This is a genomic window from Kouleothrix sp. 19917 (assembly GCF_057073505.1).
Genome location: NZ_CP097099.1, coordinates 2883454 through 2941124 on the forward strand (window position 1 = coordinate 2883454; position 57671 = coordinate 2941124).

Consider the following 57671-nt stretch of genomic DNA (forward strand, 5'->3'; position numbering starts at 1 on the left):
TTGCTATCGGATTACCCGCCAACAGCATAGCAGCATTGCGCGCCGCTGTGAGTTACGCGCCCTTCACCAGTGGTAACGGCTCGCCCACCATCCACGCCGCCAAGAATAATCGAATCATTACCCGGCGGTAGCACATCTTTCCGCGCACTGCTGCTCTACGCAGTATGCTGAAGTAAAGAGCGGATTGGTTGAGCCACCAAGCGTAAAGAGGTCGCCATTCTGTTGTGCTCGGAGATCTCGGTGTTCTCTGTGGCTTACCCATCTTTTGCTATAGGGCCCAACGGGTATTGCCGTTGTGAAAGGAGCCTGCCATGATCCGCACCATTCTTGTGCCGCTCGACGGCTCGGCCTTTGGCGAGCACGCGCTGCCGCTGGCGCTCGGCATCGCCCGCCGCGCCGGTGCCACTGTTCGGCTGCTCCACGTCTGCGCCTCGCCCGCCTCGCACCGCTTCCGCAAGGCCCAAACGCTTGCCCCTGCCGACGATCGCCAGCACGCCGAGCCCTACCTGGCGCAGCTTGCCGGGGTGCTGGAAGAACGATGGGAAGTGCCAATTCGCAGTGCAGTGCTGGATGGCCCGCCCGCGCCGACACTTCGCGCCGAGGCAATCGCCCAGCGCGCCGATGTGGTGGTGATGACGACCCACGGCTACGGGCCGCTTTCGCGCGCCTGGCTTGGCAGCGTTGCCCAGGAACTTGTGCGCACCCTGCCCATGCCCGTGCTTCTAACGCGCCCGCACGGCGAGCCCCTCGACCTGCTCGAAGCCGCCGACACGCTGCCGTTTGCGCGCATCCTGCTGCCGCTCGACGGCTCGCCGCTGGCCGAGCAGGTGCTGCCGCACGCGCTGGCGCTGGGCAGCCTGTGCGAAGCGGAATACACCCTTGTGCAAGCGCTCAACCCGCCCGCGCTGGGCTACGCGCCCGCCGCCCATGTTGCCAGCCTCAGCCAGCAAATCCTCGATGAGTGGATCGGCGCGGCGCACGAATACCTTGCGCAGGTGGCGGTGCGAATGCGCAGCCAGAGCGCGCCAACCACAAGCCGGGTGGTGCTGGGCGCGCCCGCACCCGCGATTATCGACTACGCCAGCAGCCACGCGATCGACCTGATTGCGATGGCCACGCACGGCCGTGGCGGCGCGGCGCGCCTGCTGCTCGGCAGCGTCGCCGATCGGGTGCTGCAACTCGCTGGCGTGCCGGTGCTGCTGTTCCATCCGCTGGAAACACCCGCCACCGCGTAAACCCCCGCCCAGCACATAGCGCGCCGGCAGCCCGGCGAAGTCGGGCTCAACACCAGAAACAAAGGAATGAGACGGAGGTGGCGTGGTTGCGCCATAAAACTTTGCTCCCTTTCGTCTTTGCCACAAGCCGCCCCAGCGATTGGGGCGGCTTGTGCGATCTGGGGCGGGGCTCGCTGCGTACTCTTTGCATCAGGCTGGCGCGATCCGTGCTATGCTTATGTATCCCTGGTCAATCAATTTGCTTGACCCACGCTGGAAGGAGCGGTGTTCATGCCCCGTATTCGCTCGGTAGCGACCGCGCTGCCACCCCATACCCTGCCGCAAAAGCAGATCCGCGACCTGGCGCGCGCGCACTTCGCGCCGGCATTCCCCGATATCGACCGCTATTTGTCAGTGTTTCGCCACGCCCAGATCGACTCGCGCGCGTTTGCCGCGCCGCTCGAATGGTTTGCCACACCGCGCAGCTTCAAAGAATGCAACGACCTGTTTATCGAAGTGGCAACCGGGCTGGGCGAGCAAGCCGCGCGCGCGGCCCTTCTGGCGGCTGGGCTGGAACCCGGCGACGTCGATCACCTGATCTGGGTGTCGACAACCGGCATGGCCGCGCCCAGCCCCGACAGCATGCTGATCAACCGCCTGGGCATGGGCCGGCACACCCGCCGCACCCCCATCTGGGGCCTGGGCTGCGCTGGTGGCGTGGCCGGGCTGGCGCGCGCCACCGAGTATGCGCGGGCCTTTCCCGAGCAGCGCGTGCTGCTCGTTTCGGCCGAGCTGTGCAGCGTCACCTTTCAGTGGAACGATCAGTCCAAGCGCAACCTGATCGCCTCGTCGCTGTTTGCCGACGGCGTGGCGGCAGTGCTGGTTGAAGGCGACGAGGCTGGGAATGCGCACCCTGGCCTCAGCATTCTTGGCACGCAGAGCACGCTCTGGCCCGACACAGCCGAGATCATGGGCTGGGATATGGTCGACACCGGCATGCAGGTGGTGTTTTCGTCGCGCATTCCGCAGATTGTGCAAACGCTCATGCGCGAGAATGTGGCCGAGTTCCTGGCCGCGCACAACCTCACCATCGACGACATCGACCACTGGATTTTGCACCCGGGCGGGGCAAAAGTCATCAAGGCCTACGAAGGCGCGCTGGCGATCGACCGCGAGCGGCTGGGCCACACGCGCGAGGTGCTGCGCCAGCACGGCAATATGTCGTCGGCCACAGTGTTCTTTGTGCTGGAAGAATTTTTGAAAGCGGGGACGCCCGCGCCGGGCGAGTTCGGCGTGCTGGCGGTGTTAGGGCCGGGCTTTAGCTGCGAGCTGGCGCTGGTGCGGGGGTAGAAAATTTTGAATGTTGAGTGCTGAGTTTTGAGCTGCGCGGAAGGCACTCAAAACTCAGCACTCAACATTCAAGCCTAGTAGAAGCGGTCGTTGAAATCTGAGCGCTGATCGGCCAGCGCCATGTCGAGCTGCGAGCGCGTAATCACGCCCATTTCGTAGGCGACCTGCCCAAACTGCAGGCGCGAGCCGTCGCGCTGCAAACGCGACTGCCGCTCGGCCACGGCCAGGACCTGATCGCGGTTAAGAATGCCGCGCCGAATGAAATATTCGCCCAGGCGCGGGACGCTGACGCCACTCGCTGTTGGCGCGCCGACGGCCTGTTCCATCACTTCTTCGAAATCAATGCCATAGGTAATGCTGCCAAGCGTCAGGGTATCGCCGGGGTTCAGGCGGCTCTGGCCGTTGATTGGCATGCCATTCAGCGCCAGGCCCTGGCTGCCCTGACCCACCGGAACCACAAACCAGCGCTCGAGCACCTGGCGAATTTCAATATGGCGCGGGTTAACCAGCCGATCGTGCAGCACAACGTCGTTGCTGGCCGCCGAGCCGACACTGCTGACACGCCCGGTCAGGGTGTGCCGCTTGCCAGCGTGGCTGCCAGTGATTGCCCGCAGCACCAATGCTTTTGCCATTTCGCCCTCCGTCGCGACCTCTGGCCGAGGATGTTTTACCCGATCGGCGTGCGGCGATCCGGGGTACATCCAGGGTGCAGGAATTTCCAACTGTGTGTTGGTGATAGTGCAGGGCATTCTATATCGGGGGCTTGCTGTTTGTCAATAGAGATAAAGAGATTGTTACGTGCTGCGTAGTACTGCGTGCGGTGTCGCTTCAAATCAACGAGGAAGGACGATGCCAGATTTGGCATCGTCCTTCCTCGTTGGTCTGAACAAGCAGTGAACTTCCCAGAAGGCTGTGCTAGTTGCCCACGCCGCCAATCGGCACGATCCAGGTCGCTTCGCCAAATGGCATTTGCTTGAGCTTGATCGCCAGCGACTTGGCGTTGAGGTTAGCTGGCCGCGTGACAGTGGCAGTGCCACGGGCTTTGCTGCGCGGCGCAACGCTGATCTGCGGCGGTAGCGATTTGTCATTGTCGATGGTATAGATATTTTGCAGCGAGTCGCTCACGCCGATGTTTTCGGCAGTCAGCGGCAGCGCCACGCTTTCGTCCTCCAGGTTGTTGCGCACGCTCCAGCTTAGCTTGATCGTGTCCTGGCAGAAGTTGACTTCTTCCAGTGTCACAACCACCTCGGGCTGGAGCGCGGGCGTGTTGCCGCCGACGCCAACATTCTCCCAGGTGCCCGGCTGGCTGCCGCGCCGGCGGCCAACCGCCTGCACGTCGTTCCACACGCAGCTTTCGGCCGGCAGCACGCCACCAAAGCCCACGCCGCCGGCCGCCTGGCTGGTGCTCACAATACCAATCGCCGCCTGGTCGGCCAGCACCGGCGCGCGGCGCGTGGCCAGCGCCACCAGCGCCACCGCCAGCACCAGCGCCACCGCCGCCATCAGAACGGCGGCGCGGCCGGCCCAGGTGCCAAGCGCGCCACGGCCGCGCGCCCACAGCGACGGCTGTGTTTCCACCACCGGCGCGGCAGCCGTTTCAGCCGGCGCAGAGGCCGGGAGCAGCGGAGCAGTTGTGCTGGCTTCGCCATCAACCGCGTCCCAGCGCGGCATCACGCCCGCAAGGAGTGAGTTCACCTCGCTCCAGCGCGTGCAGTGGAGCAGCGCAGGAATGGCGAGCATTTCTTCTTCGCTCAGGTTGATCTCGGACGAGCGCTCGGTGATCAGGTAGGCCGGCAGCTCATCCAGGCCCTTCAGCTCGACTTTCCAGTCGGTTTCGACTTGCGAACCTTCCTGAATGGTCGGCGCGATGACGACCAGGCGCTTGCAGGTGCGGAAATCGACCGAGGTGGCTTTTTGCGGGGAAAGAAAGGTGCCACGATGCTCGTTGAGGAAATTTATAAGGCTATAGTAGTAGGAAATAACCTGGTTATAGGGGTTTTTGCGGCCCGGGTTCAGGCGCTTGCGCTCGCCGTTCGCGCTTTCAACAAACCACGGCCCGTTGACATCGCCAAAAATCTTCCCGTCGCACTGCTTCAGCTCAACAATAAAAATTGCATCCTGCTTGATCAGCACCAGGTCGATATTCCGCCCGCCGACACTGAAATTTGCCAGGATCAGATACAGCCCATCGAGCCGATCGAGCCCGTTCGCCAACGACACAATTGCCCGACGCTCGTTTGGATGCTCGGGTTTCTCACCAATCCATACCTGAACTGCCACTGCGGTGCCCCTTTCCGCAGCTCAACATACGTGGATGAGCCGTTCACAGACTTCGACGCGTTCTGCATGTGTTCTCCGGCGCTGGAGTGGGCCACGCGGCCCCATTGCGGCGCAGCGCCATTTCTGCCTCTATTATCGGGCCACGCGGCCCCGATTGCAATGATGATTCGGTGAGTATTTCGAAAGAATTCTATCGCACCGTTTCTTCTTCCAGCGCGAGCGTGCGCCGCAGCTCGATCACCTGGTCGCGCAGCGCGGCGGCCTTTTCGAACTCGAGGTCCTTTGCGGCCTGCTTCATCTGCTTTTCCAGCTCTTTGATCAGCTTGGCCAGCTCGTCCTTCGGGATGGGCAGCTCGCTGGCCGCGCCGGGCTTGGCCTTGTAGCTTTCGCGCTCCTCGGCGATCTTGCGCACGCGCTCGGTCAGGTCCTTCACGGCCTTGCTGATGCCGACCGGCTTGATGCCGTGCTCTTCGTTGTAGCGCTGCTGAATTGCGCGGCGGCGCTCGGTCTCGTCCATCGCGGTGCGCATGGAGTTGGTGACGTTGTCGGCGTACATGATCACACGGCCCTCGACATGGCGCGCGGCGCGGCCAATGATCTGAATCAGCGACGAGCCCGAGCGCAGGTAGCCTTCTTTGTCGGCGTCGAGAATGGCGACCAGCGAGACTTCCGGCAGGTCGAGGCCCTCGCGCAGCAGGTTGATGCCCACCACCACGTCGTACACGCCCAGGCGCAGGTCGCGCAAGATTTCCACGCGCTCGAGCGTCTCAATGTCGGCGTGCAGATACTGCGTGCGCACGCCCATTTCTTTCAGGTAGTCGGTCAGGTCTTCGGCCATGCGCTTGGTCAGCGTCGTGACGAGCGCGCGCTGGCCCTTGTCCACCCGCCGCTTCACCTCGCCAATCAGGTCGTCGATCTGGCCCTTGCTCGGCCGCACGTCGATGACCGGGTCGAGCAGGCCGGTCGGGCGGATGATCTGCTCGACAATCTGCTCGGAGTGCTCCATTTCGTAGGTGCTGGGTGTGGCCGAGACGTAGATCGCCTGGTGAACGTGCTGCTCGAATTCGTCGAACTTGAGCGGGCGATTGTCGAGCGCGGAAGGCAGCCGGAAGCCATAATCGACCAGCGTGCCCTTGCGCGAGCGGTCGCCGTTGTACATGCCGCGGATCTGTGGCAGGCTGATGTGCGATTCGTCGACAAACAGCACAAAGTCGTCGGGGAAGTAATCGAGCAGCGTCCAGGGCGTCTGCCCGGCCAGGCGGCGGTCCATGTGCCGCGAGTAGTTTTCGATGCCCGAGCAGTAGCCGACCTCGCCCAGCATTTCCAGGTCGTACATGGTGCGCTGTTTCAGACGGGCGGCTTCAAGCACTTTGCCGTCGGCCTCAAGCTCGGCGACGCGCTCGGTCAGCTCGGTAGAAATGTCGGCAATCGCCAGCTGGAGCTTTTCGGAGTTGGTGACGAAGTGCTTGGCCGGGTAGATATCGAGCGCGGTGCGCGGCACCAGCACCTCGCCAGTGAGCGGGTCGAACTCGGTGATGCGCTCGATTTCGTCGCCCCAGAACTCGACGCGCTCGGCAACTTCGGCGTTGGCCGGAAAGACATCGAGCGTGTCGCCGCGCACGCGAAAGGTGCCACGGTGGAAGTCGATATCGTTGCGCTCAAACTGCAGGTCGATCAGCTGGCGCAGCAGCTTGTCGCGGTTGCGCACTTCGCCCACGCGAATCGGAATCGCCACCTGCCCGTAGTCGGTGGGCGAGCCCAGGCCGTAGATCGCCGACACCGACGCGACAATCAGCACGTCCTTGCGCGTCAGCAGCGCCTGGGTGGCGGCGTGGCGCAGGCGGTCGATCTCTTCGTTGATCTGGGCTTCTTTTTCGATATACAGGTCTTTGCTGGGAACGTAGGCCTCGGGCGTATAGACGTCGTAGTAGGAGATAAACATCTCAACGGCGGAGTCGGGCAGCAGCTCGCGGAACTCGGCGTAGAGCTGCGAGACCAGCGTTTTGTTGTGGGCCATGACGATCGCCGGGCGACCCAGCTGCTCGAACACCCACGACATCACCGCCGTCTTGCCCGTGCCAGTGGCACCGAGCAGCGTCTGATGCTTGTAGCCTTTTTTTACGCCTTCGACCAGCTGCGCGATCGCTTTTGGCTGATCGCCCATGGGCTGGTAGGGCGCAACAACCCGAAATGACATGGAGCACCTTGTTGGGCTAGAGCTTGTGTAGAAGCATCATTATACACGCTCCGGGCGATTTTCGCATCCGCCTTTTGGGCGATTACTCGCACGGGCGTGCTAGGGTGCGTTTTCAGCGCAGGGATTAGGGGTTGGGGGTTATGGTTTGGGGGCTGCGAGGCGCAACGAAGCCTTTCACTGCCCGAAAAATTCACCTGGAATTGCGCCAGGGTGGGCTGCGCGCCCCCACGCTCCGCAGTCGGGGCGATAGCCCCGAACCCCAAATCAGTACCAGCTTCAAACCAGCTTGCTCGGGCCGCAGGGCCGCCGGGGCTCCCGCCCCACGCTCCGCAGTCGGGGCTATCGCCCCGAACCCCAAATCAGTACCAGCTTCAAACCAGCTTGCTCGGGCCGCAGGGCCGCCGGGGCTCCCGCCCCAGCACCCCGGTCGGGGCTATCGCCCCGAACCCCAAATTTGAGGTGGTCGCTGGTGCAGAGTTGGGCTGTCATGCCTCCGTTGTGCCATTATGCTGGCAGCAAATGAGAAAAGAAGTACACAACTAGAAAAGCCTGTACAGCTATTCTCGTCCGATGCCTTGCTCCTATCCACAACGGAGGCATGATCACGGGCATTTCGCAGGCCGGCCACGTTCTTTGCAGGGTCCAGGGACGCAGTCCCGGCTGCGGGGTGCAGGGGTGCGCAGTCGCACCCTTGCCGCGGGGCGCGGGGCCGCGCAGGCCCCGACAGACTTTTGCACAGAGAAATGCCTTTGCCGCTGCCGTGGGGCGCGGGGCCGCGCAGGCCCCGACTGGCCTTTCTAATGAGGTGGGGGCGAGGCGAACACGTAGGTCCGCCCTGACAAGTGGAGCGCGAACGAAACCCCTAGCCGCGCGGCAGCACCCCCAGCTCACGCGCGCGAGCGACGGCCTGCGTGCGCTTGTTCACGCCCAGCTTGCCATAGATATTGCGCGCATGCACCTTCACCGTATGGAGCGAGAGAACCAGCCGCTCGGCGATCTCGCGGTCGGTGCGCCCTTCGGCAATCAGCCGCAGCACCTCAAGCTCGCGCTCGCTGAGCGCGTCAAGGGCGGCGGGCGAGGCGGCGCGCTTCGCGGCGGGCGCAAAGGCGGCCAGCAGGCGGCGCGTGTACTCGGGTGCAAGCGCGCGGGCGGCGGGTTCGTGCAGCAGCTGTTTCATAGGCAGCCCTTCGTCGAGAAAGACGCGCGCGAAGCCGCCAGGCTCGGCCAGTGGCAGCGCCATGCCCAGCGCCTGGAGCGCGTGCGCAGAGTCGCTGCCAGCGTGGGATGCGGCGGCTTCCTGCACCGCCAGCCGCAGCGTGTCGTCGCGCCAGCCGCGTGCAGCCGCTTCGGCGCGCAGGGGCTTCAGCAGTGCCGCGGCGGCCAGCGGCTCGCCCTCGGCCAGCAGCACGCGGGCCTGCGCGGCGGGGAGCTGGTAGGTCTGCGCGAGGTAGCGGGCATCGGCGAGCTTGCCCTGGCGCAGCAGCACCGGCACCTGCGCGGCGGCAATATCGGGCAGGCGGTGTGTGTAGCCACGCTCGCGGGCCGCGTGCTCAAGCTGCGCCAGCAATTCTGCCACGCCTTCCGCATCGCCCCCGGCCAGCAGCACCCGCGCAAGCGCCAGCTCGCACACAATAAAGCGGTCGATCACGCGCTCGTACTGGCGGGCCAGCGCAATGGCCTGCCGCGCATGCTGCTCGGCAGCGGCGAGCTCGTTCCACTCAAGGAGAATGCGCGCCAGGCCAAGGTGCGGCTCGTAGATAATCTGCTGCGGCTGGTCGCCCGCCAGCTCCAACACCCGCCGGTAGCTGGCTGCCGCCGCATGGAAATCGTTCTCGCCTTCTTCAAGCTGGCCAAGCCCGATCGTCGAGAGAATGAGGGTGAAGGGATCTTCGGCCGCCTCGCTCAGCGCCACCGCCTCGCGAATCGCCACCCCCGCCGCCACGCGGTCGCCCAGCAGCTGGTGCGCAAATGCCAGCGACCAGTTCGCCGTCGCGCGGAACGAGCGGTCTTCCGGGTGCAGGAATTCGAGCGCGCGGCGGGCCTGCGTGAGCATACCTGCGACGTTGTACTGCGTGAGCGCCACGGTCGCCCGCGCATTGGCAATATGCCCAATCAGGTGGCGGGTTTCGTCGCCTGGTGGAAGCGCGCGCAGCGCGGCTTCGGCGGCCTGTAGTTTCTGCTCGACGCCGCTGGTCTGGCCGGCCACCAGCAGAATTTCGGCGTGCTTCACCCACAGCCCGGGCCGCGCATCCAGCACGGCGGCTGGCTGGCCGGCCAGCCAGCCAAGAATAGCCGATACGACCGCGCCAGAGTGCAGCGGCATGCCCGGCCCACTCATCAGCCGCTCGGCGCGCGCCGTGTCGCTGGCGGCGGCGGCATGCTGGAAGGCCTCGATTGCAAAGCCCTGCGCTTCAAACCACGCGCTGGCACGCAGGTGCAGCTCGGCGGCGCTGCCGATCTGTTGCTGCAAGCGCTGGCGCAGCAGGTCGGCGAACAGGTGGTGGTAGCGATACCAGCGCCGCTCGGCATCCAGCGGCACCAGGAAGAGGTTGGCGCGCTCAAGCTGATCGAGCAGCTGCTGACTGGATTCCTGGGGGTTGGGGTTTGGCGGTTGGGGGTTGGGGGTTTGAACACGCTCCGAATCTCCTTGTTGCAATAATCTCCCATCCCCTGCCCCCCATGCCCCATCCCCCAAAACGGCATCGCACAGCGGGCCGCACATGCGATCGAGGATGGAGGTGCGCAGCAAAAAAGCCTGGACTGCAGGCGGCTGACGGTTCAGCACTTCTTCCAGCAGGTAATCGAGCACAAAGTGGTGGCTGCCGCTGAACGTGCGAACAAAGCCCGCCGCGTCGTCGTGCCCTTGCAGCGAAAGCGCGGCCAGCTGCAGGCCGGCGATCCAGCCTTCGGTGCGCGCTTCCAGCGCGGCTACGTCGGCGGCGGCGAGGTTCAGGCCCATGCTTTCGCGCAAAAATGCCGCCGCCTCGTCGAGCGTGAAGCGCAAATCGGCGGCGCGCAGCTCGGCAAGCTGCCCGCGCGCCCGCAAGCGCGCCAGCGGCAGCTGCGGGTCTTCGCGGGTGGCGAGCACAAGGTGCAGCTGCGGGGGAATATGTTCGAGCAGAAATACCAGCGCGGCATCAACGGCGGGCGAATCGAGCGCGTGGTAGTCGTCGAGCACCAGGATCACGCGCGCGGGCAGGGCATGGAGCTCATTCAGCAGCGTGGTCAGGATCGTTTCGGGCGGCGGGGGTTGCGGCGAATCGAGCAGCGCAGCGAGCGGAGCGCCCAGCGTGGGTTCGGCGGTTTGCAGCGCCGCGACGAGGTAGGCCAGAAAGCGGGCAGGGTCGTTTTCGCCCGCGTCGAGCGCCAGCCAGGCCACGCGCACATTCTTTTCTCCCGGTGCGGCCAGCCACGCGCTCAGCAGGGTGGTTTTGCCAAAGCCAGCCGGCGCAGAAAGCAGCGTCAGCGCGCCTTTCAGGCCCCCGTTCAGGCGCGCAAGCAGGCGCGGGCGCGCAACGCTCTGCGGGCGCGGGCGGGGCAGGAACAGTTTGGTGCTAAGAATGGGCGTTGCCATGGCGCAATTATACTCGTTTCTGCGCGTCCCAAGGCTGATCGAGGCTCTGGACATAGGCCGAGGGTGTTTTGCCAAGCACGGCCTTGAACTCATTGATGAAATGTGCCTGGTCGAAGTAGCCCAGCTCGGCGGCCAGCACCGGCCAGGGCGGCGCGTCGGGGCGGGCCAGCAGCTCGGCGGCTTCCTGCAGGCGAAAGCGCTGCACCATCCATTTCGGCCCCAGGCCAACGTACTCGCGAAACAGGCGCTGCAGCGTGCGCTGGCTACAGCCAACATGCGCGGCCAGGTCGCTCACCCGGCACAGCGTGCGCTCGGCCAGCGCCGCCGCGACAATCGTATTCACCAGCTCGGCATTCGGGTCGGGCGCGGGCGCGTGGGCGCGCAGAAACTGCTCGGCGCACGCGATCCGCGCGTCGGCATCGTCGGTGGCGGCCAGCCCGGCTGCCAGCGCATGCCCACATGCGCCAAACAGCGCGCCCGGGTCGCGTGCAGTATCGACAATCGTGTGGAGCGGCGCGCCAAGCATGCCACGAAAGCCGCCCGGGCGGAAGGTGATGCCAAAGGCGCTGCCCACGCCAGCCAGCCGCGTGGTGTAGCGCCCGCTGATCACGCCATGCACCAGCGTTTTGCCCGGCTCGGCCACAATATTCACGCAGGGGAAGGGCAGCGTTTCTGAATGGTGCGCCGGCTGGCCGCGCAGATCCCACGCCACCAGCCAATAGTGCTGCACGAAGTACGCCAGATCGGGCGCGGGCGCGTGGCGCGCAAGCTGGAACTTGGCCGGCACCGCCGCCGGGTTCAGCACGCCGCGCAAAGATTCTTGCTCAACCATAGGGCTCCCCACCATCACAACGCCGCGCATGGTAGCATAGATGCGCCATTGGGATGGGAGCGAGATTGATCCGCAGATTGCGCAGATTACGCAGATATGAGGTCTATAACCTGCACAATCTGCGCAATCTGTGGATGAATTTTCCGAGGCTTTGAGACGCGCTCTGGGTATCAGTCGCCTGAACGCTGCCTATCGATGACTGAAGCGCTTCCCCCAGCCGCGCTACGCCGCGACTTCCAGCTCGGCCTCCTTCACGCCCACGCCCGCAATCAGGTCGGCGGCTCGTTCCGCAATCATCAGCGTTGGCGCCTGCGGGTGGCCGCTATTCAGGCGCGGCATAATCGAGGCATCGGCCACGCGCAGCCCTGCGACGCCATGCACGCGCAATCCGGCATCCACCACTGCCAGCAGGTCGTTGCCCATTTTGCAGGTGCCCGCCGGGTGGTAGATGCTCTGGAAGCGCTGGCGAATCGCGTCGCGCAGGTCGGCGTCGCTCTGGATGGTGCGCCCCGGCCAGACCTCGTCGCCACGGAAGGGCGCGAATGCCGCCGCGCCAGCCAGCGCGCGCGCCATGCTCACGCCCGCCAGCATTGTATCCATGTCGCGCTCGTCCGAGAAATAGCGCGGCTCGATGCGCGGCGCGGCAAACGGGTCGGCCGAGGCAAGCGTGAGTGTGCCACGGCTGGCGGGGCGCAGCGCAACCACGCCGATCGAGAAGCCATGGCCGGCCGGGCTGGCATAGCCGTGTTCCATAAAGAATGCCGGCGCAAAGATCAGCTCGACATCGGGCGCGGGCAGGTCGGCGCGCGTGCGCACAAACGCCACGGCTTCGCCCACATTCGAGGTGAGCATGCCGCGCCCGCGCAGCAGGTAGGCCGCGATGTTCGCGAGGCTTTCCGCGCCAGCGAGCGTGATTGGCCGCGTGCACTCGTAGGTCACGCAGAACAGCGGGTGATCGTGAAGGTTCTGCCCCACGCCCGGCAGGTCGTGAACCACCGGGATGCCAAGCTCGCGCAGACGCCCGGCCGGCCCAACGCCCGAAAGCAACAGCAGCTGCGGCGAGTTGATCGCGCCGCCGCACAGCATCACCTCGCGCTCGGCATGGGCCTGCACAATTTCGTTGTTCATGCGGTATTCGACGCCCACGGCAACCTGCTGCTCGAACAGGACGCGGGTGGCGTGCGCGCCAGTGTGAATCGTAAGATTTGGGCGCCCGAGCGCCGGGCGCAGAAAGGCGTCGGCGGCGCTCCAACGGCGGCCACGTTTCTGCGTCACTTGCGTGGGCGCAAAGCCATCCTGGTTCGCGCCATTGTAGTCGGGGTTGCGCGCCATGCCGCGCTGGTCGCAGGCGGCGAGAAAGACGTTCGTGAGCGGGTTGGGCGAGCGCAGGCCGCCAACATGGAGCGGGCCATCCGCGCCGCGAAATTCCGAATCGCCGCCAGCGTACTGTTCCGAGCGCCTGAAGTAAGGCAGCACGTCGTCATAGCCCCAGCCCGGGTTGCCGTGGTCGCGCCAGCCGTCGTAGTCGCTGCGATGCCCGCGCACATACATCATCGCATTCATCGAGCTGGAGCCGCCCAGCATCTTGCCGCGCGGCCAGAACTGGGCGGGCGTGCCGCTCGCGGGGTCGGCAGCGGCGGTATAGTTCCAATCCTGCTCGCTTTTAAATAGTTTGGTGAAAGCCGCCGGGATGCGCACTTCCTGGCGCGTGTCGGGCCCGCCCGCTTCCAGCAGTAGCACGCGATTCGCCGGGTTGGCGCTCAGGCGGTTCGCCAGCACACAGCCAGCCGCGCCCGCCCCAACAATGATATAGTCAAACACAGTCGCTCCTTTGCAAAACTCATCGCGCTGCGGTTTGCGATGCAGCAGGCGCACTATAGCGGCGGGGTGTCGTGCGCGTCTCGAACCGAGCGTGTAGCTGGCAACCTGCCAGACATTTTGCGGCGGGGATCGTTCTTGCGCCCGATTGACTTTGTGATAATCTTCACGTAGAATACAAACATTGTGATACTTATAACAAAAAGGCACATGCCATGACGATAGATCAAATTTCCACCCCAACCGAGCTGGCCCGGCCGAACCCGCTTGCCAGCACAAGGCGCAGCGGCCGCCCCCGCATCGTGATCGTTGGCGCGGGCTTTGGCGGCCTGCACGCCGCGCGCGCGCTCAGCAAGGCCGACGTGGACGTGCTGGTGCTCGACCGCAACAACTACCACGGCTTCTGGCCGCTGCTCTACCAGGTGGCAACCGCCGGCCTGGAAGCCGAAGCCATCGCCTACCCGGCGCGGGCGATCCTGCGCAAATACGCCAACACGCACTTCCGCATGGCCGAGGTTACCGGCGTCGATTTCGCCGGCAAGCAGGTGCTCACCAGCGCGCAGCCCGAGCCCTACGACTACCTGATCCTCGCGGCGGGCAGCGCCAACAACTACTTTGGCAACAACGGGCTGGCCGAAACGACCTATGGCATGAAGGACATCGACGAAGCCGAGCGGCTGCGCAACCATGTCCTGTTCGCATTCGAGCGCGCCGTCACCGAGCCCGACCCGGCCAAACGCGCGGCGCTGCTGACCTTTGTGGTGGTTGGCGGCGGCCCCACCGGCGTCGAGCTGGCGGGCGCGTTTGCCGAGCTGATTCGCCACGTGCTGCGCAAAGACTACCCGATGCTCGACGTGTCGCAGGCGCGCGTGGTGCTGGTCGAGGCGACCGACCGGGTGCTGGCGAGCTTCCCGGTGGGCTTGCAGCGCAGCGCCAGCAAGCGCCTGAAGAAAATGGGCGTGGATGTGCTGCTGAACACTGCCGTCGCTACGGTCGATGCCGACGCCGTGCATTTTAAGAATGGCGAACAGCTCGCCGCCAGCACGGTTGTCTGGGCCGCAGGCGTGCGCGCCGCCGCCCTGGCCGACGCGCTGAGCGTCGCGCAGGGGCGCAGCGCCCGCGTGAAGGTGCTGCCCACGCTCAACCTGGCCGAGCGCCCGGAGGTGTTTGTGGTGGGCGATATGGCCTACCTGGAGACGTACAAGGATGGCCAGGCCTACCCGATGGTCGCACAGGTGGCGATGCAGCAGGGCCGGCGGGCAGCGCGCAACATCCTCGCACAGCTCGGCAACACCGAGCTGCGCGAATTCCGCTACTTCGACAAGGGGCAGATGGCGACAATCGGGCGGCGCGCTGCCGTATTCGACGCCTTTGGCGTGCGGCTCACCGGCCTGCTGGCGTGGATGGGCTGGCTGTTCATCCACATCATCTACCTGATCGGCTTCCGCAACCGCGTGATTGTGCTGGCGAACTGGGTCTACAACTACTTCACCTACGACCGGGGCGTGCGCCTGATTACGGGTGGGCTAGAAGAACGCGAACAAGCCGAGCGCGGGAACAAATCGGCTGGTGCCAGCGTCGTATAGATAGTTGATGACCCACAGCAAGGAGCCTGCTACTATGCCCAGCGATCGACGCCTGGCGCCGGCGCTATGCTTGGGCGCGATCCTGAGCTTAACGAGCTGCGGCACAAGGGGCAGCGATGCAGCTTTGTACGCGCCTGCTCAAACGCTGCCAGGCGCGACCAGCTCGCCTGCTGCGGCAACGATTGCTGTGCCTGATTTACAAGCGCCCACCCTACCGGAGAACACGCCAATGCCCGAAACACATTTGCCTGGCGCTGCGGCGCGGCTTTCACCAGCCGAAACTGCCGCACTTGCGCAGGCCGATCTCGCCGCTTCGCTTCAGGTTACCGCCGACAGGCTTGCGATTGTCGCCACGCACAGCCGCATCTGGCCCGATCGTGGGCTTGGCTGCGTGGCACGCAAAGGCGTATTCGAACCCGAGCGCATTCCTGGCTATGAGATCATCGTGGCACATGCAGGGGTGCAGTACATTTACCACAGCGATGAGTTTGGCCGTATCGTGCGTTGCCCAAATCCCGCCAAGCCACTTGGGCCAATCCGGTAGCTGGCATACTGGAAGAGCTTTACAGCAAAAGAACAGCGCTGAGCTTTTACTCGGCGCTGTTCTTTTGCAAGGTCGTTCGTTCAGGCGGATTTTACGCCTGCGGCGGGCAGGGAATTGATGCAAGGCCTTGCTGCAGCTGAGGTCAGTCTTGCTTCAATCTGATACTCAGATAAGCCTCCTGGAAGCTTGCCCGTTGTATGAAAGAACGTATTTTCCAGAGTACTAATCATCTGGGAAGCGGATCGGGTCGCCTTCGTGAACAGGGATTGCACCAGGGATTGCGCGCAGCGCTGAGTCGCGGGTTGGGGTGGCAATACCCAATTTCTTCGCGGCGCGATCGACCGTTTCATAAGCTTCGCGCGCGTGTGATACTGCACGCAAATAATCCCACCTGGTAAAGGCTTTGATCGCCTCCCCCGCATGATGATCGGCCGTCTCAAGCAAATCCTTCACCTTGTCGGCCTTGCCGCTTGCCTGAATATCGCCAAGCACCGCATTCGACCAGTTTAAGTAGCCAGCAGTTTCCCAGCGGTACATATTATCGCGGTCGAACTGGCCAAAACCATTGCTCACTGCAATGTACTGCATGACGCTATTGCTTTCGTCACCCGACCACGAGTAGTAGAACTCGTCAAGTGTGCCATAATCGAGACCCAGCTCGGAATCATAGCCGTCGTGTGGGTGCGACATGCCAATGTGGTGGCCGAATTCGTGAATAGCAGTGGTAGTAAAGCCGAACCCAGCCTCACGATCGCCTGGCGTATCGAACATGAACACGTCGCTTTGCGTGCCATCGGCCCAATTGTCGTCGGCAAATCCGAGCAAACCGCCCTGCGCGCCCATTTTCTCATCGGTTGTATTGAAGCCATAAATTGCGCCAACGTAGTCGTTCGGGCTAAACTTCGGCACATATGTATCGCGATTGGCACCGAAATAGCAGAACAACTCGGCAAAAGTATCCCCATACTGTGTCCAGCAATCGTCTTCTGCCAGCACCCCGGCAAAAATACGGAATGCGCGCTCTGCGCCGGCGTCGAGCTGACGATCCTTCAGGCGCACATCCCATTTGTAGTATGGCTCGAAATCGCGCAGCTTACCGAGCGTGTACTTGCGGTCAATCCAGTCAGTGCCTTTGCTGTTGGGATCATCCTCAAACATATTGATATACACGACCTTCTTGCCACCCGCCGCTGGTGCAGTGATGAGTGGATCGTACAGGGGCGAGCTTGTGAAGAGCAGGTTAATCGCGACAAAACGCGCAACTTTGCCAAGGTCGCTATTCAGCTTGCTTAAGTCGCGGTAGCCTTTTTTGCTATACTCCCAGATCGGCGGCATACGGTAATCTTCAACACCATTAGCATCGAGATCAGTCGTATCTACAACGTAGTTGCCGCTCCAGGCCTCGGGGCCTGCCGAAAGATCGTAGAACCAACTTCGGCCCGACGACCCACCCCATGCGATCATCTTGCGCGAGGCGCGGTCGGCACCGAAATTCACATGTGTATCGGGATCTGGCTCGTCGGTTTTAGTGTACACATGGAACTGGAAATCCTTGCGGCTATACCAGTTAATAAAGTACACCGTGTAGCTATGGTCACGATCAATGTTGAGTGAGCTGCTCTGGTTTTCCAGCCACTTCTCCACCGAAGGGCCATCGATGTACCGCACGGTCGGCGCCACATCAAGCACATTCTTTTCCTGATCGTTGTATGCCTGCTGGAAAGTAGTGAGCGGGCCGGTGGAGCCGGCGTGCGCCAGGTAGTTGAAAAACGTATTCTCGAAGCTGGTGTTGGTATTAATAAAACGGTACTTGAAATCGAAATGCAGCCCCATATCGCGCCCATTCAAGCCATAAAACAATGGGTAGCGCACGGCCGGGTCGTAGCCTTTGGGCAGTTCGGCGCGCACCTGGCTGGGCTTGATGCCGTTGTAGCCAATAAAGACAAGATTGACTGGGACAGTTTGTTTGAGCGTCACAAACTGCCCGGGCTGGAGGGTATCAAAGTGGGGCGAGCGGGCCGAAGCCGGTGTGACGAATAAAGCAGCCAGAATCAGGGCGCTAAGAATGCTGAGCCATTTTCGGTGCATACATCGTCTCCATTTCGTTATTGTGTGCAGGCAGATCATCCACCTGTGTGCGGCTGAGTAAACCCTGTGAACAAGAATGAGCAAGACAACGCAGTAGACAGGCTCTTTCGATTGCGAAATCACTCCTTTCATTATTACCACTCTTACATACTGAAAGAGGTGCCACACAGCCAAAGAAGTGCATTCATTGCTATGAAGCGTATTATCCCTTTGGAAATGAAATTTCCTTGCACTCAGCTTCCAGAAAGCTCAAGCCAGTTTTGCTTTAATCTGGTAACCAGATGAGCTTCCTGGAAGCTTGCCTGTTGTATGTTGTATGAAATAACATATTTTCCAGAGTAATTATTCCAATTACTCGCGCTGTATCATAAAACATCCTTCTTCTAGCCATCGATAGAACATTTCAGCTTTTCAAATCACGAGCCGCGCTAATGAGCAACGGTGGGCAGCTCAGGCCACCCACCGTTGGTGCCAAAATCCAGGCACCCTTACGGCACCGTGACCTCAATCGGCACGCGGAAGAGCGCTGGCGCGATGGCCGGCCCAAAGAATACGACGCCCTTGTAGGTGCCGGCGGGCTTGCCGCTGGCATCCCACGCCACCGTCACCGTGGCCGAGCCGCCCGCCGGGATGCTGCTGGGCAAGCCGCTCAGGCTCACATTCGTACCCTGAATAGCGTCGATTGTGAGCGTGAAAGGTGCGCTGCCGCCCGGCACGCTCCAGCCGTGCACCAGGATCGTGTATTCTCCATCGATGGGCTGCGGGATCGATACACTCTCGTTCGCGGTGGAGGAGGTCGACGCCGCCGCCAGATTACCAAACGGGTCGAGCACATACAGGTCAATATCGACCCCTTCTGGCCCGGCAGTGCTGACATTCAGCTCGGCGGCGTGCGCCAGCGTGATGGTCTTTATCACCGACGAGGTTGCGGGGTCGTTCGGGTCGTCCTGCTGGGCTGTTTCATTGCTGATGGCAGGCTGGCTCAGGCCAAAGCCCGCGCCGCTGAAGCCATCGAGCGCGAGATCGCTGTGCAGGGTGATGCTGGCCGAACCGCTGCCACTGCCGCTGAGATTGGCCGGGCTGAGCGTCGCCAGGCCGGCCTGACCCTGGAAGCGTTCGTCCAGCTCCGCGCCATCTACGCGCACCTGATGCAGGAAAATGCCGTGCAGGCCTTCCCTGGCTGGCGTGGCAATCAGCTCGCGCGGCCCGCCCGACGATGTCTGGTACCCCCAGCGTCCGCTGCCAACGTAGGTGTTCGGGCTGCCGCCAATCGGTGCCAGCGTGTAAGGGCCATAGATCGATGGATCGCCAGGGAAGCCGTCAACAGTCAGCGGGCAAGCCACGCCGTTGCTGAAGCAGTCTTCGCTCGGCCCCATCACCAGGGTGTCGATGTCGGAGTTCGCGCCCTTCCAGCGGTTGTCGACCAGCAAGTACGGCGACGCATTGGCGGGCAGGTCGCTGGCGCGCACATCCGCCCAGAAGAAGCGCCAGTCGCCCGACTCGTTGCGCCAGTCGTAGTCGGTGTATCCGAACAGCGCGCTATTATCGTACAGCTGTGGGGCGGCAGGTTGCGGCTGCGCGCCAAAATCGAAGCGCGTGCCGGCAGCTGCCACCGCCGTCGAAATCGGGATGACGATCTCTTCGTTGCCTTTGTGGCCGCGATAGCTGGCAACTATCGAGCCTTCGTACATGCCATAGGGCGCACCAGCCGGCACGCGCATGGTTGCGCGGAACGTGGCCTTGCCATGCGCCGGAATCGTCAGGTTGCTATGATCCATGTCGATCCACGACCACGGCTTCTGCTGCCAGAATGATGCTTCAACCTTGAGATCGGTATGCGGCACCGTTTCGGGCCGCGACGAGTGGCGGAACGATAGCAGAATGCCGCTGGCCTTGCGCTGGAGCGGGTTACCAATGCGCGCTTGCTGCGTTGGGCCGGTGTTGTCGCCATAGGTGAAGCGCACAAACTCCAGGTCATCCATTTCCGAACCTGTCACTGCGCCGTCTGCATCAGTCGTTACGTCAACCTTGCCATTGCTGTTGGTATCGTGCCAGAACGCGCCATCCTTGTTCAGGTCGGTCCAGTTCAGCAGGTGGATGCTCCAGTTGTTAAATTGCGTGTCGAAGTCGAGCGTGCCGCTGGGGTTGAACTGGTCGTAGGGGTAGGCTTCGCGCACCTGCAGCAGGTCCGTGCCGGGTGGGATGTCCTGGTCGATACGCACCACATAGTCGGGGTTCAGGAAATCGCCGTGGTCGAGCGACGCGTCGAGCGAGGTGAAGGAATAGTCGTGCGTGCCGATCTGCTGGAGCTGGCGCGCATCCAGGCGCACCTTCAGCGGCTTGTCACCGCTGTTCCACAGCGTAAAGGTCTGGCGGTCGCTCGCGCCCGGCGCAATGATATTGGCGAAGGCCGGGTATTCCTTGCCGCGATAGCTGCCCGGCGCCCACTCCACCGGCGTGGCATACGCGCCCGAGCGGCCGCCAGCCACGTCGGTGCCTTCGTCGGCATTCACCAGGCCCGCGCCCTGCGTCCATACATCGTGGTTGGTGTTGCGGGCGGTGCCCATCAGCAGGGCGCGCGCCTGGTCGAAGCTGGGCCAGCTGCCAGTGCGCTGCTTCCAGGCATCCACCATCAGCGCCAGGTTGCCGGCCGCAACTGGCGTGGCCATTGAGGTGCCGCCAAAAAAGGCGGTGGAAACAGCGCCGTCGCCAACCTCGTTCAGTGCTACCGAGCCTACGCCAAACGCGCCGGTGGCAATCGCATCCACGCCAACGTTGACGCTTGCGCCCGGCCCGCGATCCGACCACGACATCGGGTCGCCGCCGACGATCTGCCGGGCCGAGGCAATCGGCTCAAAAATACCAATTTCATCATACAAGGTCGATGCGCCGATGCCGATGCCGCTAGCTGGCTTGGGCGCGGTTGCGGTGCCGTAGCCCGCCGCACCATTGCCGGTAGCGAACAGAATAGCAGTGTTGGGCGCGAGCGTGCGGTTGATCAAATCGATCAGGCGCGAGTCGCCATCCCAGCCGTCGTTGTCGGTGTCGCTATTGCCCCACGAATTGCTGACGATCTGCACATCGTCGCTGGTGCCGGCCGCGCCATCGTAGCCCAGGCCAGCGAAGATATAGGCGTCTTCGATGAATGGCGTGCTATAAAAATCGCCGTTCTGCGTCGAAAGCACATCCTTGCCCGGACCGACCACCAGGCCCTTGCCGCCGGCCTGTGGCGGGCCAGACGGGCCGTAATAGACGGAGCCACGCACGCGGCCCTGGCCCACCGCCACGGAGGTACAGCCCATGCCGTGGTCGCCGGCGGGGCTGGCAAAGGCGTCCTGTACATGGAAAGCCACCAGGTCGCCGGGGCCGTAGGTGCTGCCGGGAATGCCCCAGTACCAATCCATCGTTGGCACGGCGTTCGCGCCATCGGAGATGAAGTAGACCAGCCCGCCCGAGATGTCGAACAGGTTGTCGTTGTTGTAGTCGAGGCAGGCGACCTCGTGGCGGCGGAACTTGCGATCGAGCGTAGCCGGGCGGTCGTCGGTGAAATCGAAGTTGTAGTTCAAATCGACATAGACGCGATCGTACACGCCGGCCTTGTGCGAATCGACCACCAGCACGGCGGCGCGCTCGCCAAACGCTGCGCTGCCATCGCCAAAGAAGGCGCTCAATACTTCGGCATTGGCGGCAAGGGTGTTGTCGGGGTGCGAGCCGATATGGTACACGCCGCTTTTGCTGCCGGGCGGCAGCGTGTAGGTGTGCGGCTCGAATGCGCCAATTGGCTGGAAGTTGGTGCTGCTGCCGCTCACTTCAGTGGAGGTGTCGGCGTAGTCGGCAAAGCCGTCGCGAATATTCGTTTCGCCCAGAACTGCGTCGCGCACGGCCAGAAAGCTTGAGATCGAGTCGAACATTTCGGGCAGGCCATAGTAAGGCGAGCTTTTGTCGTCGATATACGCCCAGGTGCCATACAGATCGGCCTGGCAGTAATCCGCGCCGGAATCATTCACCATCAGGCGCACGCCCGCACCGGTATAGCCCTTCTTCCAGGCTTCTTTCGAGCCATGGATCTGCTTGCCAGTGTCGTACCAGCCATCGGGGGCCGGCCCTGCACTGGGCTGTGCATGAAGCTTAAAGGCGATCTTGCTGTTGAGTGATGCCGCGTCGGGGTCGGGCGGCGCGGGCGGCGTAATCAGCGACTCGGGACGCTGCACGTAGAGGACATTGTCGAATGAGGCGAGCTTGAGCAAGCCGGCCGCGCTGGCGTGGCCATAGGCGACAGTGCTGCCGGAAGGATCGACAAACGGGCGCACCAGCACGTTGCTGGCATAGCGGCTTAAGTCGGTTCCAGCGCGTACACGCGCCACAAAGGCAATGTTCGTGCCTGCGCCAGCGCGCAGATTGCTGCCGTTGCCAGCAGTCATATCCTTCCACAAGTTCGGATGAATTTTGGCGCGCGGGTCAATTCGTGGCGCTGCGCCAATGCCGAGAGCACTTGGGCGCTGGGCAAGCGCGGCTGGCTGAAATGCCAGGATGACGAGCGCGATCAATCCCAGGCTTAACAGCCTGCGCGTGCGGTGGGCGTTCGACCCCATACAAGCTTCTCCCTCGTTCGTTTGGTGTTTTCTGCCGACATCCGGCAGAGCGAGGAGCGTGCAGCATGCTACCTTGCGAAAAAGCACAAGAAAAAGCGAGGTGCCAGGGGTACAGAATGCCGCACACGAATATACCAGCGTGCAGCGCCCAAACAAGCTATTCTTCTAAAAGGAAGCAGGTCTATGCTTATCATACGTGGCACGTCAAGAGCAACCCAACCACTCGCTGGCGGTATTTTCCCCACTACAATGCATAGAAAAGTCTTGAAGCACCATTATTCCCACCCGTAAATGAATAAAATTTTATCTAGGGCGCGGCGTCAGAAGCTGTCAGGCATTGGCGTACCAGCGCGCGTTGCCCCAGTGGCATGCCTGTGCTACAATAACCGCGCTCCTATGCCCTGCGCGGCGCAGTTCGGAAGGCGGCGGGCGTGCAAACCATCCACGAGATCCTGCAAACCATGGCCCGGCAGCGCGGGCGCGGCGACATCACGCCGCTGCTTTCGTATGTGCCGTTCGATGGCAGCGGGGGCGAGCGGATCGCGCACCTGCCGATCGATGCCGAGCTGGCGCAGGCGTGGGTTGCGCTCACCGGCGAGCCATTTCGCCCGCACCAGGCCCACGCGCTCACAACGATGCGGCGCGGCGAACCGGTTGCCTTGCGCGCAGCCAGCGCCGATGTGTCGCTCACGGCGTTTCTGCTGCTCTACGCCACGTTGCTGGCCGCGCCCAACGCCACTGCGCTGATTGTGCCGCCCGACGACGCGGCTGTGCAGGCTACCTGGGCGCGCATTGCGCAGCTCAACCAGGCGCTGCCGCGTGCCATGCACCTGAACGCCCTGCCGCTTGCACCCAACCGCCGCCCCGACACCACCGCGCAGGTGGTGATTGCCGCGCCCGCCGCGCTCCATTCGCGCCTGCTGCGCCACCACGACCGCGGCTGGAGCAGCTTCTGGTCGCGCATGAATGCGGTGCTGCTGCCCGAGCTGCAGCAGTTCAATGGCGTGGCGGCGGCGCAGCTGGCCGATCTGCTGTTCCGCGCGCAGCGCGTGGCCGCCGAGCACAGCGGGCGGCACCCCGGCATTCTGGCCGCGCTGCAAGATGTGAGCGACGCCGATGCCGCGCTGTCTGGCTTGCTTGGCCAGCCGTGGCGCATCGTGCCGGCCGACGACGGGCCGCGCGCGCCGGCCGCGCTGGCGCTGTGGCGCGGTGGTAATGGCTGGCGGCGCGAAATCACCGAGCTGGCCACGACGTTTCAGCGCCAGGGCTACCAGGTGCATATTGTCTGCCGCCCGCTCGATCGCCCGCTGCTCGCGCCGATCATTGGCGACTTGCCACGCGTGACGTTTGGGCCCGAGCTTTTGCCCGCGCAGGTGTTAATTACGGCGGGCGTGCCGGGCGGCTATAGCGCGCTGCGCCGCATGCTGCGCTCGGGTAGCCAGGCCGTGGTGGCGGTGCTGGGCGAACTGCCACACGAGCAGGCGCTGGCCCGCCAGCCCAACGACGCGATTGCCGCACCGCCAACCGCCTGGGTTGCCCCGCCCGCCAACGCCTACGTGCTGGCGCGGCATGTCCTGTGCGCCGCGAGCGAGCTGCCGCTCACCGAGGCCGAGGCGGGCGCGTGGGGCGTGCTCGATATTGTCGAGCGGCTGGTGGTGCAGGAGCAGCTGGTCGACCTGCCCGACCCCGAGGTGGCGTGGAAGCCCACCGACGCCGCTGGCGACCCCTACGCCGAATGGAGCGTGCGCTCGTCCACCGGCGGGGCGCTGCTTGCGCGCAACGAGCAGGCTCAGGTGCTGGGCAGCATCGAGCCCGAGATGTACGAGCGCTGGGCCTTCCCGAATGCCGCGCTGCCACCGGGAGTTGGCGGGCTGCGCGTGGTTGCGCGCGACGACGACCTGGGCGCGGTGACGCTGCGGCTGGAAACAAATGGCCGGCGCACCTACCCACTGCGGCGCAGCACCGTCGCTGTGCGCGACACGCGTGAGTCGCGCAGCATGGTTGGCGGGCGCGAGCTGTCCTGGGGCCGGGTGGTGGTGGATGAAGAAATCTATGGCTACCGCGAGGCTAGCAGCAACGGCGCGCCGGCCGACCTGGCGCTGAGTGCGCCGCTCAGCACGCGCTGGGCTGCGCCGGCCTGCTGGTTTGCGCTTGGCACCGATTTGCAGATGCAGGGCCAGTTTATTGGCTGGAGCCTTGCGGCGGCGCTGCAAATGCGCGCGCTAGCCGAGCTGACTGATGTGGTGCCCTGCTACGACCCGGCCACGCGCCGGCTGTATATCATTGATGCGCAGCCGGGCGGCAATGGTCTTTCGGGCTGGGTCTTTGCGCACGCTGAAGAGCTGCTGCCGCTGGCTTACGACGTGGCGCTGGCCTGCCGCACCGACCCGCTGCTGGAGCCGCTCAGCCGCGCCGATATGGATTGGCTGCTGCTTCTGCTGGGCCGCACGCCCGCCGCCGAGCCAGCCGCCGCCCCCGCGCCGCGCCGCCGCGCCGAAGAGCCGCAGCGCCCGCCCGCGCGCGTGGAGTTCGTGCCCGCGCCCGAGCCGCCCATGCCCGAGCCGCGCGCGCCCGAGCCACGCGCGCCCGAGCCGCCAGTGCTGGAACCGCCGCAGATCATCATCCCGCGCCGCGCGCCACGCGCCAGCGAAGCGACGCCACCGAGCCAGTCCGCTGCGCCTGCGCGCCCGCCCGCCAAGCCAGCCGAGCCGCCCGCGCCGCGCCGCAATGCGCCCGCGCCACGCTCGGTGCCGATGTGGGAAGAGAACGAGCCGCCCGCACCGCCACCAGCCGCGTCACGGCCCGCGCCCGAGCCAGCGCCGCCGCCAGCCGCACAACGGCCCGCGCCCGAGCCAGCGCCGCCACCGGCCGCACAACGGCCCGCGCCCGAACCCGAGCCGGAAGAAGCCGCGCCCGACGCCCAGGCGCTGATCGCCCGGCTGCGCCGCCAGCGTCAGCAGCGCGAAGCCCAGCAGGCGCCATCGCCGCGCCCGGCCCCGCGCCGCCAGCAGTCCGAAGCATTCACGGTGGCGCAGCGCTTTGCGGCTGGCGACCGCGTGTTCTGCCTGCCCTACGGCGACGGCGAAGTGCGCGAAAGCCGCGTCGAAGATGGCCGCGAGCTGCTCACCGTCGCCTTCCCCGACCTGGGCGAGCTGACGATCGACCCAATGCTGAACCTTGTGCGCAAGCTCGACGACGCCCCCCCCGACGACGACGACCTGCTGTAGCGCGTGGCATCGGCTTGCCGCAATTGCCGCCCGCCGCTCGGCGGGGCATGTTAACACAACGCTAACTTGCCGAAGCGCCCATTCTTCGCTATTATTAGCACTGTCTCAAGGAGTCTGCTAATATCCAATGGAGGTGTGTGGACATGACCACTGAACCAGTTGAGCATCCCGCTTCTGAGCCAACGCCCGTGCCGTTCCGTGCCGAGGTCAAGCAGCTGCTGCATATTCTTGCACATTCGCTTTACACCGACCGCGAAATCTTCCTGCGCGAGCTGATCTCGAACGCCTCGGACGCGCTGTACCGCGTGCAGTTCGAAATGCTGACCAACCAGAACGTGCTCGACCCCGAGGCCGAGCTGGCGATTCATGTCAGCGGCGACGCCGACGCCAAAACCGTGACGATCACCGACACGGGCATTGGCATGACCCGCGAAGAGCTGATCGAGAACCTGGGCACGATTGCGCAATCGGGCGCGCGCGCGCTGATGGAGCGGCTCGAAGCCGGCCAGCGCGGCCAGATCATTGGCCAGTTCGGCGTGGGCTTCTACTCGGCCTTTGTGGTGGCCGACGAAGTCACCGTGATTTCGCGCTCGCACCGCCCCGACGCCGAAGCCGCGAAATGGATTGCCACCGGCGGCGATACCTTCACAATTGAGCCGGCCGAGAAAGCCGAGCGCGGCACCACGATCATCCTCAAGCTGAAAGACGACGCCACCGACTTTGCGCAGTCGTGGAAGCTCCAGCAGGTGATCAAGAAGCATTCGGATTTTGTGGCCTGGCCGGTGTACGTGGGCGACGAACGCGCCAACCAGCAAACCGCGCTGTGGCGGCAGGCCCCGCGCAATGTCGAGGCCGAAAAGTACCCCGAGTTCTACCGCCAGCTGACGATGGACTTCGATGAGCCGCTGATGCACATTCACCTCTCCACCGACGCGCCGGTCGATCTGCACAGCATCCTGTTTGTGCCGGCCAAGCGCGAGCGCGGCATGATCGAGCGGCGCGTCGAGGGCAAGATCAAGCTCTACTCGCGCAAGGTACTCATTCAGGAAGAAGCCAAAGACCTGCTGCCCAACCACTATCGTTTTGTTGAGGGCGTGGTGGACAGCGAAGACCTGCCGCTGAACGTCTCGCGCGAGATGGTGCAGAGCAACCCGGTGCTGGCGCGCATCAAGAAGACGCTGACCGGCCGCATGACCAAAGAGCTGGGCGAGCTGGCCGAGAAAGATGCCGAGAAGTACGCCGCCTTCTGGAAAGAGTTTGGCGTGTTCCTGAAAGAAGGCATCGCCGTGGAGTATGCCGCGCGCGCCGACCTGCTGCCGCTGCTGCGCTTCCACAGCACCGCCTCGGGCGAGGGGCTGACCTCGCTGGCCGAGTATAAGAGCCGCATGATCGACGGGCAGGACGACATTTACTACGTGATGGGCAGCGACCTCGAAAGCGTGCGCCACAGCCCGCACCTCGAAGCCCTGCACGAGCGCGGCCTGGAAGCGCTGCTGTTTGTCGACATGATGGATGGCTTTATGCTCAACGGTCTGCGCGACTACGAGGGCCACAAGCTGCGCAATGTCGACGACCCGAACCTGACGCTGCCGGGCGAGGCCAAGCCGAATGAGGTGAACGTCAGCGATGAGCAGTTCGCCACGCTGGTGAGCGCCTTCAAAGAGCAGCTTGGCGAGCGCATCACCTCGGTGCGCGCCTCGAACGTGCTGCGCAGCAGCCCGGCGCGGCTGGTTTCGCCCGACGACGCGCCGAACCGCGAGATGGAGCGCATCCAGCGCATGCTTGAGCGCGATTTCAAGACTCCCGCGCGCATGATCGAGCTGAATCGCGGCCACGCGCTGATTGCCGACCTGGCGCGGCGACTTGAGCAGCAGCCCGGCGACGCGCTCAATGCCGTGCTGATGGAGCAGATCTACGACAGCGCGCTGCTGCTGGAAGGCTTGCACCCCAACCCGGCCAGCATGGTCGAGCGCATCCAGAAGCTCATGGAGGCAGCAGCGCGCGCGGGCGCATAGCGTGGCACGGTTTCTGCTTTAGTGAGGTACAGGAGTGCATATTCTCACTGAAGGAGCAAAACCATGACGTTAGTAGGATTGCTGTTGCTCATCCTGGTTGGCGCGATTTGTGGCGGTATTGCGGAGGCGTTGGTAGGCTACAGCCCGGGCGGCTTCCTGGCGTCGGTGGCGATCGGCTTCCTGGGTGCCTTTATTGGCTCGTGGGTCGCCCCGAAGATCGGTTTGCCTTCGGTACTGCCGGTAACGATCGATGGTTTCACAATTGAGATTGTCTGGTCGATCCTGGGCGCGATCATCCTGCTGGCGATCTTGAGCGTTATTCGCCGGCCGGCGTATCGCCGCCGCCGCTATCGCTAGGCGTTTTAACATAAATAACAAAACGAGCGAGGGGCTTTTCGCCTCTCGCTCATTTTTGTTGGCTGTCGCGGATAGAACTAGCGTTGCAGCGTATTATGGAACACAGCGATGCGCCAATCTTCTGCGCCCCGAACGACCACAATGGTCGCGAGTGCGTGATGCGTGCCGGCCAGTGGCCCTTCGGGCGTGCTGAGTGTGCTTGCGATGTGGGCAACTATCACGCCGTCGGCAATGGCGCGGCTGTCGAGCATTTCGTACTGAAGCGTGCTGCCCCGGTAGATCGTGTTGAAAATCTGCTGGTGGCCGGCGGCAATCGCCTGGCGCGTGCGGTGCAGTTCGCCGCGAATAGTTACAAACTCGGCGTCTTCGGCGAACGCGCTGCCAAACTGCTCGCCATCGGCTGCGTTCCAGGCGCCCTCAAGCTGCTGCACCAGCGTGGCGGCAACGTCGTGCGTTTCGGTGATCATTGTCTGTATCTCCTTATAGTAGAAGTCAGGATTGAATAAATCATCCACAGATTACACAGATTACGCAGATAGATAAAAGGCTTTTAAATTGGGGCAGGAGTTATATTCGAGCCTTCCTAACCCCCACCCCCTAATCCCTAGCCCCTGCGCCGAAGGCGACTACGGTTCGACAATCAGCGTGCCGTGCATGCCCTGACCGGTCGTTTTGTCGTAGTGTGGCAAGCAGTAAAACGTATAGCTGCCGGGCGTTGCGGCGCTGAACACGGCTGCGCTGGTGCTGTTGCCCGGCATCGCCACATGTACGTCCAGCTCGTCTACGTCGAAGCTGTGGCCGGCCGCGTCGGTATTTTCCAGGCGCAGACCAGCAAGCTCACTCGCTTTCACCCGAATTGTGCCGCCATTGAAATCACTGATCAGCACGGCCCGAAACTGCTGCAGCACCGAGGGGCTGATCTGCGCTCCGCTTGCGCTGTGTGGGATGGCCGCAACCGCAACCGCGCCGACAAGCAGGCCGGCCAGCAGCGTGAAGGCCCACGGAGCAAGGGCTGGGAGTTGCTGTGCGTCTGGCCGCCGATAGTTCTGCACCGTCGCGCCAATGCCCGCAAACAGGGCCACCAGCACCAGCGCGATCATTCCGAGCAGCCAGGCGAACTGGTGCGTGTTTTCAGGGTGCGCCAGCTCATACACTACCAGGTCGATCTTCCCCAGCAGCAGAAACACGCCCCAGACCGCGCCCAGCAGCGGCGCCCAGCGCCAGCCACCAAACGGCTTGCCGGCAACCAGCGCGGCCAGCACCAGCGAAAGAACCGAAAACACCGGCAGCGGCATTTCGACGTGGCCGATCAGCACCGCTTGTAGGTAGATGTACATCAGCGCAAAGCCGACGAGTGCGCCAACCACGATCGTGCTGAGGCTGTTGAGCCGTTTGCGGCCCTTGGTCTGGGCCGTGGTCATTGCGATATCCATTGGGGTTGTCTCCTTTTGCGTAGAATGCGTAGAATGAAGAAAGCCTGCTATGCTGGGTTTATCCGCCGTCGAGCGGGCGAAGCTGATAGGTTGTTGCCGTGACAATGCTGCCGTCGCGCTCGGCATTAAACAGGGAGGCGTGATCTCCCGCGCTGGCCGTGACAATCACGCCCTCGGCGGTGGCGATTTCGAGCGCCAGCACGGTGCCGCACGCCAAGCCACAGGCCGTCGCGGCTTGCGCGAATTCGTCGGCGCTGGCACCGGGCTGCACGCGCGCAATGCGCTGCAGCGGGTCGATCACGATCTGGCGCATTGGCGAAAGGTCGAGCAGTATCGCCCCTTCGCTCCGGTCGCCCGCGCGCGTTGCGACCGCCAGTTTCCGCTCGCGCGCGAAGATGATTGCAAGCACAACGTCGTGAACCGTCAGGCAGCGAGCGATGAGTGCGGGGCGCGGATTGTAGCGCTCGGTATGCGCACGCAACGCCACTGCATAGGCTTCCTGATCGGGCGTGAGCAGCTCGCCATGCATTCGGCGCTGCAACTGTGCCAGCGCGGCCGGGTCGAGCAGTGGAGTGTTCGGCGTATCGAGCGTGTTCATTGCGTTTCTCCGCTTGCTTGTGGCCGGCCGTCGTAATGGTGCTATTGAACCACGCAGCGCGCATGTGCAGAAGTTCCGCATGCGGTACAATGGCGGTACTCCAGCGGTACATGCGCGTGGCCTGGCACTATGTGGTGAGAAACCAATGGCTGATTCCGCGACCTTTCGCACATGGCTCAAGCGGCGGCGGGTTGAGCGCGGCCTGACGCAAGACGAACTGGGCGAGCTGGTTTCCTACGCCGGCCAGACCATCCGCAAGATCGAAAGCGGCCAGCGCCGCCCATCGCTTCAATTGGCCTTGCGGCTTGCCCAGGCGCTCCAGCTCGATCCCGAAGAACAAACAGCCTGGATGCACGCCGCGCGCGCCGTGGCCGAACCGGAAGAAAACGCCACGCCTGCGCCGCCACCCACCCGCCCGCCAACCCCATCGCCCGGCTTGCCAAGCTACCTGACGCCGTTTGTGGGGCGCGATGCAGAACAGGCGGAACTGGCCGCGCTGCTTGGCCGCGACGACTGCCGGCTGGTCACGCTGCTGGGGCTGGGCGGGGTGGGCAAAACGCGGCTGGCGATCGAGACGGCGCGCGCGATCGGGGGTTTCGCTGACGGCGTGGCCTTTGTGTCGCTTGCGCCGGTGACTGACCCCGAACTGATTGTGCCGGCGATCGCCGACGCGCTCGGTATTGCCTTCGCGGGCAGCGACAACTTGCGCGCGCAACTGCTGGCACGCCTGCGCGACCGGCATATTTTGCTCGTGCTCGATAATCTTGAACACTTGCTCGGCCCCAGCAGCACAAGTTACCGCCTGCTTGAAGACATCCTCCAATTCACGCCCGCGACAACCTTGCTGGTTACCTCACGCGAACGGCTACGACTGGCTGGTGAATGGGTGCTAGAGCTGGGAGGTCTGGCGGTTGAAGCGCCCAACACCGCCAGAGGCGGCGACCCAGGATCAGCCGTCATGCTCTTTGTTGAACACGCTCAGCGCGCTGACCGCTCATTCCGGCTCACGCCAGCACAACATCCGACGATCGCCACGATCTGCCGCCTTGTCGATGGTCTGCCGCTAGGGATCGAGCTGGCCGCGGCATGGATTCGCCTGTTGACCCTGGATGAAATTGTGCAGGAGCTTGGCCGTGGCCTCGATGCGGTGTCGCTGGCGGCGCGCAATCTGCCAGCACGCCACCACTCGCTGCGCGCCGTGGTCGATCACTCGTGGCAACTGCTCGATGCCGAGGAGCAAGCGGTGCTGGGCCAATTGGCGGTATTTCAGGGCAGCTTCATGCGCGAGGCGGCGGCGCGTGTGGCTGGCGCAAGCCTGCCTGCGCTGGCCAACCTGGTCGACAAATCGCTGCTGCGCCGCGTTTCAGGCGGGCAATATGCGCTGCACGAAGTGATTCGCCAGTACGCCGAGGCCCAATTGCGCGAACAGGCCGATGGATGGGACAGTGCGCGGGACCAGCACGCGGCATACTATCTTGAGCATGTGGCCGAACACGAAGCGCGCATCAAAGGTCCCGAACAGGCCCCGGCAGTGGCGGAAATTGTCGCTGAGATCGATAACGTCCGCGCCGCCTGGCGCTGGGCGGCCGAGCACAGCCAGCACGACCTGGTGGAGCGTGCCGCCGAAACCTTGCAGTGGTTCTATGAATTTCGCGGCTGGTTTGGGGAAGGCGCGACCGTTTTCGCTCAGGCCGTCGAGAAACTTCGGCACAGCGCAGGCCCGAACCCTGCCCAAGCACTCGGGCGCATGCTCGGCCATTATGGCTACCTGGCGATTCGCCACGGCGCATACGCCGAATCGCACGCGGCGCTGGCGGAAAGTGAGGCGCTGCTTTCCGCTGCGGGCGATTTGATCGGGCTGGGCCGCACGCTACAGTACCAGATGTCGGCAGCATTGTGGGGCAGAAACTACGAAGAAACGCGCCAGCTACTCAAGCGCAGCCGCGAGCTGACGCCAGCAACAGGCGACATCCACATACGCGCGATGTACCTGGTGCTGGCCAGCGATTGTGCCTTTGCTGAAGGGCACGGCGAAGAAGCTGAGCGTTTGTTTCGGGCCGCGCTGGCCGATTGGCGCGCTATCGGCAACCCGCACGGCCTGATCTGGTGCATCACCTTCTGCTGCCGAACGCTGATGGCGCGTGGCAAGATGCAGGAAGCTGAACGCCTCCTGCGCGAAAGCCTGGCTCTGAGCCACGCCACCGACGATCATTATAGCGCGGCAGTAACTCTGCGCTATCTTGGTCGCGCGGCATTTCAGCAAGGGGATCCCAAAACGGCGATCTACTTTTTCCGCGAGGCGCTGCCACAACTGCGCAACATTGGTAACTGGGAATATGTGCCAGTGCTCAACGATCTCGGCGAGGCGCTGTGGCAATCTGGCGCATGGAACGATGCGCGGCGCATGTTCAACGAAGCGTTAGCGGTGGCGCTGCGCCTCCAATCGTCAGTCGAAGCAAGCCGCGCCATACTTGGCATTGCCGCATGCGCCGCCCATGCGGGCGAGCACGCGCTGGCGCTCAAACTCGCCGCCGGCGTGCTGGCCGACCCAGCGAGCAGCGACGAAGCGCAGCGCGTTGCATCCACTCTCCTTCAGGCTGCGCGCGCCCAGTTTGCCGAACCCGAGGCAATGCATCTCGAACACGCTGCCAGCAACCGCCCGCTCGAAGCGCTGCTGGCTGAGCTGGGCCTACCAGAGACGCTGCGCTAAAATCCGCCGCCCTGCCCGCGCATGGTGACGTGCTGCTGTCACCAATCAGGCGCTATACTTTCCTTTGCACAGCTCTGAACGAAGGGATTGTATATGGCATCTGTACTCACCAGCGCGGAAACTTTCATCTGGAACAACGCGCGGCTGCTGGAGCGGCGGCTGTTCGCGTACCATTTCCGGGGCGGCTCGCGCGAGGATGTGCTTGCGGCACTGCGCGCCTACCAGAACGAGGACGGCGGCTTTGGGAATGCATTAGAGCCGGACATCCGCTGCCCCGACAGCCAGACCGTGCCGGTTCAGCACGCACTCGAAATTCTCGACGCCGTTGGGGCCGACGCCGCGATGATCGGGCGCGCCTGCGATTTTCTTGCGACTATTACGACGGCCAAGGGCGGCGTACCGTTTGTGCTGCCTACGGCGCAGCTTTACCCGCACGCGCCCTGGTGGGAAACCGGCGACAACCCGCCCGCCGCGCTGAACCCCACCGCCGCGCTAGCCGGGCTGCTGCACAAGCTTGGGTTTGCGCACCCGTGGCTCGCGCCCGCAACTGCCTTCTGCTGGGACCGCATCGCCGCGCTGCACCCACGCGAAATGCACGACATGGGCGTGGCCATCACGTTTCTGCGCTATGTGCCCGAGCGGGCGCGCGCCGAGCGTGAGCTGAAACGCCTGGGGGAAGAGCTGCGGGATTCGGAGTTGGTTGCAGCCATCGATTCGACCGACTATGTGCGCAAGCCGCTCGACTGGGCACCAACGCCCGATCACCCGCTGCGGCACCTGTTCGACGAGGCGACGATTCAGGCCAACCTCGACGTGCTGCTGGCCGGGCAGCAGGCCGATGGCGGCTGGACGATTACCTGGCCGCCGATCAGCCCGGGCTGCGAGCTGGAATGGCGCGGCTGGGTGACGCTGGGCGCGCTGCAAACCCTGCGCGCCAATGGCCGCATGGGCGAGTAAGCGCGCCGCCCACTACACCGAACCCTGGCCCACGCTTTCCCGTGCGCCTTCGCGCACATGCTCGACATCGCGCATGGGCGGCGCGCCAAACAGGCGTTTGTACTCGCGCGTGAAGTGCGAGGCGTCGCCATAGCCCACGCGGTAGCCCGCGCTTGCCGCATCCATCCCTTCGCCAAGCATCAGGCGGCGCGCTTCCTGCAAGCGCAGCTGCTTCTGAAACTGCAAGGGGCTCATCGCGGTGAGCGTGCGGAAGTGGTGGTGAAAGCCCGACACACTCATGCCCAGATCGCGCGCCATTTCCTCCACGCGCAGCGGCTGGTCGAACTCGTTGCGCAGGCGCTCGACTGCCCCGGCAATGCGGTGCGTACTGCCCGCCACCGCCACAACCTGCCCGAGCCGGTCGCCCTGCGCGCCGATCAGCAGGCGGTAGGCGATCTCGCGCTTGATCAGCGGGGCAAGGAAACGCGCCTCGGCCGGGGTTTCGACCAGCCGCACCAGCCGCAGCACTGCGTCGAGCAAGCCAGCGTCGAGCGCGCTCACATCAATCGCGGTGACGGTGGAATGGCCCGGCGGCACGACATCGCCGGTTTCCAGCAGCACCGAGCCAACCAGCGCCGGGTCGAGATTGAGCACAAAGCCCAGGTACGGTCGTTCCGCCGACGCCTCGCTGATCCGGCTGGCGATTGGCAGCGCGGTAGTGGCGATCAGGTAGTGCGCCGGGTTGTAGCGGTAGGTATTGTCGCCCAGCACAAGCTCCTTGCTGCCCTGCGCAATCACGCAGAACGACGGGAACGACACCCCATAGCCCAGCTCGGTCGGCGCAGACGAGCGCCGCAAGCGCACCCCTTCCAGCGGCTCAACCGCCCCGTCGTGGCGGATCGCCCGCGCCAGCCGCTCGGCCAGCTCCTCACGGTTCGCTTCGGCCTGTTGCTGCTCGCGTGCGGGCTGGGCGGGGTTCGCCGCCGGACTCACAATTGCTTCGTTCATACACATATGCCTTCCGCAGATCCTGCAGGAACATTCAAGAATGCTGGAAAATTATTCTACCGCATAGCAGCTCACGGCACGTATAATAGCACCGATATGCGGAGGCTTCAAAAGTAATGCTGTCATTCGCCTGGACTTTTATTTTATAGCGGGCGCAAATCCGCTTGCATTCTGCACTGTGAGGAGGGGACATGAAGAGCTGGACAGCTGATGAACTTTCGGCTATCGGCGAGGCGGAAGAGCTAGAGATCGCCGGGTTGCAGCGGGATGGAACACTCCGCAAGCCGGTGACGATCTGGGTGGTGCGCCACGGCGACGGCTTGTACGTCCGCTCGGTCAAGGGCACAAGGGCCGGCTGGTTCCGTGGTACGCAGGAACAACACACGGGCCGCATCTGGGCCGGCGGCGTCGAGAAGGATGTGGATTTTGTGGTGGAAACCGACCCCGCAATCAACGACGCGCTCGGCCCAATCTACGAGACGAAATACCAGCACGAGGCCCAGTGGGTTCCTCCCGTGCTTACGCCAACCGCACGCGCGGCGACGCTGAAGATCGTACCGCGCTAAGAAAAGGAGAAACGAGATGCAAACACGTAAACTTGGCACGCATGGCCCCGACGTTTCGGCCATCGGGCTTGGCTGTATGGGCATGAGCTTTGGGTTTGGCCCCGCTGCCGACAAGCAGGACATGATCGCGCTGATCCACTCAGCCGTCGAGCGCGGCGTGACTTTCTTCGACACGGCGGAGGTGTATGGCCCGTTCAGGAACGAAGAGCTGGTAGGCGAGGCGCTCGCGTCCGTTCGCGACAAAGTTGTCATCGCCAGCAAGTTCGGCTGGAATATCGACCCGCAGACCGGCCAGCAGTCGCCCGGCCTGAACAGCCGCCCCGACCACATCAAAGTCGCGGTCGAGGGCATCCTGAAGCGCCTGCGTACTGATTATGTCGATCTGCTCTACCAGCACCGCGTCGACCCGGATGTGCCGATTGAGGAAGTTGCGGGTGCGGTGAAAGAGCTGATCGCGGCGGGCAAAGTGCGGCACTTCGGCCTGTCGGAAGCGGGCGTGCGCAACATTCGGCGCGCCCATGCCGTGCAGCCGCTTGCTGCATTGCAAAGCGAATACTCGCTATGGTGGCGCGAACCGGAAGCGGAAATCTTCCCGGTGCTCGAAGAGCTTGGCATTGGCTTTGTGCCGTTCAGCCCGCTCGGCAAAGGCTTCCTGACGGGCAAAATCGACGCGAACACCGAGTTCGCCAGCAACGACTTCCGCAACACCGTGCCGCGCTTCTCGCCCGAAAACCGCGCCGCGAACCAGGCGGTTGTCGATCTGGTTGGCGCGATTGCAGCGAAGAAAGGCGCGACCCCGGCGCAGATCGCGCTGGCGTGGGTGCTGGCGCAGCGGCCGTGGATCGTGCCGATCCCTGGCACCACCAAGCTGCACCGCCTGGAAGAAAACCTCGGCGCGGCCAATGTCGAACTGACGCCCGAGGATCTTCAGGAGATCGAGCGCGCAATGGCGGGCCTGACGGTGCAGGGCGCGCGCTACTCCGAAGCATCGCAGCGCGTGATCGACCGCTAGTGGTTAGGGAGCCGAAATAAGCCACAGAGAGCACGGAGAACACCGAGTGTTAGGTATTCTGCTCTGTGATCTCTGCGTCCTAAATACAACACCATTCAAATAATGCCGTCAGGAACGTTTACCACGAAGGCACGAAGATACGAAGGTTTTCAAAATCTTTTAGAATCTTGGTGTCTTGGTGTCTTGGTGTCTTGGTGGTTATTTTAATGGCATTGGGCCTAAATGGATGTTCGCGTTAAGGAGAGAGACGATGGAGATCAAACGTAACGGCTCGCGGCCATCGCAAACGCCGCCAGCAGACTATTTCACCGGCACCGTGCGTCTCGACCCACTGGTCGAAGCGCCCGCGCCGGCGCGCGTGCGCGGCGCATATGTCACCTTCGAGCCGGGCGCGCGCACAGCCTGGCACACCCACCCGCTCGGGCAAACGCTGATTGTGACATTTGGCTGCGGGCGTGTGCAGCGCGAAGGCGGCCCAATCGAGGAAATCCGCCCCGGCGACGTGGTCTGGTTCCCGCCCGGCGAAAAGCACTGGCACGGCGCTGCGCCCACCACCGCCATGACGCACATCGCCATTCAGGAAGCGCTCGACGGCACAACGGTCGAGTGGCTGGAAAAGGTCACCGACGAACAGTACACAGCGTAGCACTACAACGGGGCTTGGCCGAAAAGTGCACCACAGAGGCACAGAGGACATTGAGCTATCATCATTTCTTCTCGTCTCAGTGCTCTCTGTGTCTCTGTGGTGAATCAACAACGGTTGCAATACGAGCAAGGATGGAATGGTACAAACATCTGTCACCGACACAAAAAAGATCAGTCCGAACGCCCAGGGCGTGGCGTTTCTTGTGCTGGGAATGCTGATTTTCTCCCTGCAGGATATCGCCGTCAAATGGATCGGCGGCGATTACCCGGTGCTGGAAATCGTCACGTTTCGCAGCCTGACGGCCATGCCGCTCACGCTGCTCCTGTTCCGCATGGAAGGCGGGCGCGGCCTGCCGAAAACGCAAAAGCATAGGCTCGAATACATTCGCGGCCTGTGCTACTTTCTTTCCTACACCACCTACTTCATGGGGCTGGCCGCGCTGCCACTGGCAGAAATCGCCGGCATCAAGTTTTCTGGCCCGCTGATGATCACCGCGCTCTCGGTAGTGCTGCTGGGCGAGCGAGTCGGCCCGCGGCGCTGGCTGGCGCTGCTGGTTGGCTTTGCGGGCGTGCTGCTGATCGTGCGGCCCGGTGTGGCGAACTTCAACCTGGGGTCGATTTTCATCCTGATCTCGGTGCTGTTTTACGCGCTCGCCGCCATCCTGACGCGCAAATTGCAGGCCAGCGACAGCAGCGCAACCATGTCGTACTACAGCTCGCTGGTCTATCTCGTTGCGACGCTGGTTCTCGCGCCGCTGGTGATTGCGATTGGCGACCTGCCCGGCGCGCATCCGAGCGTGCGGTTTCTGTTTCATGCGTGGAGCATGCCGCCCCTGCTCGACATTCTGATCATGTTCGGGCTTGGCCTGATCTGGGCGGGCGGAATGTACTGCGTGGCACGCGCCTACAGCGTGGCGCTGGCCTCGGTCGTCGCGCCATTCGAATATCTTGCGCTGCCAATCAATGCGCTGTGGGGCTTCTTCATCTGGCGCGAGGTGCCGATGTGGACGACATGGGCCGGCGCGCTGCTGGCGCTCTTAAGCGGCGTGTATGTGCTGCACCGCGAGCAGAAAGAGCGCGCGGCGCGGCTGGCATAAGAAGGAGAAAACGCAATGGAGTACACGCGACTTGGCACAACGGGTATGCAGGTTTCGCGCATCTGCCTGGGCTGTATGGGCTTTGGCGACGCCGAACGCTGGACGCACAAATGGGTGCTGAACGAGGAAAACAGCCGCCCGGTGATCAAAAAGGCGCTGGAGATGGGCATCAACTTCTTCGACACTGCGAATGTGTACTCGATTGGCATGAGCGAGGAAATCGTTGGGCGCGCGCTGAAAGATATGGCGAAGCGCGAGGATGTCGTGATCGCCACCAAAATCCACGGCAAAATGCGCGAAGGCCCGAACGGCGGCGGCCTCTCGCGCAAGGCGATTCTCAGTGAGATCGACCACAGCTTGCAGCGGCTCGAAACCGATTATGTCGACCTCTACCAGATCCATCGCTGGGATTACGACACGCCAATTGAAGAAACCATGGAGGCGCTTAACGATGTGGTGCGTGCCGGCAAGGCGCGCTACATTGGCGCGTCGGCCATGTGGGCGTGGCAGTTCCAAAAAGCGCTCTACACTGCCGAAAAGCACGGCTGGGCGCGCTTCGTCTCGATGCAGGATCACCTGAACCTGATCTACCGCGAAGAAGAGCGCGAAATGCTGCCACTCTGCCGCGCCGAGGGCATTGGCGTGATCCCCTACAGCCCGCTCGCATCGGGGCGGCTGACGCGCGACCCCGGCGCAGGCAGCACCTTACGTGCGGAAACCGACCAGATTCAGAAGGGCAAGTATGATGCGGCTGGCGACGCCGATCGGCCCGTTATCGAGCGGGTTGCCGAGCTGGCGGAAAAGCACGCCGTTCCGCGCGTTCATATTGCGCTGGCCTGGCTGCTGCAAAAGCAGCCGGTGGCCGCGCCAATTGTTGGTGCCACCAAGATTTCGCACCTGGAGGACGCCGTTGGCGCACTGGACGTGAAGCTGAGCGACGAGGAAGTTGCGCACCTAGAAGCACCATACGTGCCGCACGCGATTGTTGGGCATCAGTAAGGGCAAAAGCTCATTGCGGACAAGATTGCTGGGATCGTTTACCACCAAGGCACCAAGACACCAAGAGCTTCAGTATGCTCTTTGTGTCTTGGTGCCTTGGTGGTTTTCTGAAAGGTTTGAGACTACTCCGCGCCGCCATCGGCCGCCCGCTCGGGCACATAGCGCATCAGCGTCACGCCGGTGGGCAGGGGCTTGGTTTCCACCAGGCGCAGGTTCACGCGCCTGCCCTCGGGGAACAGCTTCTTGCCGCCGCCCAGCGACACCGGGTAGACCAGCAGGTGATATTCGTCGACCAGGTCGTTCTCGATCAGAGTGTGCGCCAGCACGCTGCTGCCGTCGAGCAGAATGTTCTTGCCCGGCTGCTCCTTGAGCGCGCGCACCTGCGCCACCACATCGCCCGAAATGATCGTCGAGTTGCGCCAGGTGTCGGTCGAAGTAAGCGTGTTGGAAACGACGTACTTGCGGATGGCTTTCATTGGATCGCCAAACGGGTCGCCATCGGGCATCGGGTCGAACGCCGCGCCGTGGCCCTGCCAGGTCTTGCGGCCCAGCAGCAGCGCGTCGCTTTCGCTGAAGGCGGCAAAAAACAGCCCGCCAATATCGTCGTGCCAGTAGGCGTGCGTCCAGCCACCCTGCGCGAAGCCGCCGTCGGTATCTTCTTCCGCGCCGCCGGGCGCCTGAATCACACCGTCCAATGAGATAAATTCTGAAATAATCAGCTTCCGCATGGTTGTGCTCCTGTTCACTCATGGGCGGCCATTTCCGCCGCTTCACCAAATAGTCGTTCGGGCATTAGCAAAATCGACAGTTATTTTCCAGCAATTTTGCGCAATTGCCAAATAAAAAGTCTGGAGGCGGCAAGGCCACCTCCAAACTCGTGCGTTCGCGCAGCATTTCTGAATGCAGCGCTAGGGAAACAGCTCAATCTGGTTAAACGGCCAGTAGCGCATCACCACATGCCCGACGACCTGCCCGGCCGGAATTGGCCCGAACACGCGCGAGTCCATGCTGTTTGCGCGGTTGTCGCCCATCATAAAATAGCTGTCGGCATCGAGCGTGAGCGGGCCGCACACCGCGTTGCAATCGGTGGCGACGCCATGCACATACGGCTCGTCAATCACTTCGCCGTTGACATAGACCTGCCCACCGCGAAGCTCGATTGTGTCGCCCGGCAGGCCAATCACCCGCTTGATCAGCGCGTCTTCCGCGCGGTCGGGCGTGCGGTAAAACACCACAATCTGCCCGCGATGCAAAGCAAATGGCGAAGACGGGTGTGCCTCGGCGGCGTGCGCCGTGCCTACGAACAGGTTCGACCAGATGCTATCGAGCTTGCTGACGACGACGCGCTGGCCTTCATGGAAGGTCGGCTCCATGCTGATCTGGTGAATTTCGAAGCGACCAATCAGTGCGGAAAGAACCATGAAGAGCGTCAGCGCCTGGACGCCAGTCCAGAACATATCGCGCAGGGGAGAATGGCGGCGCGTTGGGCGTTGCTCGGTTGTGTCGGACACCACACGTCTCCTTGATAACAGATCCTTAACCAGCATTGTAGCAGGTTCCGTTCCATAGCAACTTTGCAGCTTCATCACAAACGCGCGCCAGAACGCTGAATACAATGAAACGGGCGAAAAGATTGCTCCCTTCGCCCGCTTCCGAATGCGCTATCCGCAATTCACCGCACGATGATTTTGGCAGGGCACAGCACCGCGCCGCCCGCCAGGACTCACCGAACGCTAATGCGCGCTTGGTGCTGGCGCATCGCCCGCGGCTGTGCGACCCGCCCACGCGCGCGGCCAGCCCGGCATAAACAGGCCAATCACCACCGCCAGCAGCGACACGTAGAAGGTCAGCGTATAGGCGCGCTCGAAGCCCACCAGATTCTCACGGCAGGCCTGCTGCACGCCCTGCAGCGCCTGAGCGCGGGCGGCGGGTGGCACGCCCGGCGGCACATTCTGGTCGGCGGGCACGCCCGGCGTTTCGCAGACACCAAAGGCCGGCAGCTGTGCCTCCACCGAGCTTTGCTCCTGCGCCTGCTGGCTTTGCGCCTTTACCTCGGGCGAAAGCGCGCTGGCCAGAATTGTCGCCAGCACGGCGACGCCAATTGCCTGCACCACAAAGCGCGTGCCGTTAATCAGCGACGAACCGCGCGCCAGCGAGCGGCGCGGCACCGCCGACAGCGCGGTAGCAAAAGTGGTCTGAACCGTCAGGCCCAGCGCCGCGCCGCGCAGCGCCAGCAGCACAAGAATGGTGCTGATTGGCGTATCGGCCTGGATTTGCGAGAGCTGCCAGGTATTGATCGCCAGAATTGAAAAGCCGGTGACGATCAGCGCGCGCGGGCCAATGCGGTCGTACAGCCGGCCCGCCAGCGGCGTAATGATGCCCGAGGTCAGCGCCAGCGGCAGCAGCGTGAAGCCAGTTTGCAGCGCGGTTCGGCCACGCAGCGCCTGCAAGTACACCGGCATCAGGAATTCCGCGCCAAACAGGCCAATCACCGTCACATAGCCAATCAAGCTCGCGATCAGAAAGGTTGGGTTGCCAAACAGGCGCAGGTTGAGCAGCGGCTCTTTCGCCACAAACAGCTCGACAATGCCAAACGCCAGCAGCGACACCCCGCCGACTGCGAACCACAGCAGCACGTTGCTCGCGCCCCAGCCCTGGTCGGCCGCGATTGAGGCAGCATAGAGCACCGCGCCAAAGCCCACCACCGCCGTCACCAGGCCAAGCGGGTCAAGCGCTGGCACGGTTTCGGGCTTGCGCTCGCGCAGGAAACGCGAGGCCAGAAACACGCCCACAATGCCGATTGGGATGTTGATAAAGAAGATCCAGCGCCACAGACCCTGATCGACAAGCAGGCCACCCAGGATCGGGCCAAGCGCGGGCGCGACCACCAGCGCAATGCCGAAAATACCGAGCGCGGTGCCCTGTTCTTTGGGTGGGAAGGTGCTGAACAGCAGCGCCGAGCCTAGCGGCTGGGCCACACCACCGCCAAAGCCCTGCGCCGCGCGCGCCGCCACCAGCAGCCAGATGCTCGACGAAATAGTTGGCGCGAGGCCGCACAAGAGCGAGCCAAGCACAAAGGCGGCCAGCCCGCCCACATACATGCGCTTGATACCAAAGCGGTCGGCCAGAAAGCCCGAGAGCGGCGTGGCAATGCCCAGCGCCAGGGTGTAGATGCTGATCACCCACTGCGAGTTGTTCAGGCTGGTGTTGTATTCGCGCCGAATCGTCTGGAACGCGACATTCACGACGGTGGTATCGAGAATGATCATGAAGATGCCGAAAATAACCGAGATCAGCACCTTCCACTTATACTCAAGCCGGCCGCCGGGCTGCGGCTGAGTTTCCCCGTAGGTCATGGTTCTCCTGCTTTCTGTTCGTGTTCCGGTTGCGGTGCGGCGGCGTTGCCGGCCTGTGCAGCGGCGCTGCGAATCATTGCTGCAACATCATCGGCAGCAAAGCTTCCATCGGGGAGAGTGCGCACCAGCTCGCGCACGAGTTCCAGCAGCGCGCTGCGCCGCTCGGCTGGCATGCTCGCCAGCCCGTTCAGCAGCACGTCGTCGTCGGCGACGGGCGGCAAGCGCGCCAGCAACACAGTACCTTCTTCCGTCAGCACCAGTGGCGTGCGGCGGCGGTCGCGCGGATCGTGGCTGCGGGTGGCCAGTCTGCGGCGCTCCAGCGCGTCGACGGCCGGCACCAGCGTGGCAGGCGTCAGCCCCAGCTTGCGGCTCAGTTCGGCAATCGTAAACGGGTGCCGATTGAGCAGGCGCAGAATCGAATGTTGCAGCGCGCTGATTGGCAGGCCCTGCGCATGCAGGCTTTGTTCCAGCGCGCGGCTGCTGATGCGTGTAATGATCGAAAGCAAAATGCGCAGCTCAAGCGCGCCCCAGCGAAGATCATCCATCATAGTGCTACGACCCCAAATCATTCGTAGGCGAATGATATGCACATGCTACGGTCTGGTCAACTGTACGGATGTCCAGTATGTGCAACACGCGTCGCATCTTTGGCGCTTTAGCCGATTGGGACGAGGAAAAACAGGTGGGCAAGGGAGTAAATGGTCAGGAGCATTCTCGAAAATTGATTCATCAGGGTACTTGACAAAGCCGGATCGGGAGACTATACTAACTTTGACGTGAACGTCAAGGTAGTGCAATCAATGAAAGACAAAATGCGTATCGGCGAGTTCGCCGAACAAGCGGGCGTAACTCCACGAACGATTCGCTACTACGAAGGGCTGGGCCTGCTTGGCCCAAACGAGCGCGAAGGGCATGGGTTCCGCTACTATACCGACATTGAGCTAACCCGGCTCAAGAAGATCGATGCCCTCAAGCAGTTGGGCTTGTCGCTGGAAGAAATCGGCGAAGTGCTGCCGTTGTACTGTGATGACCCAACCGGCATCCGCGGCAAGCAGCTCGTGATCGAAATCTTGCAGCGCCAGCTCGCCGAGACGGACGAAAAGATCGCCACGCTTCAGCGATTCCGCGCCGAGTTGCAGTCGAATATCCAGAAGTTCCAGGAATTTCTTGAGCGCAAACGCTCAGGCTAAATTTTTTTGCACACACCTTAACGTTTACGTCAACGTTGTCTAAAGCGCATTTCCCCCGTCACAATGATGTGATACGAAAGGAGCCCAATCATGAGTACGAAGCAAGCGGAGCTGTATCGGGCCAAACGTTCGAATCATTCATCAGTGGTGCGCGCCGACGTGAGCCTGCGCGTGGTGCTGTGGGCCATCTGGGCTGTTGCTGTCGCCGGCATGGCTGCCTGGCGCTGGTATAGCGACACTGCCGCCGGCCAGCCGCTGAATACACTTGGCCTGGTCATTTATACAATCCTCACGGGTGTGGTTGGGCTGCTGGTGCTCACGATCATTGAGCAGTGGCTCGATCCCAATCGCTTTGTCGATTAGCTTGGGCGGCGCGTGATGCGCCACGATTGCAGATGGCTCGTCTTGCCGGTGACTTTGTCGCCGGCTTTGTTTTACGCAAATGCGTGCCGGCGCGGCGCGCGTTAGAGGAGAAGCTATGCGTATTGGTTTGCAGATCCCCAACTTCACCTGGCCCGGCGGCGCGGCAGAAATCGGGCAGCGCTTCGCTGAGATCGGGCGCACCGCCGACGAGGCTGGCTTCTACAGCCTGTGGGTGATGGATCACTTCTTCCAGATCGGCGTGATCGGCCAGCCCGAGGAACCAATGCTGGAAGGCTACAGCGCGCTGAGCTTTCTGGCGGGCGTGACCAAACGCGCCAAACTGGGCACGCTGGTCACTGGCGTGATCTACCGCTACCCCGGCATTCTGGTGAAAACCGCCACCACGCTCGATGTGCTTTCGGGCGGGCGGGCCTACTTCGGGGTTGGCGCGGCCTGGAATGAGCAGGAAGCGCGCGGCCTGGGCGTGCCTTTCCCGCCACTGAAAACACGCTTCGAGCAGCTTGAAGAAATGCTCAAGATCGCCCACCAAATGTGGGCCGGCGACCGCACACCGTTTGCGGGCACGCACTACCAGCTTGGCGACCCGCTGAACAGCCCGCAGTCGGTGGCGCGCCCGCACCCGCCGATTATGATTGGCGGCGGCGGCGAGCAGAAAACGCTGCGCCTGGTGGCGCAATACGCTGACGCCTGCAACCTGTTTGCGCGCATGGGCCCCGATGTCATCCAGCAAAAGCTCGACATTCTGAAAGGCCACTGCGAAGCCGTGGGCCGGCCCTACGAGGATATCGAGCGCACCGCACTTAACACCGTGAATCTCGCGCCCGGCGGCGACACTGCCGCGAGCGTGATAGAGCAGTGCCGCTCGCTGGCGAAGCTCGGCATCCAGCACCTGATCTTCAACATGCCGAATGTGCAGGACATCACGCCGCTTGAGATTTTTGGCCGCGAGATCATTCCCGCCGTGGCCGACCTCTAAAGCCGCTTATAGCAGTTGGCAGTTGGCAGTTACATTTTCGTTTTACAACGCGTTTCTTGCCAGCGTATGGATGGCAATAGCTCTCGCCGTAGAAGAAGTACACGCAGCGCGCCGCACCTGTTGCGACGCGCTGCGCTCGTTGGTAGTACAATAGCCGCCGTTCCAAGAAACTCGATGTGGAGGTGACGAATGGCGACCACGTTCTATCATATTGGCTTCGGGCGCGACGACCTGGGCGACCGCGCGCCAACAATTGCGCTGCTTTCGGGCGACCCCGACCGCGCCAAGCTGATTGCCGAGAGCTATTTCAGCGATGTAAAAATGCTTTCCGAGCATCGCGGCCTGAACAGCTACCTCGGCACACTGCCGAATGGCCGCGCGATTCTTTCCTGCACCAGCGGCATGGGCGCGCCCTCGATGAGCATTGTGGTGAATGAGCTTGTGCAGGCTGGCGTGCGCCAGATCATTCGCATTGGCACCTGCGGCTCGATTCAGGAGCATGTGCTGCCCGGCAGTGTGGTGATTTCGCGGGCGGCGCTGTGCCGCCAGGGCGCGGCCAACGACATCGCGCCGCTGGAGTATCCCGCCGCCGCCGATCCCTTTCTCACCGTGGCGCTGGCCGAAGCCGCGCAGCAGCTGGGCGTCGATTACCACCTGGGCATCACCGCCTCGGTCGATACCTTCTACGAGGGCCAGGAGCGCAGCGAGTCGGCTAACCCGCACCTGCTGCGCTGGCTGCGCGGCATCACCGAAGAGTACCGCCACCTGAATGTGCTGAACTACGAGATGGAGTCGGGCACGCTGTTCAAGATGGGCGGCGTGTATGGCTTTGCAGCCGCATGCGTGTGCGGGGTGATCGCGCAGCGCACCGCCAGCGAGCGCGTGGTGTTCGAGCAGAAGGGCGTGGCCGTCGAGCAGGCGATCAAGGTTGCGCTGCGCGCCGCCGAGTTTGGGCCGCAGTAGGAAACAAGCGGCGGGGAAGGGAGAATTGCGGCAGCGATTTTTTGCCACAAGCACTCGAAGAAACGAAGGATAAAAAAGCTTCGCGTCTTGGTGTCTTGGTGGCAAATTCTCGAACTGGTAGTGCGACGATGAGCTAGCGCCCGCCAGCCTGTTCAAGTAGCTCGGCAATCGCGGTGTAGCCGCGCGAGCGGGCGTGCTGCAGCGGTGTGACGTTCTGCTTGTCGGCAATGTTCACATCCGCGCCGTGGGCAATCAGCAGGCGCACAATCTGCTGGTGGGCCGGGCCGCCGTCGCTGAGCACAATCGCTTCCAGCAGGGCAGTCCATCCCAAATTGTTGATGTGGTTGACATTCACACGGGTGCGCGTGAGCAGCAGCTCAACTACATCGACATGGCCGCGCTCGCAGGCGGGAATGAGCGCGGTGCCACCAAAACGATTGGTCAGCGTTGGGTCGGCCCCGGCGTCGATGGTCAGGCGCAGGATGTCGATCAGCCCTTCGGCACCAGCATAGAGGAACGGGTTGTCGAGCCGCTCGTCGCGAATATTAATGTCGGCACCGGCCTGGATGAGCGTTTGCGCGGCGATGACGTGGCGGCCGTAGGTAGCAGCCAGCACCGCAGTGCGCCCGCGCTCATCGCGGGCATTGATCTCGGCACCATCGGCCAGCAGCCGGCGCAGCGCGTCGGCATCGCCGCGGTCGGCGGCGGCGATAAGCTGTGAGTTCAGCATTGCAGTGTCTTTCTGCTGGGCGCACGATGCAAGCAGCACCGCGCCAATCAGCAAGCCAAGCCAGCGTCGCAGGTTCATAGCAGCGCTCCCGCGTGCGGAATCGTCATTCGCCATTCTGCCGTATGATAGCACAGTGCGTGTGGGCACAGGTGGCAGTCGGCAGGAAGCGGTTGGCACCAAACTACGGAACCGAGAACCGAGAACCACAGAACTACGGAACCGCTGAACCGAGGACCGGTTGTTCGTCGCCTTCGCGTTGATTGCGGTGAACATCCTTTCGCTCTTGGCCGCTTATCGCTTGCGCCCTTCGATACGCCCCGGCTTGCAACCTGCAACCTGCAGGCGTATGCGATACGCCCCGGCTTGCAACCTGCAACCTGCAGGCGTATGCGATACGCCCCGGCTTGCAACCTGCAACCTGCAGGCGTATGCGATACGCCCCGGCTTGCAACCTGCAACCTGTAACTTGCCAACCGAATAATGGTGAACAATGGACTATCTGCTCAAACCCGCGCGCGCGCCCGAGCATCGTTTCGCGTTCATTGGCGTGCCGCACGACGCCGCGACCAGCCTGGGCAACCCGGGCGGGCGCTTCGGGCCACAGGCGCTGCGCGAGGCTTTGCGCGGCGTGTTTAGCTGGCGGCTGCAAAACGGTCGCCTGGCCGACATTGACGCGGGCGTGATCGATCTCGCCGCCGTCGAAGTTGCCGACTTTGGCGACGTTGCGCTGAGCTATCACGACACTGCGCTGACGGTCGAGCAGACCTATGCGGCGGTGCGGGCCGCGCTGGAAGCGGGCTACACGCCGCTGGTGGCGGGCGGCGACCACGGCATCACTTACCCGCCGGTCAAGGCGCTGCACGATTCAATCAGCGGCAAGCTCGGCATGATCCAGCTCGACGCGCACTGCGACCTGATGGATTTTTCGGATCGGCAGGGGCATTTTTCGGGCAGCAGCGGCATGCGCCGCTCGGTCGAACTGGAGCGACTCGCGCCCGCAAATCTTGTGCAGGTGGGCCTGCGCGGCTACGCCACCGTCGAGCAGTACGAGATCGGGCGGCAGCTTGGCGTGCAGCGCATCACGGCCACGCAGTTTGCAACGCTTGGCGCGCAGGCCGCCGCCAAGCAGGCGCTCGCGCTCGCCGGCGATGGCACCGACGCGATCTACCTGACCATCGACCTCGATGTGATCAATCCCGGCGAAGCGCCCGGCACTGGCTGGCCCGAACCCGGCGGCCTGCGCGCACAAGACGTGATCGATTTTGTGCGGACGGTTGCGCCGCGCCTGGCCGCGCTCGACATCGCCGAGCTAAACCCGGTGTACGACACGCCCGCACGCACAACTGCGCTGCTGGCCGCGCGCCTGATGCTCGATTTCATCACCACGCGGGTGAGAATGGTGTAGCAGGAGTCGGGAGCCAGAATATTCTTGGCTTTCTGAAACCCTAATGACGCAGCGTGCTTGCGTTCGCTAACGCTCCTGACTGCTGACTTCTGTCTTCTGAATACTGAAGGAGTTGCTATGGATCTCAAAACGACCGATCTGTGCGACGCGCACGCCGACGAGCTGCAAATCGCCGCGCCGCTGTTCCGCGATTTTGGCGGCACGCCCGCGTTTGGCGGGCCGATCAGCACCGTGCATGTGTACGAAGACAATGTGCTGGTGCGCGCCGCGCTGGAGGAAGCGGGCGCGGGCCGCGTGCTGGTAGTGGATGGGGGAGGATCGCTGCGCTGCGCGCTGGTGGGCGATATGCTCGGTGAAATTGGCGTGAAGAATGGCTGGGCCGGCATTGTGGTGCACGGCTGCGTGCGCGACTCGGCCGAGCTGGCGCAGCTGCCGCTGGGCGTGCGCGCCCTGGCAACCAACCCGCTGCGCAGCGAGAAGCGCGGCGAAGGCCAGCGCGACGTGCCGGTGGCCTTTGCAGGAATCACCTTCACGCCCGGCCACTACCTCTACGCCGACGCCGATGGCATCATTGTCGCGCCGCGCTCGCTGGAGTAGGTGAAAATTCATCCACAGATTACGCAGATTACACAGATTATGCAGAATCTGAGGAAATGATATGTGGGAAGCGCACCCTTCGATACGCGCTTCGCGCTACTCAGGATGCGCCTGCGTTCTCTGGCACGCGAATGACGCTGCTCGTTCGCTTCTTCGTGTCTTCGTGCCTTCGTGGTGAAATTCCGCACTCTTTTGGAAGAAAAGGAGCGCACGGTGCAACTCGACCTGATCCGCACAATGTACGACTACACGTATTGGGCGCACGCGCGGGTGCTTGTGGCGGCTGCGCGCCTAAACGATCACGACTTTGCCGCCACGCCCCTGGGCGGGCTGGGCAGCGTGCACAGCATTCTCACGCACACGCTTGGCGCCGAGCGCGTGTGGCTGCGCCGCTGGCGACGCGATGCGCCTATTGGCATGCTTCAGCCCGCCGAGGTGCCCACCTTCGCCGCGCTCCAGGCGCTCTGGCACGAGTCCGAGCCAGAGATGCGCGCGTTTCTCGCCGGCCTCCATGAAGACGATCTGAGCGAGGTTATTCCCTACCACAACCTGAGCGGCGTGGCCATGGCGAATCCGCTCGGCCCGATGATGCTCCACGTTGCCAACCACGGCACGCAGCACCGCAGCGAAGTGGCCGCGCTGCTCACCGCCTTCGGCCAGTCGCCGGGCGATCTCGACCTGATTATGTTTGTGCGCGAGCGGGCGAACAGTGGCGCGCAGTAGGCAGGTGGCAGGTGGCAGGTGGCAGGTGGCAGTCGGCAGGTGGCAGGTGGCAGGTGGCACTCGGCAGTAGGCAGGTGGCAGCGAGCAACGAACTGCCAAACTGCTGAACTGCAAACCTGCAACCTGTAACCTGCAAACATTCAACCCTTTGCGCCCTTCGATACGCGGCTAACGCCGCGGGGTACCCCTTGGGCCAGGACGCGCTATTCCTCCTTCGTCATTTGCACGCTTCGCGGTAAATTTTGGTCTTGCGTCCTTCGTCTTTCCTCCTTTGCGCTTTTCGCGCTCTTTGCGGTAGATCTTGGTCCTTCGTCGGTCGTCGGTCGTCGGCGGTTAGCAGATGCGCGGCAGCGGGTCGCCCACCAGCATGTCGAGCACGCGCGTGCCGCCAATGTCGGTGCGCAGGAAGACCATCGCCGCCGGCTCGGCGCGCACCTCGCCAATGATCGCGGCGTCGCGGCCAAGCGGGTGCGCGCGCATGGCTGCCAGCGCGGCATCGGCGCGCTCGGGCGCAACAATCGCGAGCATTTTGCCCTCATTCGCAATCGTCAGTGGGTCGAGCCCGAGGATCTCGCAGGCGCCGCGCACGTCGGCGCGCACCGGGATGGCGTGCTCGTCCAGCGCAATCGACACTTCCGAAGCGATCGCAATCTCGTTCAGCGAAGTCGCCACCCCGCCGCGGGTCGGGTCTTTCAGGCAGTGCACCGCCGGGCCGCACGCGGCGAGCAGGCTGCTCACCATCCCGTGCAGCGGCGCGCTGTCGCTCACCACACTGGTTTCAATATCAAGCTCGTCGCGGGCCAGCATGATCGCAATGCCGTGGTCGCCAACCGGGCCGTTCAGCAGCACCTTGTCGCCCGGCCGCACCGCCCCCTGCCCGATCGTCCAATCGGCCTGTACCACGCCCACGCCCGCCGTGTTGATAAACACGCCGTCGGCCTTGCCGCGCTGCACCACCTTGGTGTCGCCAGTCACAATCGCCACGCCCGCGCTGGCGGCCGCCTCGGCCATGGCGTCGACGATGCGGCGCAGGTCGGCCACCGGGAAGCCTTCTTCGAGCACAAAGCCCGCCGAAAGGTAGAGCGGCTGCGCGCCAGCCATGGCCAGGTCGTTCAGCGTGCCGTGCACGGCGAGGTGGCCGATGTTCCCGCCCGGAAAAAAGAGCGGGCTGACGACATAGGTGTCGGTGGTGAAGGCCAGGCGCGCGGTGCTGCCGGGAATGGTGAAGCTGGCCGCGTCGTCCATGCGGTCGAGCATGGGGTTGGCGAAGGCCGGCGCGAACACGCCTTCGATGAGATTGTGGGTGGCCTTGCCGCCGCTGCCGTGGCTCAGTGTGATGCGCTCGTCGCGCAGGTAGAACTTATGCCGGCGATGCTGGCGCACGCGTTCGATCTTGTCGAGCACTTCGGGCACGTCGGACAGGCGGGTTGCGTTGGTCATATCGTTACTCCGTATCGGGACGTATGCGATACGTCCTTGCGCGACAGGACGCGGGGCGTATCGCATACGCCCTTGTACGATTTCAGCCATTCAACGCGATCACCGGCAGCTTGTTGCGCTCGGCGGCCAGCGAGAAGCGCCCGTAGTTGAAATAGGCCGCGCACGCCCCTTCCGACGAGACCATGCAGGTACCGATTGGCGTTTCGGGCGTGCAGGCCGTGCCAAACACCTTGCACTCCCACGGCTTGATCACGCCTTTCAGCACTTCGCCGCACTGGCATGCCTTCGGGTCGGCCACGCGAATGCCCGGCACCTGGAAGCGCAACTCGGCATCCCACGGCGCGAACTCGGGCCGCAGCTTCAGCGCGCTGTGCGAGATGAAACCCAGCCCGCGCCACTCGAAGAACGGCCGCAATTCCATCGTGCGCGCCATCGCCTCAAGCGCTTTGACATTGCCTTCGGGCCGAACCACGCGCCCGTACTGGTTTTCGATCTCGGCGCGGCCTTCATCGAGCTGCTGAACGATCATGCGCACCGATTGAATGATGTCGAGCGGCTCGAAGCCCGCGATTACCACCGGCTTGCGGTGGTCGCGCGCGATAAAGGTGTAGGGGCGCATGCCGATGACCATGCTGACGTGGCCCGGGCCAATAAAGCCATCCAGCCGCAGGTCGGGCGAGTCGAGGATGGCTTTGATGGCGGGAATGATCGTGACGTGGTTGCAGAAGACCGAGAAGTTCGCAATGTTTTCGGCCTGGGCGCGCAGCAGTGTGACGGCAGTTGAGGGCGCGGTGGTTTCAAAGCCGATGGCGAAGAACACGACCTGCTTGTCGGGGTTCTGGCGCGCCAGCTTCAGCGCGTCGAGCGGCGAATAAACGAAACGTACATCCGCGCCTTCGGCCTTGGCATCCAGCAGGCTGCCATTCGAGCCGGGCACGCGCATCATGTCGCCAAAGGTGGTGAAGATCACGCCGGGCGAGCGGGCAATCGCAATCGCGTCGTCGATGCGGCCCATTGGCAGCACGCACACCGGGCAACCCGGGCCGTGCACAAGGTCGATGTTGCGCGGCAGCACGTCTTCGATACCATGCTTGTAGATCGTGTGGGTGTGGCCGCCGCACACTTCCATGAGCTTGAGCGTGCGCCCCTCGGTGATGCGTGCAATGTCGGCGGCAATGCTCTGGGCCAGCGCCGGGTCGCGATATTCGTCGACGTATTTCATCTTTTCTCCTTCTGAAATGTACGAACGGACGCCGATCGCGCCCTTCGATACGCGGTTCCACCGCTACTCAGGACGCTATGAGGTTCTCGTGTCTCGCGCCCTGTGCCGCTGAACTTCGATCACTTCCGGGCGAGGCAGGTAAATACGACCTCCAGCAGCGCGTGATACACAGTCGCCTGCGCTTCCTGAATGCGCGGGACGTGGTCGCTGACGACAACGAGTGAGTAGTCGATGGCGGGCGAGCGCGCCGCCTTGCCGCCGTCGTAGCCGGTCAGGCTGATGGTGAGCAAGCCCTGCTTCTTGGCCTGCTCCAGCGCGGCGAGCACATTCAGCGAGTTGCCGCTGGTCGAGATGCCCACGGCAATGTCGCCGGGCCGGCCAAACGCAATCACCTGGCGCGCAAACACATTCTCAAAGCCCACGTCATTGCCGACGGCCGTAATCACCGCGATGTCGTTGGTGAGCGCAAGCGCGGGCAGCGGCGCAGCGCCCGCAAACGGCGGGTCGAGCAGGTCGGCCACGAGGTCTTGCGCGTCGGTGGTGCTGCCGCCGTTGCCAAAGGCGAACAGCGTTGCGCCGCGCGCAAAGGCCGCCGCCATGGCTGCGCCCGCCGCCGCAATGTTTGCGCCCTCACGCGCCAGCGTTGCGCGGCGCAGGGCAATCACCTCGCGGCACTTTTCCAGCGTCGAGTGGCGCACCTGCGCAAGCACCTCGTCGGCATCGGCGGTGCCGCCCGCAAACAGAAACGGGTAGAACAGCCGGTCGTAGTCGCTGCCTTCGCTCATGGCTCGACTTTCGCGATGGCCACGCCGCCGTGCACCAGCACCACATCGCCGGGCACGAGCGCATCGACCAGGCTGATGTCGATTTCTTCCGAGGCATCGCCGACCGCCACCAGCGCCAGGCCACTCGCTGCATCGAGCCGCAGTACACGCGCGGGTGTGGCCTCGTCGGAACAGGTGATGCAGTGGCCGTTGACGCCGCACTGCGCGAATGATTCTGCCATGCTGGTTTCCCTTGTTACTGGCGTATCGCATACGCCCCGACGGCTGAATGTTTTACCACAGAGACACAGAGGGCGCAGAGTTACGGGTGTATAGGTTGCAGGTTGCAGGTTGCGGACGACGAATGACGACCGATGTTCACCGCAAAGAGCGCAAAGAGCGTGAAGCTGCGGGTGGTTGGTTGCAGGTTGCAGGTTGCGGACGACGAATGACGGCAAGACACGAAACACAAAACACGGAAACGTAATAGCGTCCTGAGTGGCCGAAGGCCGTATCGAAGGGCGCGAGACACGAGACACGAGATGCGAGACGCGAATAGCGTCCTGAGTGGCCGAAGGCCGTATCGAAGGGCGCGAGACACGAGACACGAGATGCGAGACGCGAATAGCGTCCTGAGTGGCCGAAGGCCGTATCGAAGGGCGCGAGACACGAGACACGAATTGCAAGTTGCTTGTGTATCCATCTCCTTGTCTCCCTATCTCCTTGTTTCTTGTCCCTTGTCTCCTTGTCATCCTGCGCAAGCGCGCTGCAATCAATTCATTCGCGCAGCAAGCCCTCGTGCTCGAAAAAAACGTGCACCAGCTCCCACAGCACGTGATACAGTGTTTCGTGGGTTTCCTGCACTGCAATCGCATCATCCGACGGCACCGCAAAGCAGAAATTCAGCCCGGCGCGCGCAAACGCGCCACCGTCGCCGCCAGCCATGCCGAGCGTCAGCAATCCGCGCGACTGCGCAGTTTCGAGCGCGTGGAGCACGTTGGCGCAGTTGCCGTCGGGCGAGAAGCCGAGCGCAATATCGGCGGGCCGGCCCAGCAGCGCCACCTGCCGCGCGAAGTCGGCCTTGCCGCTGATGGCCGCGCTGTCGTTGGTGAGCGCGAGGGCCGGCAGGGCGCGCTTGCCCACAATCACGGGGTGCACAAACTCCACCGCGACATGCTGCGCGTCGGTGGCGCACGCGCCGTTGCCAAAGGCCAGCAAGCGCCCGCCCGCGTGGAAGCGCCGCGCCATGTCCCAGCACGCCTCGGCAATGCGCCCGGCCTCGGCGGCAAAAAACGGCTCGGGCACGGCGATGCTGCGCGCAAAACGCGCCGCGACGACGCTTTCTAATGATTCGGTTTCGATAGTCATAGTCTGTTCACCACAGGCGTGTGCGACAGGCGTATGCGATACGCCGTTGGCTTGCCTACACACGGACGTATGCGATACGCCCTTCGCTGCTGCGGGCATGTGCGATACGCCCGTTGCGCTCATTGGGCGACGACAAGCTTCGCCGCTACTCGATCTGGCTTTCGTGCAACATCTGAAGCTCTTCGGTGTAGGCCTCGCCCATCTCGCGCAGCAGGTCGAGCGTGAGTTGCGCCTCGCGCTCGTCGATCTTGCTCATCGCAAAGCCAACATGGATCAGCACCCAATCGCCCGGCGCGATGCCCTCGGAGCGCACCAGCGCCACGCTCACATTGCGCCGCACGCCCGACACTTCGACGCGCGCGATCTGGTTGGCGTCGTCGACCATCTCGACAACCTGGCCGGGAATTCCAAGGCACATGGGCTTCTCCTTTGTCGGTTGCAGGTTTGCACGTTTGCAGGTTTACAGGTTGTGGCGACGAATGAAGAACGAATATTTCACCGCAAAGAGCGCAAAAGGTTGAAAGTTCGCAAGTTTGAAAGTTAACAGGTTACCGGTTGCAGGTAACTGACGACTACATCCGACGACCGACGACCGAGAAATGAACCACAGAGACGCAGAGGTTTATCAATTTACGATTGACGATTTGCGATTTACGATTGGGATGAGCTTTCATCGTTCTGCGCTCTACGCTCACCCCGTCACCTTGTCACCCCGTCATCTTGTCACCTGTTCACCCCTTCAGTCTCGACCAGCGCCGCCGCTACCGCCGCCTGTCCCAGGCTCAGGCCACCATCGTTCGGCGGAACCTGCCGGTTGAGGTAGACGGTGAAGTCGCGCTGTTCGAGCAGGGCGAGCATATTCTCCAGCAACATGCGATTCTGAAACACGCCGCCGCTGAGGGCGATTACGCGCAAACCCGTCGCGGCGCGGGCGTGCTCGCATGCCTCGGCCAGCAGCGCCGCAACCGTGCAGTGAAAGCGCCCGGCGATGTGTGGCAGCGGCACGCCGCGCGCGATCTCGCCCACGATTGCGCAAATGGCCGGCGCGACGTCGAGCAGGGCGGGCGTGCCTTCGGCAATCGCAAACGGGTAGGGATGCGCGCTTGGCACGGCCAGCATTTCCAGCTCGATTGCGGCCTGGCCCTCGTACACCACTTCGTCGCACAGGCCCAGCAGCGCGGCCACCGCGTCGAACAGGCGGCCCAGGCTGGATGTGGGCGGGCTGTTGATGCCACGCGCAATCATCTGGGCCAGCGGCCGCCAGCGCGTGCGCAGGGGCGGGCCGTGCAGGCGCGCTTCTCGCACAAACGGAATGTCGAGGTCGAGCCAGCTGTCGCCAAATGCGGCCTGCAAGTACGCCGCCGCGACGCGCCAGGGCTGGCGCACGGCCTGATCGCCGCCCGGCAGCGGCACATAGGCCAGGTGCGCCAGCCGCTCAAAGCCGCGCAGGTCGGCGCGCATGATCTCGCAGCCCCAGATCGCGCCGTCGCTGCCGTAGCCCGTGCCGTCGGCGGCCACGCCAATCACCGGGGCATCCAGCCCGTGCTCGGCCAGCACACTGGCGATGTGCGCGTGGTGGTGCTGCACGCCAATCAGACGGCAGTTGGCAGTTGGCGGGAGGCGGGAGGCAGTATCTGCAGATTCATAGCCTGCGCCCACTGCCCACTGCCCACTGCCCCCTGCCCACTGCCCACTGCCCATTGCAAGGGCTTCTTTTGTCGCCAAATACTCCGGGTGCAGGTCGTGCGCGATCACCGTCGGCGCGATGTCGAACAGGCGCTGGTAGTGCGCAATGCCCTCGCGAAAGGATCTGAGTGTTTCGAGGTTTTCGAGGTCGCCGATATGGTGGCTGACAAAGGCTTGCCGGCCTTTCAGCAGACAAAACGTGTTCTTCAGGTGGCCGCCCACGGCCAGCACCTGCGCGGCACTCGCGTTCGCCAGCGCAACTGGCTCGGGCGCATAGCCACGCGCGCGCCGCAGCAGTTGCGCGCCACCGCCCGCCACATGCAGCACCGAGTCGTCGCAGCGCATGTAAATGGCGCGATTGTGCGCGAGCGTGCCATCCGCGATGCTGGCAAGGCGCGCGCGTGCGTCGTCGTCGCGAAAGGCGATTGGCTCGTCGCTCAGGTTGCCGCTGGTCATCACCAGCACAGCAGGGCGACCGGGCGCAGCCGCCGCAAAGGCGCGCAGCAGCAGGTGGTGCAGGGGAGTGTAGGGCAGCATCACGCCCAGCGTCGCATAGACGGGCGCCAGGTCGGGCGCGAGTGCTACCGCATTATTGGCGCGGCGGCGCAGCAGCACAATCGGGCGGCGGCGTGATTCGAGCAGGGCTGCCTCGGCCGGGCCGACGTGGCAGAGCAAACGCGCCGTCGCAAGGTCGGGCAGCATGATTGCGAAGGGCTTGGCTTCGCGGTGTTTGCGCTGGCGCAAACGGGCTACCGCCGCCGCGTTCAGCGCGTCGCAGGCGAGGTGATAGCCGCCCAGCCCCTTCACGGACAGGATTGCGCCGGCCGCCAGCGCGTGCGCAGCCGCGTCGATTGGGTCATTCGCGAGCAAGTGCAGATGTGCGTCGTGCAGGCGGAAATCGAGCGCGGGGCCACAGACCGGGCAGGCGTTTGGCTGCGCGTGGAAGCGGCGATTCAGCGGGTCGGCGTACTCGGCCGCGCAGGACGGGCACATCGGGAACACACGCATGGTCGTTTGGGCGCGGTCGTAGGGCACATCCTGCACAATCGTGAAGCGCGGGCCGCAGTTCGTGCAATTCGTGAAGGCATAGCCGGCGCGCCGGTCGGCCGGGTCGAGCAGCTCGCGCAAACAATCGTCGCAGGTGGCGCTGTCGGGCGCGATCAGTGTGCGGCGCTCGGTGCCGGCCTGGCTGTGCGCGATTGCAAAGCTGTGTTCGCCCAAGGGCGGCAGCGCCTCGGCCGCCACCCGGTCGATGCGCGCCAGCGGCGGCGGCTGCTCGCGCAGGGCGCGCTCGAACGCTTCCAGGTCGGCCGGCGCGCCTTCGATCTCGATCATCACGCCGGCGCTGTCGTTCAGCACAAAGCCGCCCAGCCCGCAGCGCAGCGCCTGACTGTACACAAACGGCCGGAAGCCAACGCCCTGCACAACGCCCTGAACGTGAATTCGCCGCCGCTCGATTGTCGATGCTACAGCAGTCATGGCCTTGCCCTACAGCTCGTCGCGCCGCGCCAGCAGCCAGTCGGCAAGATCGCCAATACCCTGGCGCAAGCGGCACGAAACCTCGAAGATCGGCGCACTGGGATTGAGCGCGCGCACCGTTTCGTAGAAGAACTGGCGCTCGAAATCCACCAGCTCGATTAAGTCAATTTTATTCAGCACAATCACGTCGCTGACCGCAAAAATCTCGGGGTATTTGACCGGCTTGTCGTGCCCTTCGGCGGCGCTGAGCAGGCAGAGCTTCAGGTGTTCGCCCAGCGCCCAGTGGGTTGGGCAGACCAGATTGCCAACGTTTTCGACCACCACCAGCTCGGCGCGCGCCAGATCGAGGTCGTCGAGCGCGGAGCGGATCATGCCGGCTTCGAGGTGGCAGTTGCCGCCGGTGTTGATCTGCACCGCGTCGGCTGCGCCGGCCGCCAGCACCTTGCTGGTGTCGATGCTGCCCGCGATATCGCCCTCGATCACGGCGACGCGTGCCCGCTCGCGCAGCGCCTCGATCAACCGAATGATCAGGCTGGTTTTGCCCGCGCCCGGCCCGGCGATCAGGTTGACGGCCAGGGTGTGCGCCTCGGCAAAGCGCTGGCGATTGAGCGCGGCAGCCACGTCGTTGCTTTCCAGCAGACTGCGGCCAACTTCGATTAGTTTGACGTGCGGTGTGGCAAGCGTGTCGGTCATGTTTCGATCTCCATATT

The 57671-nt window shown here is 63.5% G+C and carries 47 protein-coding genes (1 of these 47 running past the window's edge); 21 read left to right on the forward strand and 26 right to left on the reverse strand.

Annotated elements, in window-relative coordinates:
* Window positions 1-311: 311 nt before the first annotated feature.
* Both M1P90_RS11745 and M1P90_RS11750 read left to right on the forward strand, forming a co-directional pair.
* Complete coding sequence (locus M1P90_RS11745) at window positions 312-1235, forward strand: universal stress protein (protein WP_483702835.1); 924 nt, start codon at window positions 312-314, stop codon at window positions 1233-1235.
* Window positions 1236-1505: 270 nt separating this feature from the next.
* Window positions 1506-2564 (forward strand): type III polyketide synthase, encoded by a 1059-nt coding sequence (locus M1P90_RS11750; protein ID WP_483702836.1) that lies wholly within the window; start codon window positions 1506-1508, stop codon window positions 2562-2564.
* 74 nt (window positions 2565-2638) lie between these two features.
* Here the strand turns inward: M1P90_RS11750 and M1P90_RS11755 are convergent, their stop codons facing one another.
* The 6 genes from M1P90_RS11755 to M1P90_RS11780 form a co-directional block, all read right to left on the reverse strand.
* Window positions 2639-3196, reverse strand: a complete 558-nt coding sequence (locus M1P90_RS11755) for an FHA domain-containing protein (protein WP_483702837.1) — start codon at window positions 3194-3196, stop codon at window positions 2639-2641.
* 283 nt (window positions 3197-3479) lie between these two features.
* Window positions 3480-4844, reverse strand: coding sequence for a nuclease-related domain-containing protein (locus tag M1P90_RS11760; protein ID WP_483702838.1), 1365 nt, complete (start codon window positions 4842-4844; stop codon window positions 3480-3482).
* Between the two features lie 190 nt (window positions 4845-5034).
* Entirely contained in the window at window positions 5035-7041 is a 2007-nt protein-coding gene (gene uvrB, locus M1P90_RS11765; RefSeq protein ID WP_483702839.1) for an excinuclease ABC subunit UvrB, read from the reverse strand.
* Window positions 7042-7903: 862 nt separating this feature from the next.
* Window positions 7904-10615 (reverse strand): winged helix-turn-helix domain-containing protein, encoded by a 2712-nt coding sequence (locus M1P90_RS11770; protein ID WP_483702840.1) that lies wholly within the window; start codon window positions 10613-10615, stop codon window positions 7904-7906.
* Window positions 10616-10622: 7 nt separating this feature from the next.
* Window positions 10623-11447: a helix-turn-helix domain-containing protein gene (locus tag M1P90_RS11775; protein ID WP_483702841.1), complete on the reverse strand. Its 825-nt coding sequence runs from the start codon at window positions 11445-11447 to the stop codon at window positions 10623-10625.
* 222 nt (window positions 11448-11669) lie between these two features.
* Entirely contained in the window at window positions 11670-13268 is a 1599-nt protein-coding gene (locus M1P90_RS11780) for a GMC family oxidoreductase (RefSeq protein ID WP_483702843.1), read from the reverse strand.
* 212 nt (window positions 13269-13480) lie between these two features.
* Between M1P90_RS11780 and M1P90_RS11785 the strand changes: the two genes are divergently transcribed.
* A complete protein-coding gene (locus tag M1P90_RS11785) occupies window positions 13481-14851 on the forward strand; it encodes an NAD(P)/FAD-dependent oxidoreductase (protein WP_483702845.1) in 1371 nt (456 codons plus the stop codon).
* 229 nt (window positions 14852-15080) lie between these two features.
* Window positions 15081-15395, forward strand: a complete 315-nt coding sequence (locus M1P90_RS11790; RefSeq protein ID WP_483702846.1) for a hypothetical protein — start codon at window positions 15081-15083, stop codon at window positions 15393-15395.
* 222 nt (window positions 15396-15617) lie between these two features.
* Here M1P90_RS11790 and M1P90_RS11795 read toward each other — a convergent pair whose 3' ends face one another.
* Window positions 15618-17483 (reverse strand): hypothetical protein, encoded by a 1866-nt coding sequence (locus tag M1P90_RS11795; RefSeq protein ID WP_483702848.1) that lies wholly within the window; start codon window positions 17481-17483, stop codon window positions 15618-15620.
* A 488-nt stretch (window positions 17484-17971) separates the two neighbouring features.
* Window positions 17972-22075 (reverse strand): S8 family serine peptidase, encoded by a 4104-nt coding sequence (locus M1P90_RS11800; protein WP_483702849.1) that lies wholly within the window; start codon window positions 22073-22075, stop codon window positions 17972-17974.
* A gap of 431 nt (window positions 22076-22506) precedes the next feature.
* Here M1P90_RS11800 and M1P90_RS11805 point away from each other — a divergent pair, with 431 nt between their 5' ends.
* The 3 genes from M1P90_RS11805 (at window position 22507) to M1P90_RS11815 (ending at window position 27674) form a co-directional block, all read left to right on the forward strand.
* A complete protein-coding gene (locus M1P90_RS11805; protein WP_483702850.1) occupies window positions 22507-25302 on the forward strand; it encodes a helicase in 2796 nt (931 codons plus the stop codon).
* Between the two features lie 143 nt (window positions 25303-25445).
* Window positions 25446-27317 carry a molecular chaperone HtpG gene (gene htpG, locus M1P90_RS11810; protein ID WP_483702852.1) on the forward strand — a complete coding sequence of 624 codons (1872 nt, stop codon included), beginning with the start codon at window positions 25446-25448 and terminating at the stop codon, window positions 27315-27317.
* A gap of 63 nt (window positions 27318-27380) precedes the next feature.
* The gene (locus M1P90_RS11815) at window positions 27381-27674 is read left to right on the forward strand and encodes a GlsB/YeaQ/YmgE family stress response membrane protein (RefSeq protein WP_483702853.1); all 294 of its coding nucleotides are present in this window, start codon (window positions 27381-27383) and stop codon (window positions 27672-27674) included.
* A gap of 77 nt (window positions 27675-27751) precedes the next feature.
* On the opposite strand, the gene M1P90_RS11820 is transcribed toward M1P90_RS11815, so the two are convergent.
* From M1P90_RS11820 to M1P90_RS11830, 3 genes are all read right to left on the reverse strand, one after another.
* Complete coding sequence (locus M1P90_RS11820; protein WP_483702855.1) at window positions 27752-28141, reverse strand: SgcJ/EcaC family oxidoreductase; 390 nt, start codon at window positions 28139-28141, stop codon at window positions 27752-27754.
* Window positions 28142-28300: 159 nt separating this feature from the next.
* Window positions 28301-29107 carry a cupredoxin domain-containing protein gene (locus tag M1P90_RS11825; protein WP_483702856.1) on the reverse strand — a complete coding sequence of 269 codons (807 nt, stop codon included), beginning with the start codon at window positions 29105-29107 and terminating at the stop codon, window positions 28301-28303.
* Between the two features lie 58 nt (window positions 29108-29165).
* A complete protein-coding gene (locus M1P90_RS11830) occupies window positions 29166-29705 on the reverse strand; it encodes an FAD-binding oxidoreductase (protein WP_483702857.1) in 540 nt (179 codons plus the stop codon).
* Between the two features lie 145 nt (window positions 29706-29850).
* Between M1P90_RS11830 and M1P90_RS11835 the strand changes: the two genes are divergently transcribed.
* Together M1P90_RS11835 and M1P90_RS11840 are read left to right on the forward strand one after the other, a co-directional pair.
* A complete protein-coding gene (locus M1P90_RS11835) occupies window positions 29851-32415 on the forward strand; it encodes an ATP-binding protein (protein ID WP_483702858.1) in 2565 nt (854 codons plus the stop codon).
* A 93-nt stretch (window positions 32416-32508) separates the two neighbouring features.
* Complete coding sequence (locus tag M1P90_RS11840; protein ID WP_483702859.1) at window positions 32509-33372, forward strand: hypothetical protein; 864 nt, start codon at window positions 32509-32511, stop codon at window positions 33370-33372.
* Between the two features lie 12 nt (window positions 33373-33384).
* Here M1P90_RS11840 and M1P90_RS11845 read toward each other — a convergent pair whose 3' ends face one another.
* Window positions 33385-34359, reverse strand: coding sequence for an AraC family transcriptional regulator (locus M1P90_RS11845; RefSeq protein ID WP_483702860.1), 975 nt, complete (start codon window positions 34357-34359; stop codon window positions 33385-33387).
* Window positions 34360-34550: 191 nt separating this feature from the next.
* Here M1P90_RS11845 and M1P90_RS11850 point away from each other — a divergent pair, with 191 nt between their 5' ends.
* From M1P90_RS11850 to M1P90_RS11870, 5 genes are all read left to right on the forward strand, one after another.
* The gene (locus M1P90_RS11850; RefSeq protein WP_483702861.1) at window positions 34551-34925 is read left to right on the forward strand and encodes a DUF2255 family protein; all 375 of its coding nucleotides are present in this window, start codon (window positions 34551-34553) and stop codon (window positions 34923-34925) included.
* A 16-nt stretch (window positions 34926-34941) separates the two neighbouring features.
* The gene (locus tag M1P90_RS11855; protein WP_483702862.1) at window positions 34942-35937 is read left to right on the forward strand and encodes an aldo/keto reductase; all 996 of its coding nucleotides are present in this window, start codon (window positions 34942-34944) and stop codon (window positions 35935-35937) included.
* A 250-nt stretch (window positions 35938-36187) separates the two neighbouring features.
* Window positions 36188-36583, forward strand: a complete 396-nt coding sequence (locus tag M1P90_RS11860) for a (R)-mandelonitrile lyase (protein WP_483702863.1) — start codon at window positions 36188-36190, stop codon at window positions 36581-36583.
* Between the two features lie 136 nt (window positions 36584-36719).
* Complete coding sequence (locus M1P90_RS11865) at window positions 36720-37679, forward strand: DMT family transporter (protein WP_483702864.1); 960 nt, start codon at window positions 36720-36722, stop codon at window positions 37677-37679.
* Window positions 37680-37694: 15 nt separating this feature from the next.
* Window positions 37695-38678 (forward strand): aldo/keto reductase, encoded by a 984-nt coding sequence (locus M1P90_RS11870; protein ID WP_483702865.1) that lies wholly within the window; start codon window positions 37695-37697, stop codon window positions 38676-38678.
* Between the two features lie 122 nt (window positions 38679-38800).
* Here the strand turns inward: M1P90_RS11870 and M1P90_RS11875 are convergent, their stop codons facing one another.
* From M1P90_RS11875 to M1P90_RS11890, 4 genes are all read right to left on the reverse strand, one after another.
* Complete coding sequence (locus M1P90_RS11875) at window positions 38801-39406, reverse strand: dihydrofolate reductase family protein (RefSeq protein ID WP_483702866.1); 606 nt, start codon at window positions 39404-39406, stop codon at window positions 38801-38803.
* Window positions 39407-39586: 180 nt separating this feature from the next.
* A complete protein-coding gene (lepB, locus tag M1P90_RS11880) occupies window positions 39587-40189 on the reverse strand; it encodes a signal peptidase I (RefSeq protein ID WP_483702867.1) in 603 nt (200 codons plus the stop codon).
* A 222-nt stretch (window positions 40190-40411) separates the two neighbouring features.
* Window positions 40412-42034 (reverse strand): DHA2 family efflux MFS transporter permease subunit, encoded by a 1623-nt coding sequence (locus M1P90_RS11885; protein WP_483702868.1) that lies wholly within the window; start codon window positions 42032-42034, stop codon window positions 40412-40414.
* Window positions 42031-42582: a MarR family winged helix-turn-helix transcriptional regulator gene (locus tag M1P90_RS11890; RefSeq protein WP_483702869.1), complete on the reverse strand. Its 552-nt coding sequence runs from the start codon at window positions 42580-42582 to the stop codon at window positions 42031-42033. Before M1P90_RS11890 ends, M1P90_RS11885 begins: the two co-directional genes overlap by 4 nt.
* 252 nt (window positions 42583-42834) lie before the next feature.
* On the opposite strand from M1P90_RS11890, the gene M1P90_RS11895 reads away from it, so the two are divergent.
* From M1P90_RS11895 to M1P90_RS11910, 4 genes are all read left to right on the forward strand, one after another.
* Window positions 42835-43224, forward strand: coding sequence for a MerR family transcriptional regulator (locus tag M1P90_RS11895; RefSeq protein ID WP_483702870.1), 390 nt, complete (start codon window positions 42835-42837; stop codon window positions 43222-43224).
* A gap of 90 nt (window positions 43225-43314) precedes the next feature.
* The gene (locus tag M1P90_RS11900; RefSeq protein WP_483702871.1) at window positions 43315-43587 is read left to right on the forward strand and encodes a hypothetical protein; all 273 of its coding nucleotides are present in this window, start codon (window positions 43315-43317) and stop codon (window positions 43585-43587) included.
* Between the two features lie 115 nt (window positions 43588-43702).
* Window positions 43703-44584: an LLM class F420-dependent oxidoreductase gene (locus tag M1P90_RS11905; protein ID WP_483702872.1), complete on the forward strand. Its 882-nt coding sequence runs from the start codon at window positions 43703-43705 to the stop codon at window positions 44582-44584.
* A 189-nt stretch (window positions 44585-44773) separates the two neighbouring features.
* Complete coding sequence (locus tag M1P90_RS11910; RefSeq protein ID WP_483702873.1) at window positions 44774-45547, forward strand: nucleoside phosphorylase; 774 nt, start codon at window positions 44774-44776, stop codon at window positions 45545-45547.
* Between the two features lie 133 nt (window positions 45548-45680).
* Here M1P90_RS11910 and M1P90_RS11915 read toward each other — a convergent pair whose 3' ends face one another.
* Window positions 45681-46355, reverse strand: a complete 675-nt coding sequence (locus M1P90_RS11915; protein WP_483702874.1) for an ankyrin repeat domain-containing protein — start codon at window positions 46353-46355, stop codon at window positions 45681-45683.
* Window positions 46356-46767: 412 nt separating this feature from the next.
* Between M1P90_RS11915 and M1P90_RS11920 the strand changes: the two genes are divergently transcribed.
* From M1P90_RS11920 to M1P90_RS11930, 3 genes are all read left to right on the forward strand, one after another.
* Complete coding sequence (locus tag M1P90_RS11920) at window positions 46768-47682, forward strand: arginase family protein (RefSeq protein WP_483702875.1); 915 nt, start codon at window positions 46768-46770, stop codon at window positions 47680-47682.
* Between the two features lie 117 nt (window positions 47683-47799).
* The gene (gene rraA / locus M1P90_RS11925) at window positions 47800-48279 is read left to right on the forward strand and encodes a ribonuclease E activity regulator RraA (RefSeq protein ID WP_483702876.1); all 480 of its coding nucleotides are present in this window, start codon (window positions 47800-47802) and stop codon (window positions 48277-48279) included.
* A 213-nt stretch (window positions 48280-48492) separates the two neighbouring features.
* Window positions 48493-49002: a DinB family protein gene (locus M1P90_RS11930; RefSeq protein ID WP_483702877.1), complete on the forward strand. Its 510-nt coding sequence runs from the start codon at window positions 48493-48495 to the stop codon at window positions 49000-49002.
* Between the two features lie 333 nt (window positions 49003-49335).
* On the opposite strand, the gene hypE is transcribed toward M1P90_RS11930, so the two are convergent.
* The 9 genes from hypE to M1P90_RS11975 form a co-directional block, all read right to left on the reverse strand.
* Window positions 49336-50442 (reverse strand): hydrogenase expression/formation protein HypE, encoded by a 1107-nt coding sequence (hypE, locus tag M1P90_RS11935; protein WP_483702878.1) that lies wholly within the window; start codon window positions 50440-50442, stop codon window positions 49336-49338.
* Between the two features lie 82 nt (window positions 50443-50524).
* Window positions 50525-51664 carry a hydrogenase formation protein HypD gene (gene hypD, locus M1P90_RS11940; protein ID WP_483702879.1) on the reverse strand — a complete coding sequence of 380 codons (1140 nt, stop codon included), beginning with the start codon at window positions 51662-51664 and terminating at the stop codon, window positions 50525-50527.
* A 119-nt stretch (window positions 51665-51783) separates the two neighbouring features.
* Complete coding sequence (locus M1P90_RS11945) at window positions 51784-52449, reverse strand: D-sedoheptulose-7-phosphate isomerase (RefSeq protein ID WP_483702880.1); 666 nt, start codon at window positions 52447-52449, stop codon at window positions 51784-51786.
* Window positions 52446-52670: a HypC/HybG/HupF family hydrogenase formation chaperone gene (locus M1P90_RS11950; protein ID WP_483702881.1), complete on the reverse strand. Its 225-nt coding sequence runs from the start codon at window positions 52668-52670 to the stop codon at window positions 52446-52448. Before M1P90_RS11950 ends, M1P90_RS11945 begins: the two co-directional genes overlap by 4 nt.
* Window positions 52671-53205: 535 nt before the next feature.
* Entirely contained in the window at window positions 53206-53796 is a 591-nt protein-coding gene (locus M1P90_RS11955) for a D-sedoheptulose-7-phosphate isomerase (protein WP_483702882.1), read from the reverse strand.
* A gap of 145 nt (window positions 53797-53941) precedes the next feature.
* Window positions 53942-54214: a HypC/HybG/HupF family hydrogenase formation chaperone gene (locus tag M1P90_RS11960; RefSeq protein WP_483702883.1), complete on the reverse strand. Its 273-nt coding sequence runs from the start codon at window positions 54212-54214 to the stop codon at window positions 53942-53944.
* 305 nt (window positions 54215-54519) lie between these two features.
* Window positions 54520-56961, reverse strand: coding sequence for a carbamoyltransferase HypF (gene hypF, locus M1P90_RS11965; protein WP_483702884.1), 2442 nt, complete (start codon window positions 56959-56961; stop codon window positions 54520-54522).
* 9 nt (window positions 56962-56970) lie between these two features.
* Window positions 56971-57654, reverse strand: coding sequence for a hydrogenase nickel incorporation protein HypB (gene hypB, locus M1P90_RS11970; protein WP_483702885.1), 684 nt, complete (start codon window positions 57652-57654; stop codon window positions 56971-56973).
* Window positions 57651-57671, reverse strand: partial view of a hydrogenase maturation nickel metallochaperone HypA/HybF gene (locus M1P90_RS11975; protein ID WP_483702886.1) — the final stretch only. The gene runs 324 nt beyond the window's last position; the window shows 21 of its 345 coding nt (coding positions 325-345); its start codon lies beyond the right edge, outside the window — the gene reads right to left on this strand; the stop codon is at window positions 57651-57653. Before M1P90_RS11975 ends, hypB begins: the two co-directional genes overlap by 4 nt.

Bases quoted from the DNA above. Each gene is read 5' to 3' on its own strand.
- hypB (WP_483702885.1), bottom strand. From the start codon at position 57,654: ATGACCGACACGCTTGCCACACCGCACGTCAAACTAATCGAAGTTGGC.
- M1P90_RS11885 (WP_483702868.1), bottom strand. From the start codon at position 42,034: ATGACCTACGGGGAAACTCAGCCGCAGCCCGGCGGCCGGCTTGAGTAT.
- M1P90_RS11835 (WP_483702858.1), top strand. From the start codon at position 29,851: ATGGCTGATTCCGCGACCTTTCGCACATGGCTCAAGCGGCGGCGGGTT.
- M1P90_RS11845 (WP_483702860.1), bottom strand. From the start codon at position 34,359: ATGAACGAAGCAATTGTGAGTCCGGCGGCGAACCCCGCCCAGCCCGCA.
- M1P90_RS11820 (WP_483702855.1), bottom strand. From the start codon at position 28,141: ATGATCACCGAAACGCACGACGTTGCCGCCACGCTGGTGCAGCAGCTT.
- M1P90_RS11960 (WP_483702883.1), bottom strand. From the start codon at position 54,214: ATGTGCCTTGGAATTCCCGGCCAGGTTGTCGAGATGGTCGACGACGCC.
- htpG (WP_483702852.1), top strand. From the start codon at position 25,446: ATGACCACTGAACCAGTTGAGCATCCCGCTTCTGAGCCAACGCCCGTG.
- M1P90_RS11795 (WP_483702848.1), bottom strand. From the start codon at position 17,483: ATGCACCGAAAATGGCTCAGCATTCTTAGCGCCCTGATTCTGGCTGCT.
- M1P90_RS11785 (WP_483702845.1), top strand. From the start codon at position 13,481: ATGACGATAGATCAAATTTCCACCCCAACCGAGCTGGCCCGGCCGAAC.
- M1P90_RS11875 (WP_483702866.1), bottom strand. From the start codon at position 39,406: ATGCGGAAGCTGATTATTTCAGAATTTATCTCATTGGACGGTGTGATT.
- M1P90_RS11775 (WP_483702841.1), bottom strand. From the start codon at position 11,447: ATGGTTGAGCAAGAATCTTTGCGCGGCGTGCTGAACCCGGCGGCGGTG.
- M1P90_RS11855 (WP_483702862.1), top strand. From the start codon at position 34,942: ATGCAAACACGTAAACTTGGCACGCATGGCCCCGACGTTTCGGCCATC.
- hypE (WP_483702878.1), bottom strand. From the start codon at position 50,442: ATGACCAACGCAACCCGCCTGTCCGACGTGCCCGAAGTGCTCGACAAG.
- M1P90_RS11815 (WP_483702853.1), top strand. From the start codon at position 27,381: ATGACGTTAGTAGGATTGCTGTTGCTCATCCTGGTTGGCGCGATTTGT.
- M1P90_RS11750 (WP_483702836.1), top strand. From the start codon at position 1,506: ATGCCCCGTATTCGCTCGGTAGCGACCGCGCTGCCACCCCATACCCTG.
- M1P90_RS11790 (WP_483702846.1), top strand. From the start codon at position 15,081: ATGCCCGAAACACATTTGCCTGGCGCTGCGGCGCGGCTTTCACCAGCC.
- M1P90_RS11825 (WP_483702856.1), bottom strand. From the start codon at position 29,107: ATGGATATCGCAATGACCACGGCCCAGACCAAGGGCCGCAAACGGCTC.
- M1P90_RS11955 (WP_483702882.1), bottom strand. From the start codon at position 53,796: ATGACTATCGAAACCGAATCATTAGAAAGCGTCGTCGCGGCGCGTTTT.
- M1P90_RS11905 (WP_483702872.1), top strand. From the start codon at position 43,703: ATGCGTATTGGTTTGCAGATCCCCAACTTCACCTGGCCCGGCGGCGCG.
- M1P90_RS11755 (WP_483702837.1), bottom strand. From the start codon at position 3,196: ATGGCAAAAGCATTGGTGCTGCGGGCAATCACTGGCAGCCACGCTGGC.
- M1P90_RS11865 (WP_483702864.1), top strand. From the start codon at position 36,720: ATGGTACAAACATCTGTCACCGACACAAAAAAGATCAGTCCGAACGCC.
- M1P90_RS11895 (WP_483702870.1), top strand. From the start codon at position 42,835: ATGAAAGACAAAATGCGTATCGGCGAGTTCGCCGAACAAGCGGGCGTA.
- M1P90_RS11860 (WP_483702863.1), top strand. From the start codon at position 36,188: ATGGAGATCAAACGTAACGGCTCGCGGCCATCGCAAACGCCGCCAGCA.
- M1P90_RS11900 (WP_483702871.1), top strand. From the start codon at position 43,315: ATGAGTACGAAGCAAGCGGAGCTGTATCGGGCCAAACGTTCGAATCAT.
- M1P90_RS11920 (WP_483702875.1), top strand. From the start codon at position 46,768: ATGGACTATCTGCTCAAACCCGCGCGCGCGCCCGAGCATCGTTTCGCG.
- M1P90_RS11850 (WP_483702861.1), top strand. From the start codon at position 34,551: ATGAAGAGCTGGACAGCTGATGAACTTTCGGCTATCGGCGAGGCGGAA.
- hypF (WP_483702884.1), bottom strand. From the start codon at position 56,961: ATGACTGCTGTAGCATCGACAATCGAGCGGCGGCGAATTCACGTTCAG.
- M1P90_RS11890 (WP_483702869.1), bottom strand. From the start codon at position 42,582: ATGATGGATGATCTTCGCTGGGGCGCGCTTGAGCTGCGCATTTTGCTT.
- rraA (WP_483702876.1), top strand. From the start codon at position 47,800: ATGGATCTCAAAACGACCGATCTGTGCGACGCGCACGCCGACGAGCTG.
- M1P90_RS11910 (WP_483702873.1), top strand. From the start codon at position 44,774: ATGGCGACCACGTTCTATCATATTGGCTTCGGGCGCGACGACCTGGGC.
- M1P90_RS11800 (WP_483702849.1), bottom strand. From the start codon at position 22,075: ATGGGGTCGAACGCCCACCGCACGCGCAGGCTGTTAAGCCTGGGATTG.
- M1P90_RS11870 (WP_483702865.1), top strand. From the start codon at position 37,695: ATGGAGTACACGCGACTTGGCACAACGGGTATGCAGGTTTCGCGCATC.
- M1P90_RS11915 (WP_483702874.1), bottom strand. From the start codon at position 46,355: ATGAACCTGCGACGCTGGCTTGGCTTGCTGATTGGCGCGGTGCTGCTT.
- uvrB (WP_483702839.1), bottom strand. From the start codon at position 7,041: ATGTCATTTCGGGTTGTTGCGCCCTACCAGCCCATGGGCGATCAGCCA.
- M1P90_RS11945 (WP_483702880.1), bottom strand. From the start codon at position 52,449: ATGAGCGAAGGCAGCGACTACGACCGGCTGTTCTACCCGTTTCTGTTT.
- M1P90_RS11830 (WP_483702857.1), bottom strand. From the start codon at position 29,705: ATGAACACGCTCGATACGCCGAACACTCCACTGCTCGACCCGGCCGCG.
- M1P90_RS11770 (WP_483702840.1), bottom strand. From the start codon at position 10,615: ATGGCAACGCCCATTCTTAGCACCAAACTGTTCCTGCCCCGCCCGCGC.
- hypD (WP_483702879.1), bottom strand. From the start codon at position 51,664: ATGAAATACGTCGACGAATATCGCGACCCGGCGCTGGCCCAGAGCATT.
- M1P90_RS11840 (WP_483702859.1), top strand. From the start codon at position 32,509: ATGGCATCTGTACTCACCAGCGCGGAAACTTTCATCTGGAACAACGCG.
- M1P90_RS11745 (WP_483702835.1), top strand. From the start codon at position 312: ATGATCCGCACCATTCTTGTGCCGCTCGACGGCTCGGCCTTTGGCGAG.
- M1P90_RS11950 (WP_483702881.1), bottom strand. From the start codon at position 52,670: ATGGCAGAATCATTCGCGCAGTGCGGCGTCAACGGCCACTGCATCACC.